The following is a 57,671-nucleotide window of genomic DNA, read 5'->3' as shown; positions in this document are numbered from 1 at the left end:
CCGCCAGCAGCTCCTCCTTGCCGGCGTAGTGGTTGTAAAACGTGCCGCGGTTGTAGTCGGCGGCTTCCGCGATGTCCTGGATCGTCACCGCCGACGCCTTCTTCTCGCGCAGAAGCCGCACATAGGCTTGCTGCAGCGCTTCCCGCGTCCTCCTTGATCTTCGGTCCAGCCTGTCTTCCATTCGCATCCGGGCTCCTTTCTGCTCCGTTAGTTTGCAGGGTTTCCGCTCTTTTCACTCGCGGCGGATGCGACATTATCGCCTGGAATGTCCAATTTCGCCGCTCCGGCCGACAGCTCGGCCGCCGCTGTCGCCTACCGGACAGCGAGCGGTCCGCTGCTCATTGCGGCCCTCGGAAGAGGGGCGTACACTGAAGGGGCAGCAGCATCATGAAGCGCTTCCGAACGCTGCGGCCGCCGTCCGGGAGCGACAGCATACAGAATAAAGGAGTGCATCGACAATGACAACCGAAGCCAAAACCGCCATCATTACCGGAGCAGCCGGAGGCATCGGCAAGGAGCTGGCCCGCCGGATGGCCGAGCGGGGCGTGAATCTGGTGCTCGTCGATCTGAAGCGCGAAGCGGTGCTCGCCGTCGCCGAGGAGCTCGGCCTGAACGAGACGAACTCGCTTGCCGTCGCGGCGGACGTCTCCGTCGAGGACGAGGTGAAGGGCTACGTCCAAGCCGCCCTGGACAAGTTCGGACGGATCGACTATTTCGCCAACAACGCCGGCATAGAGGGCCCGATGGGGCTGATCGAGGAGCAGAGCGTCGACGCGCTCGACCTGGTCTACCGGGTGAACGTGCGCGGCGTCTTCCTCGGCCTGCAGCATGTGCTTCCGGTCATGAAGCGCCAGCAGTCCGGAGCGATCCTGAACACCTCCTCGCTCGCCGGCCTGATGGGCGCGCCGGGCATGTCTCCTTACATCATGTCCAAGCATGCCGTCATCGGCCTGACCCGCGTCGCCGCCAACGAGGCCGCCCCGAGCGGCGTCCGCGTGAACGCGGTGCTGCCGGGCACGATCAACACGGCCATGATGCGCAAGATCGAAGCCAACTCCGGGACGCCGGACGCGTTCAAGACGGCCAACGAGTCGCTCACGCCGCTCGGCCGTTACGGCGAGCCGCAGGAAGTGGCGGCCGTCATGAACTTCCTGCTGTCGGACGAAGCGTCGTTCGTGACCGCCTCGCTCTATACGGTCGACGGCGGCATGGTCGCCCAGTAAGACATCGTTCCCGCCTTCGCCCGCCTCTTTAAGAGGCGGGCTTTTTTGCGCTTTCGGGTCCGATCCCGGTCCGCGGTTCTACCTTCCTCCCCCTGTTCATAGAGTAGATAGCAGTTGCTAGATTCGGCGGAGCGCAAGAGGGAAAGGCCATATCGGCATCAGGAGGGGACAAGCATGATTCGGATGGGAACAGGCAAGGAAGACGCAAGCCTGCGGCTGAGGCGGCTGCTCACCGCAGGGAGGACGTTCGTGGCGATCAGCCTTTGCTCGATGGTCGCGTTCATGCTGATCGGAGCGCTCGCGATGGTGCGGGAGCAGCGGGGGGCGGCCTCGCTGCAAGGGCTGGCGTCGACGGTTTCAACCGCCTTTTTTGCGGACATGCTGGGAATGGAGATTCCCGTCTACCATAGTCCGGCGCAGGGCAGCTTCTCCGACCGCGAGCTGGCGCAAGCGGCGGCCGAGACGCTGACGGAGGTCAACCCGGCCGATCCGCGCAGCCTGCTGGCCGCCGGCATGCCGGGCATGGAGCCGCCGGCGAGCCCGGTCCCTTCGCCGGACGGCGGAGCGCCGGCGGACGGGTCGGCCGGCGAAGAGGCCGACGATATGGACGCCCACGACCCGGGCGTGCTGGACGGAGAGGACGAGCCGGGCGTCGGTCCGGTCAGGGAGATGCCCGGGGGAGCAGTCGAGCCGGCTCCGCAGGGCGGAGGAGAGCAGCAGCCGTCCGCCGGCGAGACGGCGTCGAGCAAGAACCTGGTGTTCATTTACCATACGCATGCCCGCGAATCGTACGCGCCGGAGCTCGGCGGCGGCGTGAGCGACCCGCAGTCGGCCAAGATCAACGTCGGCCAGGTCGGCTCGCGGCTGGCGGAGCAGCTGGAGAAGCGCGGCATCGGCACGCTGCACGACACGACGGACTACCCGACGGCCGTCGCCGGCTACCGCTGGGAGCTGAGCTACAAGTACTCCAAGAAGACGGTGCAGCAGGCGATGAGCGAGAACGGGCAGCTGAAGCTGTTCTTCGACATCCATCGCGACTCGCAGAAGCGCAAGATCACGACGAAGTCGATCGGCGGTCAGGATTACGCCAAGGTGTTTTTCGTCATCGGCAAAGGCAATCCGGACTGGGAGCGCAACATGGCGTTCGCCGAGTCGATCCACGAGCGGCTCGAAAAGGATTATCCCGGCCTGTCGCGGGGCATCCTCGGCAAGACGAGCAAATCGGGCAACGGCGAGTACAACCAGTCGCTGTCGGGCCAGAGCATCCTGATCGAGATCGGCGGCGTCGACAATACGCTGGAGGAATGCTACCGGACGGCGGACGCGCTCGCGGAGGTCATCGCCGACCTGTATTTCAACGACCAGAAGGCTTGAGCGAAATAAGAGCAAATCGATGAAGGAGGGCGTCCGGCATGAAAAAAGGACCGCTGAAATGGACGATCGTCGGCGCCGCGCTCGCGGCGGTGCTGATGTTCGGGATGGAGATGACGTCGGCCGGCATCGGCCGCGTCTACGGCCCCGTCGAGGGCAGCGAGCCGGCCGAGATCGGGCGCTACGCGCAGGCGGTCCGGGAGCTGGAGCTGCAGCAGGCCAAGCTCAAGCAGCTGGAGTACGAGGCCGAGCTGAAGCGGCTGCAGAAAAAATACGGCATCGAGGCCGCGGCCGCGGTGCCGGAGGCGGGAGCTTTTCTCGGCGACGAGGAATCGGCGGCCGCGCCGGCGCTGGCGCAGACGCAGCGGGATCGGCGGCAGAGCGAGGACGGCTCGCGCCTGCCGGGCATCGCGGATCCGCAGGGCGAGACAGGCGTCAACCGGCTGGCCGACGGCACGGCCGGCGTGCTGCAGAGCGTGTCGAGCTCGGGCATCCGCTTCCTCGTGACGCTGTTCGACTCGATGACGCAGTAGGCGCGTGCGGCCGCCCCCGCCGTTTTCATTGCCCCTCATTCTCTGAAAAGGTATAATAAAGGTTAGACCTATTGAGGGGTGTGGATCACAAAGCATGGCAGACGTACGCGACCGCCAAAAGAAGATACGGAACTTTTCCATTATCGCGCATATCGACCACGGAAAGTCCACGCTGGCCGACCGGATCCTGGAGTATACCGGCGCGCTCACTTCCCGTGAAATGCAGTCCCAGGTGCTCGATCAGATGGAGCTGGAGCGGGAGCGCGGCATCACGATCAAGCTGCAGGCCGTCCGCCTGAGCTACAAGGCCGACGACGGCGAGGAGTACATCCTCAACCTGATCGATACGCCGGGACACGTCGACTTCACCTATGAGGTGTCGCGCAGCCTCGCCGCCTGCGAGGGCGCGTTGCTCGTCGTCGACGCCGCCCAGGGCATCGAGGCGCAGACGCTGGCCAACGTCTATCTGGCGCTGGACAACAACCTCGAGATCTTGCCGGTCATCAACAAGATCGACCTGCCGAGCGCGGAGCCGGAGCGCGTCAAGCAGGAGGTCGAGGACGTGATCGGCCTCGACGCGAGCGACGCCGTGCTGGCGTCGGCCAAGGCCGGCATCGGCATCAAGGAGATCCTCGAGCAGGTCGTGCTCAAGGTGCCGGCCCCGACCGGCGATCCGGACGAGCCGCTCAAGGCGCTCATTTTCGACTCCCACTACGATCCGTACAAGGGCGTCATCGTCTACGTGCGGGTCGTCGACGGCAGCATCAAGGCCGGCAAGAAGATCCGCTTCATGGCGACGGGCGCCGAGTTCGAGGTCATCGAGGTCGGCGCGTTCAAGCCGCGCATGACGATCGTGGACGAGCTCGCCGTCGGCGACGTCGGCTTCGTCGTCGCGGGCATCAAGAACGTCAAGGACACCCGCGTCGGAGATACCGTCACCGAGGCCAAGCGCCAGGCGCCGGAGCCGCTGCCGGGCTATCGCAAGATCAACCCGATGGTCTACTGCGGCCTGTACCCGATCGACAACACGGAGTACAACGATCTGCGCGAGGCGCTTGAGAAGCTGCAGCTCAACGACGCCTCGCTGACGTTCGAGCCCGAGTCGTCGACGGCGCTCGGCTTCGGCTTCCGCTGCGGCTTCCTCGGCCTGCTGCACATGGACGTCATCCAGGAGCGGATCGAGCGCGAGTTCAACATCGACCTCATCACGACCGCCCCGAGCGTCATCTACACGGTGACGCTGACGAGCGGCGAGGTGCTCCATATCGACAACCCGTCCAACTACCCGGAGGTCGGCAAGATCGAGCATGTCGAGGAGCCGTACGTCAAGGCGGCCGTCATCGTGCCCAACGATTATGTCGGCACGGTGATGGAGCTGTGCCAGAACAAGCGCGGCGAGTTCGTCAACATGGAGTATCTGGACACGAACCGCGTCACGATCACGTACCAGATCCCGCTGTCGGAGATCGTCTACGACTTCTTCGACCAGCTCAAGTCGAGCACCAAGGGCTACGCCTCGTTCGACTACGAGCTGAGCGGCTACCGCCAGTCCAAGCTGGTCAAGATGGACATCATGCTGAACGGCGAGACGGTCGACGCGCTGTCGGTCATCGTGCACCGCGACCGCGCCTACCAGCGCGGACGGATCATCTGCGAGAAGCTCAAGGAGCTCATCCCGCGCCAGATGTTCGAGGTGCCGGTGCAGGCGTCGATCGGCCAGAAGGTCATCGCCCGCGAGACGGTCAAGGCGATGCGCAAAAACGTCCTCGCCAAGTGCTACGGCGGCGACATCAGCCGCAAGCGCAAGCTGCTCGAGAAGCAAAAGGAAGGCAAGAAGCGGATGAAGCAGGTCGGCAACGTCGAGGTTCCGCAAGAGGCGTTCATGGCCGTGCTCAAGATCGACGAGGATTGAGTCGGAGCCGGCGGCCCTCGCGGCCGCGCGGTTCCGAGCCGGACGGAGGAGAGCGGCCGCTCTCCTCTTGCGCCGTTTTACGGGGCATCCGCGGCTAGGGCATGTCTGCAAGCACGCCCTGGTCCGCGCGGCTCCGCCGAGGAGGGAACACCTATGCTGCATCACGCGCCCAGAGCGCTTTACATCCATATCCCGTTCTGCACGAACAAGTGCCATTACTGCGACTTCAACTCCTACATCCTCAAAGGCCAGCCGGTCGACGATTATCTGACCGCGCTGGAGCGCGAGATGGAGCGGACGCTGTCGGCGACGCCGGCGGAGCGTATCGACACCGTATTCGTCGGTGGCGGCACGCCGACGGTGCTGACGCCGCCCCAGATGGAGCGCTTCCTCGCCTCGGTGCGCCGGCTCTGGCCGCTGCACGAGGGCACGGAATTTACGATGGAGGCCAATCCCGGCACGACCGATCCCGACAAGCTGGCGGTCATGTTCGCCGGCGGCGTCAACCGGCTGAGCTTCGGCGTGCAGTCGTTCGACAACGGCCTGCTGCAGCGGATCGGCCGCATCCATGACGTCGACGACGTGTACCGCAGCCTGGACAACGCGCGGGCGGCGGGCTTCGGCAACCTGTCCATCGACCTCATGTTCGGCCTGCCGGGCCAAACGGTCGAGCTGCTGTCCGACAGCGTGGACAAGGCGCTCGCGCTCGACCTGCCGCACTACTCGCTGTACAGCCTCAAGGTCGAGGAGAACACGCTGTTCCATCATCTCTACGAGAAAAACCAGCTGCCGCTGCCGACCGAGGACGAGGATCTGGAGATGTACCTGCATCTCATCGGCCGCCTCCAGGGAGCCGGCTACGAGCATTACGAGATCAGCAACTTCGCGAAGCCCGGCTTCGAGAGCCGGCACAACTCGACCTACTGGCGCAACGAGCCATACTACGGGCTCGGCGCGGGGGCGCACGGTTACCTGGAGCGCCATCGCCACGTCAACATCAAGGGCGTGCAGCCGTACATCGACGCCGCGCTGGAGCGCCTGCCCCGCCTGTCGGGGGAGACGGTGTCTGAGGCCGAGGCGATGGAGGACTTCATGATGGTCGGCCTGCGCCTGCTGGACGGCGTGCGCGGAGCCGACTTCGAGCGGCAGTTCCCGGGACGGACGATCGAGGGCGTGTTCGGAGCGCAGCTGCGGCCGCTGGTGGAGGGCGGGCTGCTGCTCCGTCTGGAGGACGGAGAGCACGGCAGCCTGCCGGGAGGCACGCCGCTGCGTCCGGGCCAGGGCTACCGGCTGTCGCCGCAAGGCGTGCTGCTCGGCAACGAAGTGTTCGGGGCGTTCATCGGCGTCCTGGACGATGCGATTCATTCTTAGAAGCGAAGGGGATTGAATTCCTTGAAAACGAAACCGAACCAAATTAAAGCCGATCCGGCAGAGCCGGAAGCCGTCGATCCGGTCGTCGAGCTCAAGCGCGCCGCCAGCCGCACCTCCGACTGGAGGGCGCGCCAGCAGGCGGCGTCCGAGCTGGCCGCCCTCAAGGCGCCGCAGTCCGCCGCCATCCTGCGCCGCCTGCTGGCAGACGATCCGGTGCATCCGGTGCGCGAGGCGGCCTACCGCGGCCTCGTCTCGCTCGGCGAGCCGGCGCAGGCGCCGGTCCGCAAAGGCTCCGTCCCGGTCAAGGGACTGGACAAGATCGTCGTGCGCGTGCGCAAGAGCCTGGCCGACGGACATAGCTTCGCCGACTTCAAGGAAAAGCTGAAGAAGATGAGGCTGGACGTGTATGACGTGCTCGAAGGCGACAAGGGAGCCGAGTTCGACGGCTGGCTCGAGGAGCAATGGAAGGCCTCGTTCGAGCGGAAGTAAAGGGCGAAGGCGAGCCGCGTCGCCCTCTGGCGGCGTGCCTCGTCCGTCCCGAAAAAGGAGCGCTTCTGGCAGCATCGGCTGCGGAAGCGCTCCTTTTGCGTTCTTTTAGCGGTATATGGTTCATGACTAAGATAGTATTATTTACGATTTATTTAAGTTCATTTGATCGGATTCGAGGCCGAAGTTTACAAAACGCTAACGGTTCTCCTTTAGGATGACAAGGAAACGAACGATGGAGAGGGGTTAACGATTTGAAAACGAGCAGGCTTTGGACAAAACGAATGATGGGCACTGCCGTCGCGGCGGCGCTGGTCGGGACGGGAAGCATGGCGGCGTTTGCGGCAGACGGCGCCTCCGTCGCGCCAGGAACGGCGGCGGAAACGGCGGGGGCGGACATTAAAAACGTCATCCTGCTTATCCCGGACGGCATGGCGAACGAGGCGACGGCGCTCGCAAGGTACTACAAGGGCTCCTCGCTGGCGCTGGACGCGCTTGCGACCGGCATGGTGCGGACGCATTCGGCCGACGCTCCGATCGCCGACTCGGCGCCGGCCGGAACGGCGTTTGCGACCGGCTTCAAATCGCATACCGGATTCGTCGGCGTGCTGCCGGACAAGGCGACGATGCCGGGACAGGCTGCGATCGCGAAGGGCGAGGAGCGCCGTCCGGTCGCATCCGTGCTGGAGGCGTCCAAGCGGGCCGGCAAAGCGACCGGCATCATCGCGACCTCGGAGTTCATGCATGCGACTCCTGCCGATTTTTCCGCGCACTATCCGGACCGGAAAAACTATGACGCGCTCAGCATGCAGCAGGTGTACAACGGCATCGACGTCGTGCTCGGCAGCGGCAGCAGCTTCCTGACGCCGGCCGGACGCAAGGACGGCAACAACCTGCTCGCGTCGATCAAGGCGCTCGGCTACGACTATGTGACGACCCCGGCCGCGCTGAAGGCGTCCAAGTCGGACAAGCTGTGGGGCATGTTCGGCAGCAAGGCGCTCGATTATGACCTGGACCGCGATCCGTCCAAGCAGCCGAGCCTCGCCGAGATGACGAGCAAGGCGATCGAGGTGCTGTCGAAGGACAAGGACGGCTTCTTCCTGATGGTCGAGGGCAGCAAGGTCGACTGGGCCGCGCATGCGAACGATCCGGTCGGCATCGTCAGCGACGTGCTCGCCTTCGACAAGGCGGTAGAGGCCGCGCTCGGCTTCGCCAAGCGTGACGGGCAGACCGCGGTCGTAGCGGTGACCGACCACGGCAACGGCGGCTTGACGATCGGCAACGCGGCGACGACCGGCTCGTACGACGAGGAGCCGCTGTCCGCGTTCATCGGCCCGCTCAAAAAAGCGAAGGTGACGGGCGAAGGGTTCGAGTCCAAGCTGAACGCCTCCCGCTCCAACATCAAGGAGGCGGCAAAGACCTACCTCGGCATCACGGATCTGACGAGCGAGGAAGTGAAGTCGATCCGCGAGGCGAAGCCGGGCTCGATGAACTATGCCGTCGGCCCGATCATCAGCAGCCGTTCCGGCATCGGCTGGACGACGGGCGGCCATACGGGCGGCGACGTCGTGCTGTATGCCTACGCGCCGAACGGCGACCGTCCGAGCGGCGTCATCGACAATACCGACGTCGCCAAGTACATCGCCCGCGTGCTCGGCCTTGACCTCGGCCAGACGACGAAGCAGCTGTTCGTCGAAGCCCAGGCGGCCTTCGCGGCCAAAGGAGCCAAAACCGAAATCAAGGCTGCGAGCCTCGTCGTTACGAAAAACGGCCAGAAGCTGGAGCTGCCTTTCTACAAAAACCAGGCGCTGCTGAACGGCGGCAAGATTACGCTTGACGGCGTCGTCGTGTACAACGGCTCGAAAGTATATGTGTCGCAAAAAGCGGTGGACCTGATCTCGTAAGTTCGCCGATGCTTCATCGTCCAGAAAGCGCCCAGTCCTTTGTCTCGACAAAGGGCTGGGCGCTTCGCGTTCCGGGAAGGGGCCTTAGGACGAGCCGCGATCGCCGTTCGCGGCGTCGGAGGCATTCGGCTCCGCCGAGTCTTCGCGAAGCGTCTTGGTGAAATTGCGCAGCGAAAGGACGAAGCCTGCGAGGATGACGAGGGCCCTGGTGCCGAGGAGCATCCCATCCATCGCGGTCATTTTCGGGGGGCCGTTCCCGATCGCGCCGGTCTTCGGCACATTGTAGTCGATCCACATGTCAATGAAGACAAGGAGCTGGAAAAACAGCAGACAGCTGCTGGCGATCAGGAGGGCGGCGGCCCAGAAGCGCTTATTTTTCCGCATCGCCGGCCTCATGTCCAAGCCTCCGGTTGAACGCCCGAGACTCGTTCCGCGGTATGCTCAGCGACTGCCAGCTCGCCGCGCGCGAGGCTTTGGCCAGCTGCACGATCTGCCCGACATGGTAGCCGTAATGGGAAAGCTGGCGCTGGATCGTCTGCAGCACGAGATGCGGCTCGCTGCGGATCGTGACCGTGCGCATAAGATCCTCCGGCCGCAGCCCGTCCAACGTCTCGAATACGATGCGCCAGCCGTCCTCCCACCAGCGGATCACCTCGGCGGCGGTCGTTTCGGGCGGCAGCTCGAACTCTCCGTCGCGGTCGCGCCACGGCTTCTCGCCGTCGGTCGTGAGGAAGTCCGTCCAGCGGGACTTCATATTGCCGGACAGATGCCGGACGATGACGGCGATCGAGTTTGACTCCGGCGCCGGGACGGCGAACAGCGCCTCTTCGCCCGCCTGCGCGAGAGTCCGGTCGCCGAGCTTCTTCTGGCTGCGGAACACGTTGCGGGCATCTTCAAGCATGCGGGCGCCCAGCTCGCGGGCGTCCGCTGCGTACGGTTCGGTCATGGGAACAGGCACCTCCTCTTTTTTTCCAGTATACATCGGCGGCGCGTTTTTTTCTCTTGAGCATTCATTCGCTTTGCTGTATATTTATTCATATTGCAAAGATGACGACGGAAGGAGGAGAAGAGGATGCTCGTACAGGAAGCCGTATGCCGCGCCGCCAAGCCGGAGGATGTCGATACGCTTTTTGAGCTCATCCGAGGCTATGCGGAAAAGGGGATCATGCTGCCACGGTCCAAGGACGTGCTTCTCCGCCAGATCGGCACGTTCGTCATCGCCGAGATCGCCGGCGCGGTCGTCGGCTGCGGATCGCTGACCCGGCTCGGCCAGGATCTCGTCGAAATCCGCTCGCTCGGCATCAGCGAAGGCCATAAGGGCGCAGGCATCGGCAGCAAGCTTGTCGCCAAGCTGATCGAGCAGGCTCAGGCCCAGGGCATTCCCAAAATCATGGCGCTCACCTACGAGGTCCGCTTCTTCGAGCGCAACGGATTTTCCGTCGTGAACAAGGAGATCTTTCCCGAGAAGGTATGGACGGACTGCGTGAACTGCCCGAAGCAGCATGCCTGCGACGAGATCGCGGTCATCCGCTATATATGAAGCGTTGAAATCCAGCCCGCCTGCCGATCGAGGACGGGCTTTTTTTGCGACCCGAAATTCCGCAACCACACCCAAAAAAAGGGGAATTTACTTCATATTGGGGCAGGAGCATACTAAGGGAGCTTCACCAGCCAAGCATGCCGGGACGAGAGGAGGAGTTGGAGACGACGGTTCGATGATTATGGAAGCGCTTTAAAAACAAAGGAGGAATGATTGCGTGAAGTGGAGAACGCTCGTCCTATTCTCTCTGGCCGCCCTGCTGCTGCTGGCGGGCGGCCGGCCGGCCGGAATGCCCAAAGCCGAGGCCGCGCCCGTGTGGAACCTGACGTGGAGCGATGAGTTCAACGGCGCCTCCGGCTCCGCGCCGGACGGCGGCAAGTGGGGCTATGACCTCGGCGCGGGCGGCTGGGGCAACAACGAGCTGCAGAACTATACGAACCGGAGGGACAATTCCTATCTGGACGGCAGCGGCAATCTCGTCATCAAGGCGATCAAGGAAAATTACAACGGCAGCGCCTATACGTCCGCGCGCCTGCTGACCAAGGGCAAGTTCAACCAGGCGTACGGCAAGTTCGAGGCGCGCATCAAGCTGCCTTACGGCCAAGGCATCTGGCCGGCGTTCTGGATGCTCGGCAGCAACCTCGACCAGGCGGGCTGGCCCGGCGCCGGCGAGCTGGACATCATGGAATACCTCGGCCATGATACGCGGACGGTATACGGCACGGTGCACGGACCGGGCTACTCCGGCGCGGGCGGCATCAGCAAGTCGTACACGCTCCCGAGCGGCAGCTTCTCGGATTCCTTCCATACCTTCTCCGTCGAGTGGGAGCCGACCCAGATCCGCTGGTACGTCGACGGCAACCTGTTCCACACGTTCAATAAAAGCCAGCTCGGGGCGGGACAGACGTGGGTATTCGACCATTCGTTCTTCATGATCCTGAACCTGGCCGTCGGCGGCAACTGGCCCGGCTATCCGAACGCCTCGACCGTGTTCCCGCAGACGATGACGGTCGACTACGTGCGGGTCTACTCGCAGGGCTCGTCGCCGTCGGCTCCGGTCGAAAGCGGCGCCGTCTACAAGCTGATCAACGTGAACAGCAACAAAGCACTCGACGTCTACGCGGCGAGCACGGCCGACGGCGCGAACGTGCAGATCTACACGGACAACGGCACCGGCGCCCAGCGCTGGCAGGCTTTTGCCCAGGCCGACGGCAGCTTTACGCTGATCAATCCTGCGAGCAACAAGGCGCTGGACGCGGCGGGAGCGGGCACGGCGGACGGAACGAACGTGCAGATCGCGAACCAGAACGGCTCGGCTGCCCAGAAATGGCGGATTACCGCCAATGCGGACGGCAGCTTCAAGCTGATCAATGTGAACAGCGGCAAGGCGCTCGACGTCTCCAGCTCGGGCACCGCCGACGGCACGAACGTGCAGCTGTGGACGGACAACGGCACCGGCGCCCAGAAGTGGAGGCTGGTCAAGCTTTAAGGCGGTTTTCGAGGCGAATGCCCCGGGAAAGGCGGCTCTTCCGAGAGCCGCCTTTCCCTTTTTTTTCGGCCTCCGCCTCACTTGACAACGCTCCGCCAGGTTTGGTATTTTGGTTATGAATGTTAGCACTCGATAGAGTGGAGTGCTAATCACTCGTCCGCCTCGGATTTTGGGAATCCGGAGGCATGCAGAGGGAGGATGGTACGGATGTTGACTGAAAGGCAGCAGCTGATCTTAGGCGTGATCATCGACGATTATATCCGTTCCGCCGAGCCTGTAGGCTCCCGGAGCATTTCGAAGCGGGGCGACGTGGCCTTCAGCCCGGCGACGATCCGCAACGAGATGGCGGATCTAGAGGAGCTGGGATTCCTGGAGCAGCCGCATACGTCGGCTGGACGCATTCCTTCCATTCAAGGCTACCGGTATTATGTCGATCATCTGATGAGGCGCGAGGCGGTCACCAAGAGCGAGCTGCAGGCGATCCGCTCGTTCGTCGCCAGCCGCATGATGGAGGCGGAGCAGGCGATCCAGCAGGCGGCGATGATCATCTCCAACCTGACGAACTACACGTCGATCGTGCTCGGTCCGGATTCGGTCAATCAGGCGCTCAAGCAGTTCCAGCTCGTGCCGCTCGGGGGCGACAAGGCGGTGGCGATCGTCGTGACCAATACCGGCCACGTCGAGAACCGCACGGTGACGATCCCGCCGGATCTGGACATGGATGACATCGAGCAGGCGGTGCGCTTCCTCAACGAGCGGCTGAGCGGGACGCCGCTCACCCGCCTGAAGTCCCGGCTCTTCTCGGCGGCGGGCGAGGAAATGGGCCGCTATGCGGATCAATGCGAAGGGCTGCTCAAGCTGATCGAGCAGGCCGTCCGCTCGGAGGACGACAGCCGGCTGTACCTGTCCGGCACGGCCCGCATCCTCGCTCAGCCGGAGTTCAAGGATGTCGACAAGGTCAAGACGATCTTCGGGCTGCTGGAGGAGACGCCGACGCTGCTGCGCCTGTTCTCCTCGCTGCCGCAGGGGCTGTCGGTGCGGATCGGCACGGAGAACGACCACGCCGCGATCGCGAGCTGCAGCCTCATTACGGCTTCGTTCACGATCGATGGCGAGCAGATGGGCACGATCGGCATCCTCGGCCCGACGAGGATGGATTACGGGCGCGTCGTCGGCCTGCTCGGCGAGTTCGGGCGCAGCCTGAGCAGCCTGCGGACGGAGCGCTGACGAACGCCGTCCAGGCTTGGACGCGGCGCGCAGGCAAGGGGCTTCGCGGCCCCTACATAGATTCAGCCGCGTTATGGAACCATTTACGGGAGGTGAGCATGCTTGGATTCCAAGAAGAATACGATAGATGAACAGACAAGCGCAGAGGACATTCTGGACGCCGATCAAGAGACGGCGGAGCAGGCGGCCGCGGCCGCTGGCGGCGAGCCGATCGAGGCCGAGCCGCAGGCGGCGGAGGAGGCCGGGCAGGCGCCGGAAGAGGATGCCCGCTATGCGGAGCTGGCTCGCCAGGCGGAGGAGCATCAGCAGCGGCTGCTGCGCGTCCAGGCCGACTATGACAATTTCCGCCGCCGCACGGCCAAGGAAAAGGAAGAGCTGGGCCAATACGCCTCGGCGAAGCTGCTGACGCAGCTGCTGCCGATCGTCGACAACTTCGACCGGGCGATCGCCGCCGCGGCCGGCGGAGGCGATGCGGAATCGCTCGCCAAGGGCGTGGACATGATCTTCCGGCAGCTGCAGGGCGTGCTCGAGCAGGAAGGGCTGAAGCCGATGGAAGCGGTCGGGCAGCCGTTCAATCCGGAATTCCATCAGGCGGTCATGACCGTGGAGTCCGACGAGCATGAGGAAGGCATCGTCGTGGAGGAGCTCCAGAAGGGCTTCATGCTCAAGGACAAGGTGCTTCGTCCGGCCATGGTCAAGGTAAGCGGCTAGGACGGCCTTAATCTGCCTTTAAGATAAAGCGGGTATACTTGGATCGACCCGTAACGAATTCGATCCGCAATGGATATAAGGGAGGATATTTTACGATGAGCAAAGTAATCGGCATCGACCTTGGAACGACCAACTCCTGCGTAGCGGTCATGGAGGGCGGCGAGGCGGTCGTCATTCCGAATCCGGAAGGCAACCGCACGACGCCGTCCGTCGTCGGCTTCAAGAAGGACGGCGAGCGCATCGTCGGCGAGACGGCGAAGCGCCAGGCGATCACGAACCCGGACCGCACGATCATCTCGATCAAGCGCCATATGGGCACGAGCCACAAAGAAACGATCGACGGCAAGGACTTCACGCCGCAAGAAATTTCCGCCATCATCCTGCAAAAGCTCAAATCCGATGCGGAAGCGTACCTCGGCCAACCGGTGACGCAAGCGGTCATCACCGTGCCGGCCTACTTCAACGACTCCCAACGCCAGGCGACCAAGGACGCCGGCAAGATCGCCGGCCTCGAGGTGCTGCGCATCGTCAACGAGCCGACGGCCGCGGCGCTGGCCTACGGCCTCGAAAAGTCCGAGGACCAGACGATCCTCGTCTATGACCTCGGCGGCGGCACGTTCGACGTGTCCATCCTCGAGCTTGGCGACGGCTTCTTCGAGGTCAAGGCGACGAGCGGCGACAACCGTCTCGGCGGCGACGACTTCGACCAGGTCATCATCGACCACATCGTAGCCGAGTTCAAAAAGGAGCATGGCTCCGACCTGTCCAAGGACAAAGCGGCCGTGCAGCGTCTGAAGGACGCGGCCGAAAAGGCGAAGAAAGAGCTGTCCGGCGTCCTGACGACGACGATCAGCCTGCCGTTCATCACGATGGTCGACGGCGTGCCGCAGCACTTGGAGCTGAACCTGACCCGCGCCAAATTCGAGGAGCTGGCCGCGCCGCTCGTGGAGCGCACGCTCGCTCCGACGCGCCAGGCGCTGAGCGATTCCGGCCTGTCGGCCAGCGAGATCGACAAGGTCGTCCTCGTCGGCGGCTCCACCCGCATCCCGGCCGTCCAGGAAGCGATCAAGAAGCTGATCGGCAAAGAGCCGCATAAAGGCGTGAACCCGGACGAAGTCGTCGCCCTCGGCGCGGCGGTCCAGGCGGGCGTCCTGACCGGCGACGTGAAGGACGTCGTCCTGCTCGACGTCACTCCGCTGTCGCTCGGCATCGAGACGGCGGGCGGCGTATTCACCAAGATGATCGAGCGCAACACGACGATCCCGACGAGCAAGTCCCAGGTGTACTCCACGTACGCCGACAACCAGACGAGCGTCGAGATCCACGTCCTGCAGGGCGAGCGCGCCATGGCCGCCGGCAACAAGACGCTCGGACGCTTCATGCTCGGCGACATCCCGCCGGCTCCGCGCGGCGTGCCGCAGATCGAGGTCACGTTCGACATCGACGCCAACGGCATCGTCAACGTCAGCGCGCTCGACAAGGGCACGGGCAAGAGCCAGAAGATCACGATCACGTCCTCGAGCGGCCTCAGCGACGAGGAAGTCGAGCGCATGATGAAGGACGCCGAGCTCAACGCCGAGGAAGACCGCAAGCGCAAGGAGCTCGTCGAGGCGAAGAACAATGCCGACCAGCTGATCTACTCCGTCGACAAGACGATCAAGGATCTGGGCGACAAGGTCGACGCCGGCGAGATCGACAAGGCCAACAAAGCCAAGGAAGCGCTGCAGGCGGTCGTCGGCGGCGAGGATCTGGACGCGATCAAAAAAGCGACCGACGAGCTGACCGAGATCGTGCAGCAGCTGTCCGTCAAGCTCTATGAGCAGGCGGCGCAAGCGGAGCAGGGCGCTCCGGGCGCCGATGCCGGCGCGGCCCAAGGCGGCGCGGCCGGACGCGACAACGTCGTCGACGCCGACTACGAAGTCGTGGACGACAAGAAATAAAAAAGGTACGATAGCTTCATAGCTTCACCAAGCGGCTCCGCCTTTTTCCGAGCAGCGCCCCGGCTTTGAGCGCCGGGGCGTCAGGAGGGAGAGGGCGGTTGTTGCATGTCAAGCGGGCATTACATGGGGGTGAGAGGGATTGGCGGATAAGCGCGATTATTACGAGGTGCTGGAGCTCGGCAAGGACGCCTCGGCGGAGGAGATCAAAAAAGCCTACCGCAAGCTGGCGCGCCAGTACCATCCGGACGTCAACAAAAGCGCCGACGCGGAGACGAAGTTCAAGGAGGTCAAGGAAGCTTACGACACCTTGAGCGACGATCAGAAGCGCGCCGTGTACGACCAGTACGGGCATGTCGATCCGAACCAGTTCGGCGGCGGAGGCGGGTTCGGCCAGGACTTCGGCGGAGGCGGCTTCGGCGACATCTTCGACATGTTCTTCGGCGGAGGCGGCGGACGGCGCGATCCGAACGCGCCGCAGCGCGGCAACGACCTGCAGTATACGATGACGATCGAGTTCAAGGAAGCGGTATTCGGCAAGGAGACGGAAATTACGATTCCGCGCACCGAGAACTGCGACACCTGCCACGGCTCCGGCGCCAAGCCGGGCACCAAGCCGGAGAACTGCTCCGTCTGCCGCGGCACCGGCCAGCAGGAAGTCGTGCAGAACACGCCTTTCGGACGCATGGTCAACCGCCGCGCCTGCACGAACTGCAGCGGCACGGGCAAGATCATCAAGGACAAGTGCTCGACCTGCCACGGCGCGGGCAAGGTGAAGAAGCAGCGCAAGATCACCGTCCGCATCCCGGCGGGCGTCGACGAGGGCGCGCAGATCCGCCTGAACGGCGAGGGCGAGGGCGGCACGCGCGGAGGTCCGAACGGCGACCTGTACATCGTGCTGCGCGTCAAGCCGCATGAGTTCTTCGACCGCGAGAACGACGACATCTACTGCGAGGTGCCGCTCTCGTTCGCGCAGGCGGCGCTCGGCGACGAGATCGAGATCCCGACGCTGACGGAGAAGGTCAAGCTCAAAATTCCGGCGGGCACGCAGACCGGCACGTACTTCCGCCTCAAGGGCAAGGGCGTGCCCAAGCTGCGCGGCTACGGCAACGGCGACCAGCACGTCAAGGTGACCGTCGTCACGCCGACGTCGCTCACCGACGAGCAGAAGGAGCTGCTGCGCCAGCTCGGCGGCTTCGGCGGCGGCGCGGGCGCAGGCTCCGAGGAGCATCACGAGAGCATCTTCGACCGGATGAAAAAGGCGTTCCGGGGTGACTGAGCTCGTGCCGATCGCAAAGAAGGAGAAGGGGAGCGATTCCCTTCTCCTTTTTGTTTCGAAAAACCTTCTGAAAGCGCTTGACAGACCAAAAGCCGAGAAGGTATCCTTTACATGTGGTCAATTGGATGATCCAATTTAAAGACTGCAGGATAGAGAGGACCGAAACCGACTTATGACGATCAAGAAAATCAAATATCATCGGGTGTATGAAGATGTCATCGAGCAGCTCAAAAACCTGATTCTAGAGGGCAATCTCGCTCCCGGAGATTTCCTGCCGACCGAGCGCGAGCTGGCCCAATCGTTCGGCATCAGCCGCGGCACGCTGCGCGAAGCGTTCCGCATCCTGGAGCGGGAGGGGCTGATCGAGGCCCGTCCAGGCGGAGGACGCTTCCTCAGCAAGGCGCTCGACGTCGCCGAGGACCGGACCCGCATCCTGGACAACATCGAGCGGGCGACGATCATGGAGCTGCTCGAGGCGCGGGAGCTGTTCGAGACCGGCATCGTGGAGCTTGCCGCGAAGCGGGCGACGGCGGAGGATATCGCCGAGATCGAGGCGGCCTTCGAGACATGGGGAGAGGTCGGAGCGGACGGCGACCGCTCCAAGCCGGATCAGGCGTTCCACCTGTCGATCGCCAAGGCGACGCACAACGTCGTGCTGGTCAACATGATCGAGCTGCATATGGACCTGCTGCAGCGGACGCTCCGCAAGACAGCCGCCATTCCCGGACGCAAGAGCGAGGTATACGAGGAGCATCTGCTGCTCCTGCAGGCGATCAAGGAGCGCGACCCGGTCAAGGCGCGGCTGGCGCTGCTCCATCATTTGAGCCATGTGAAGGAGAACATCCAGAAAAACGCCGTCCAGCCCTGAGCGGCGACGGACGATCCATCGAACATGCGGCCTGACCGGCTCGCTCCGGACGAAAGGGGGCCTCCCCTTTTCTTTCATCAAATTGGATCATCCAATTACCCACCCTTCCAGGCGGGCGGCGCGGAAGGCTGCCGCTGCCGCAACCCAACCTGGCTGTACAAGAAGGAGAGACCTAAGATGAGCACAGACATTCGAATCCTGTCGCCCTGCGGCATGCTGGGATATGGATTTCCGGAGAAGTCCTTCAGGAACGGATTGGAAAAGGATCCGCACGGCATCGTCGTCGATGCCGGCTCCACCGACGGCGGCCCGCATAAGCTCGGCGCCGGCGTCTCGATCGTCAGCAAGCGGGCGGTCAAGAAGGACCTGGGCCTCATGCTTCCCGCCGGGCTGAGCCGCGGCATCCCGGTCGTGATCGGCTCGGCCGGAGGCTCCGGCGCGAGGACGCATGTGGAGTGGACGCTCGAGATCATCGACGAGCTGCTGGCCGAATTGGAGCTGGAGGCAAAAATAGCCGTCATTTGGGCAGACTTCTCTCAAGAGGACGTGCGGCAGGCAAGCGCGGAGGGGCGGATCTCGCCGCTCAGTCCGAACATCCCTGCGCTGACTGAGGAGGCGATCGCCGCCACGCCCCGCATCGTCGCCCAGATGGGACATGAGCCGATCGTCGAGGCGCTGCGCGCAGGCGCAGACATCATCGTCTGCGGGAGAGCCTACGACCCGTCGCCGTTCGCGGCGATCGGCATCCTGCACGGCAAGGATCCGGCTCTCGCCTATCATCTGGGCAAGATTCTGGAGTGCGGAGCGCTGTGCGCCGAGCCGGGCACGACGAAGGACAGCATCCTCGGGACGATCGGCGACGGCAGCTTCACGGTGGAGTCGCTCAATCCGCAGCGGCAGTGCAGCGAGACGAGCGTCGCCGCCCACACGTTCTACGAGAAGGAGCATCCTTACCTGCTGCATGGGCCCGGCTTCATGCTCGATCTGGAGCACTGCCGGTTCGAGGAGGCGGAGACGGGCGTCGTGAAGGTCAGCGGCAGCAGGCTCGTTCCGGCCGAGACGTATACGGTCAAGCTCGAAGGAGCGCGGCAGACCGCCTACCGGACGTTCGTCGTCGCCGGCATCCGCGATCCGATCCTGCTCGGCAAGCTGGAGGAGGTCGAGGAGCTCGTGCGCGCGCAAGCGAGAGAGTATTACCGGGACGTGCCGGAAACCGACTACTCGATCCGCTTCTACAACTACGGCATGAACGGCGTGCTCGGCAGCCAGGAGCCGGAGCCGTTCCGGGGCCATGAGGTCGGCGTCCTGTTCGAGGTCGTCGCCCGCACGCAGGAGCTCGCCAGCAGCATCTGCGCGACGGTCCGCTCCACGTTTCTGCATTACGGCTACGAGGGGCGCAAGTCGACGGCCGGCAACCTGGCGTTTCCGTTCGCGCCGAGCGATATCGAGTTCGGACCGGTTTATGCGTTTTCCGTGTACCATTTGATGGAATCGTCTCCGGACGCATTCACGATCGAGCACCGCAGAGGAGGGGCGAAGCGATGACCAAGCTGGGCGATCTGGCCAAAGTGCTGCGCAGCAAAAACTCGGGTCCGTTCGAGATCACGCTGGATGTCCTTTTCGACTCCAGGGAGAGCTACGAGCAGGTGAAGGGCTCGGGCTCCGTCACTCCGCGAACGGTCAGCGAGGCGTATGGAATTTCCGAGGAGCGGATCCGTCATTTCGTCTTTTTCGATCCGGCGCTCGGCTTCAAGGTGACGATGTCCCGGGAGGTCTCCTCCGGCAGCGCAGGAGACCGGGACGTCTACGGCGCCCAGCAGCATGCTCCGCTCATGCGGCTCGAGATCGACTGCGACCGGGAGGTGTAGCCCATGAAGGCCATGAAGCGGCTGCGGCAGGACTGGGTGCTCTATGCGATGCTGGCCCTGCCTCTGCTCTACTTTTTCATTTTCCATCTCATCCCGCTGTACGGCATGAAGCTCGCCTTCCAGGATTACCGCATCCTCGGCGACCATGTCTGGGTCGGCTGGAAGCATTTCGAGACGCTGTTCAGCTCGCCGGCGTTCGCCAGCGTGCTCCAGAACACCATCATCATCAGCTTGATGAAGATCGTCTTCGTCTTTCCGATCCCGATCGTGCTGTCGCTCTTCATCAATGAAGTGCGCAGCTCCAGGTACCGCAAGTACGTGCAGTCCGTCCTGTACTTGCCGCATTTCCTGTCCTGGGTCGTCATCGCCGGCATCTGGATCAGCCTGCTGAATCCGGCGACCGGCGGGGTGAACCAGCTCGCGAGCTTTTTCCAGCTGCCGTCCATCGACTACATGACGAGCAAGGAGCATATCCGCTGGGTGCTCGTCTTCTCGGAAATCTGGCGCAGCGCGGGCTGGGACTCCATCATCTATCTGGCCGCGATCATGAAGATCAGCCCGGGGCTGTACGAGGCGGCCAAGATCGACGGAGCGACGAGGCTGCAGCAGATGCGGTTCATCACGCTGCCCCATCTCTACAGCACTGTTGTAACCGTCTTCATCCTCAACCTCGGCTTCTTCATGAACGCCGGCTTCGACCAGGTGTTCAACTTCATGAACGCGTCGGTCATCAGCGTCGTGGACATCCTGGACACGTACGTCTACCGGATCGGCATCGGAAACGGCCAGTTCGCCTACGCGACGGCGGCCAGCCTGTTCAAGGGAGTCATCGGCATCGTGCTCATCCTGGGCACGCACTTCGTCTCGAAGCGCGTCTCGGGCAAAGGCGTCTGGTAAAGGAGGGGGAAACTGCGTGAGACGACTGGAAACATCCAAGCTGGCCATCTATCTGCTGCTGTTCGCCTTCACCTTGACGGTGCTCGTGCCGCTGCTCAACCTGCTTGCCCTCTCCTTCACGGCGCCGGGCAAGGCGCATCTGATGAGCGGGCTGGACCTGATCCCGAAAGGGTTCTCTACGATCAACTACGAGCTGCTCTTCTCGAACCCGCTCATCACGGGCGGCATCCTCAACTCGGTCTGGATCACAATAGCGGGCACGGCGCTTAATCTGGCGCTGACGTCGATGGCCGCCTATGTGCTCGCCCGCAACGAGTTCGTCGGGAAGAAGGCCGTGCTGTTCTTCCTGATCGTCATCATGGTGTTCGAGCCGGGCATGATTCCCGAATACCTGCTGGTCAAGGATCTCGGCCTGATGAATACGCTGACCTCCCTGATTCTGTACAAGGCCGTCAACGTGTACTATCTGTTCATCCTCATGCGCTTCTTCCAGGACATCCCGGAAGAGATCCTGGAGGCGGCGCGGATCGACGGCGCGGGGCATTTCCGCATGTACTCCCGGATCATGATGCCGCTGTCCAAGCCGGGACTGGCGACGCTCGGCCTGTTCTACGGCGTCTACCACTGGAACGAGTACTTCCGCGCGACGCTTTATATTTCGGAGCCGTCCAAGTGGCCGCTGCAGGTCGTGCTGAGGCAGTTCGTCGTCCGCAAGGACAACACGTCGCTGATCGGCAGCCAGAATCTGTTCGACAGCTCGATTCCGTTCGACTTCGCCTCCCTGCAGGCAGGCACCATCATCATCGCCATCGTGCCGCTGCTGGTGCTCTATCCGTTCATCCTCAAATACTACGCCAAGGGAGCTCTGGAAGGGGGGGTCAAGGACTGAAGCCGGAGAGCTCCGGCCGCCAGGCGAGGCAGGGAGGCTGCCCGCCGCAAGACGTACGCCATCATCCATAAGGGGAGATCACGCACATGAAAAAATGGACTACGATCGCATGGACGGCCGCGCTGGCTGTCGCCGTAACGGCTTGCTCATCCAACTCCGGCAGCCCCGCTGCCAACGAAGGGAATGCCGGCGCCGCGCCGGACGGCAGCGGGCAGCCGGTGACGCTCAAGATCGTCTACAAGGACGAAGGCACGGCGAACGCGGCTTCGGTCAAGTTTTTCGGAGAGCTGGAAAAGGCGCTGGCCAAGGACGAGGGGCTGAACGTCAAGTTCGAGCTCGTCGACCTCGCCCAGGGCAGCTACGCGGAGAACCTGAACCTGCTGCTGCTCGGCGGCACGATCCCGGACATCATCTACTTCCAGGGCGGCGACCAGCAGATGGCCGACCAAGGCCTGCTCGAGGACCTGACCCCGTACATCGAAAAGTCGGAGCATGTCAAAACCATCATGGAGCCGCACAACAAGACGCGCATGGACAGCTATCCGTACCTGCTCTGGATCAAGCCGCTGGCGCCGAAGGTGCCGGTCGTGCGGGCCGACTGGTTCGAGGCGCTGGACAGCTCCAAGGCGCTGACGGACAATCCGACCGTCGACAACTACTACGCCTTCTTCAAGGAGCTGGTCGAGAAGAAGCCGGGCTCTGGCAAGCCGAATTACGCGCTGACGGCGGCAGGCGACATCGCAGAGATCAATACGATCTTCAACGCGGCGTTCGGCCTCGATCAGACGTGGATCAAGAAGGACGACGGCACGTTCGAATACGCCCGGATTTCCGAGGGCGAGAAGGAGAAGCTGGCCTTCTACCACAAGCTGTACCAGGAAGGGCTGCTCGATCCGCAGTTCATCACCAAGCAGTGGGATACGAAGGAGGACGCCTTCTACAAGGGCGAAGCGGGCGTCATCACCGGCACGGCGGGCAAGATCATCGACCTGTACAACGGCCGCATGCAGGATCTTGGCGGCGAGAGCGCCAAGCTCGTCGTGCTGCCGCCGGCCAAAGGCGTCGGCCAAGGCTTCGGAGCTACGGATGTGACCAAGGAATCCCGCGGCCTGGCGATCTCCTCGCAGTCCAGCCATAAGGATGCGGCGTTCCAGGTATTCGATTATCTGGCGAGCCCGAAAGGGCAGATGCTCGACCGCCTCGGCTACGAGGGCGAGAACTACGCCGTCGTCGACGGCAAGATCGAGCTGAACGAGAACTACTACAACAACTGGTACGCCCGCTTCTGGGAGCCGGTCGACATCAAGTCGGAGATTCCGCTGCAGACGCCGCTGCTCGGCGAGCCGGGAGCGAAGTCGCTGGAGCTGGCGTCGACGTTCTACACCGAGGACAACGCCTTCATCATCCCCGAGCAGTTCGTCGCGAACTGGGATGCGATGAACAATCTGTACAAGGAATACTCGACGGACTTCATTACCGGCAAGAAGGATCTGAGCCAGTTCGGGGCATTTGTCGACGCCTGGAATGCCGCCGGAGGAGCCGAGATCACCGCCTACGCGAACGAAACCATCCAGTAAGGAGCTGCAGCCATGACTTCATTTCGCAGTCGGGTAAGAGGAGTGGTCGTCTCGACCGCTCTCGGAGACGCCATGGGCGCTCCGGTCGAGAAGCTGACGTACGGGGAGATCAAGTCGAGATACGGCCGGGTCGAGTCGCTGATGACGAGATGGCATAAGATGGACCTGCCCGAGGACATGCGGCTCGGCCGGGTGCGCGGCGACGGCATCGTCACCGACGATACGCTGATGACGAACGCGCTGATCCGGACGTACCAGGCCGAGGGACGGCATCTGGACGCCTATGACATGGGCCGCGAGTTCGTCAAAGAGATCGCTTTCCGCAAGACGTTCGTGCCTGAGCTGGACCGCGAGACGTTCATCATGGACCGCTTGTTCTACCCGGAAAAGCAGATCTTCCTGCGCCATGTGCTGGCGAACGCCGAGCCGCGCGAAGGCGGCCTCGGCAACATGGTGAACTGCGGGGCGGCGATGTACATCGCCCCGATCGGCGTCGTCAACGCCGGCAATCCCAAAGGCGCCTACGACGAGGCGATCCTATTCGCCATGGGCCATCAGAGCAGCTACGGCCTGGAGGCGGCCGGCGTGCTGGCGGCCTGCGTCGCCAAGGCGTTCGAGCCGGGGGCGACGGTCGACGACATCGTCGGCACGGCGCTGTCTTTGGCCAAGGACGGGACGAGAGCGGCGATCGAGGAGCTGGCGGCCGCGGCGCGCAGCCTGCGCGCCCGGCGGGACGACCGCGATGCCGTCGTCGCCGTGTTCCACCGCATCATCGCCAAGTACTCGCCGATGGGCGACGACGTCAGCCGGCATATCGACAAGGTCGGCGTGCCGAGCGACCACTACACGCCGAGCCGGCTGCGCTCGATCGAGGAGTTGCCGCTCGCGCTCGCCTATATCGTGCTGAACGAGGGCGACTATTACCGCTCGATCCTCGACGGCATCAACTCGGGCCGGGATACCGACTCCATCGGCGTCATGGCCGGCGTCATCCTCGGCGCGATGCACGGCGCGGAGGTCATCGAGCCGGGAGACATCGAGCAGCTCGACCGGGTCAACCGGCTCGACCTGCTGGACATCGCCGACCGGTTCGCCGAGACGGCCGCGGCCATCATCCGGCAGGACATGGAGGCGGCCGCGACGCGGCGGCAGCTGCTGGCCGGCATCGGCTGCTTGGGAGAGGAGGCGCGGCGATGATTCCGAACCGCTATCTGGAAACGGTGTACGCCAGCTTCATCGGCATGAACGTCGGCATCCGACTCGGCGCCCCGATCGAGCCGGTCGCCTGGACGTACGAGCGCATCCGGGACGTATACGGAGATATCCGCGGCTACGTCAAGCCGTATCGGACGTTCGCGGCGGACGACGACGCCAACGGCCCGGTGTTTTTCATCCGCGCGCTGTACGACGACGCCAAGGGCAGAGAGCTGACGGCCGAGGATGTCGGCCGCGCCTGGCTCAATTATGCGCGCGAGGGCATCGGCATGTTCTGGTGGGGCGGCGAGGACATCAGCACCGAGCATCGGGCGTATGTCAACCTGAGCAAAGGCATGGCCGCGCCGGCGTCGGGCTCCATCGAGACGAACGGGCTGGAGATGGCCGAGCAGATCGGCGGCCAGATCTTCATCGACTCTTGGGGACTGCTTTTTCCCGGCGATCCGGAGCGGGCGGCGGACTACGCGGAGAAGGCCGCGAGCGTCTCTCATGACGGCAACGGCCTTTACGGAGCCCGCTTCATGGCGGCCGCGATCGCGGCGGCGTTCGGAGCGGCTTCAATCGCGGACATCGTCGCCGCCGGATTGCGGCAAATACCGGCGGAGTCGACCTATGCGCGCGTCGTCCATGCCGTGCTGGACTTCCACCGCGACCATCCGGACGACTGGGCGGCATGCCGCCAGCATCTCGAGGACCGCTGGGGCTACGACAAGTATGGCGGGGTCTGCCATATCATCCCCAACGCCGGCGTATGCGCGCTCGCGCTGCTCTACGGCGGCGGCGACTTCGCTCGCACCGTGGAGATCGCCTCGATGTGCGGCTGGGATACGGATTGCAACGCCGGCAACGTCGGCTCCATCCTCGGCGCATTCGCCGGCCTCGACGGCATACCGGCGCATTACCGCGCCCCGATCAACGATTTCATCGTCGCCTCCAGCGTGTCGGGCTACCTCAATGTCGTCGACTTCCCGACGTTTGCCAAGGAGCTGGCGCTGCTCGGCTATCGGCTGAACGGAGAAGAGGCTCCGCAGCAGCTGGCCGACAGCTTCAGGCCGGGCGACGTGCAGTTCGACTTCGGCTTGCCGGGCTCGACGCACGGCTTCCGCACCTCCAATCCGTTCAAGACGCCGGTCGTCCGCCACTCCGTCCACCAGGCGCTGCAGCCTGGTGGAGGCTCGCTGGAAATCGTCTTCGACCGTCTCGTCGCCGGGGACCGCAGCCATATTTATTGGAAGCCGTTCTATCGCCGGGAGGAGTTCAACGACGAGAAGTACAAGCCCACGTTCGCTCCGCTGGCGGTCAGCGGGCAGACGGCGTCCGCCTCCGTTTATGTCGATCAGTGGGAAGGAGAGCCGATCGTCCTGACGCCTTATGTGCGGAACTCGGCCACGAAAGAGGAGCTGCTGCTGGAGCCGCGCCCGCTGGAGAACGGGGCTTGGAACGAGCTGTCGTTCGTCCTGCCCGATACGGATGGAGCGCTCATCGACGAGATCGGCTGGGTGCTGGAAAGTCCGTCGCCGCTCACGGACCGGGCGCTCGGCAGCCTGTACATCGGGCGCTTCGGAGTCGCCGGAGCGGCGGCCTATGAGATCGACTTCGCCAAGCAGGCCAAGGAGTTCGGCTCGATTACGCCGTTCGCGCATCATCGGGGCGAGTGGAGGCTGGAGGGCGGGCGCATGATCGGCCGGGCACAGAGCGACGCGGCTTCGTTCTCGGGCAACTATTACGAGCGCGATCTCTCGGTGGAGGCGACGGTGCAGCCGCTGGAAGGAACGAGCCATCTGCTGGCCGTCCGCGCCCAGGGCGTCAAGCGCCACTATTTGGCCGGCTTCGACGGGCCGAACACCGTGTCGTTCATCAAGCAGGACTTCGGGACGAGCCGGCTCATCACGGCGAAGTTCGACTGGGAGCTCGGCCGCGAGTACCGGATGAGGCTGGTCGCCGAGCAGGATGCGTTCAAGCTCGAGATCGACGGCAAAACGGTGCTGGAGTGCCGCGACGACTCGTTCGGCTACGGCATGTTCGGCTTCGCCTGCCTCGATGGCGGCGAGCGGGCGATCAGCCGCGTATCGGTGCGGACGGGTTCCGCCAAGGGGCGGCCTTGAGCCGGCAGGCGTCCGGCGGGAGCCGGATCCTCGTCGCCGGCAGCATCAACATGGATATCGTCAGCCGCGTCGCTCGATTTCCCGAGCCAGGCGAGACGATCTCCGGACGCGGCACGTCGTATCATCCGGGCGGCAAGGGCGCCAACCAAGCCGCGGCGGCAGCCAAGGCGGGAGCGGCCTGCTCGATGCTCGGAGCGGTCGGCGGCGATCCGTTCGGCGACGCGCTGGTCGCCTCGCTGGAGGATGCCGGCGTCGGCGTGCAATCGGTGCTGACCAAGGACGGGACGTCGGGACTGGCGATCATCACCGTCAACGAGGGCGGAGAGAACCATATCGTGCTGTCGGCTGGAGCAAACGGCCTGCTGACGGCCGAGGACGCGCTCGCCGAGGCGGACTGGCGCGGCGTCTACGCCGTGCTGCTCCAGAACGAGATTCCGTGGGAGACGAACGAAGCGCTCATCCGGTCGGCCGGCGAGGCCGGCGTGCGCGTCTGGCTGAACCCGGCTCCGGCGCGGGAGGTTCCGGCCGAGCTGCTGCCGCTGCTCGATACGATCATCGTCAACGAGACGGAGGCGGCCGCCGTCAGCGGGCTGCCGGTGCCGGACCGGGCCGCGGCCGAGCTGTTGGCGCGCGGCGCTCGCCGCGTCGTCGTCACGCTCGGCGAGCAGGGCTGCTTGTGCGCGGATGCGGCCGGGGAGCGGCTGTCCGTGCCCGCCTATGCGGTGGAGGCGGTCGATACGACGGCGGCGGGGGATACGTTCATCGGCGCGTTCGCCGCCGCCTCCGCCGCCGGGACCGATACGGAGGCGGCGCTGCGGTTCGCCGCCGCTGCGGCGGCGATCGCCGTCACGCGGCCGGGAGCCCAGGCCTCGATCCCGTCCAGGGACGAGATCGAGGCGTTCCTGGCGCGGGAGCGAGCTTCGCTGTAAATCAAAGGAGATGCCCCAAGCGCGGCTTGGGGCATCTCCTTTTCTGATCAGGCATTTCGGCTGCGATACAGCAAATAAATGAAAAAAGGCGCTCCGACGCCGGCAGTGAACACGCCGACCGGAATGTCGTAGGGAAGGAACAGCGTGCGGGCGATCGTGTCGCTGGCGACGACGATCAAGCCGCCGATCAACGCGGAGATCGGCATCATGCTGCCGAAGGAGGAGCCGACGAGCTTGCGCGCCATATGGGGAGCGATCAAGCCGATGAAGGAGATCGCGCCTCCGACCGATACGGCGGCTCCCGCAAGCGCCACGCTCAGCATCAGCAGGAGGAAGCGCTGGCGGCCGACCCGGCTGCCGGCTCCCGCCGCCATGTCGTCGCCGAGCTGGAGGATGTTGACCTGCCGCGAATAAACGAAGGCCAGCGGGATGAACGCCGCCGCCCAGGGCAGGATGAGCAGGACGATGCCCCAATCGGAGCCGTACACCGAGCCTGTAATCCAGACGAATGCTTGGGAAGAGGTATACATGGGACTTTTGAGCAGGATGACCTTGGTCGTCGAGCCGAGCAGAAAGTTGATTCCGATCCCGACGAGCACGAGACGGATCGGCGTCACGCCTTGCTTCCAGGCGAGAAAATAAACGAGCAGGGACGTGCAGCCTGCTCCGAGCATAGCCGCAAGCGGCAGCCAGACGATGCTGACGGTGCTGCTGAGGACGCTGATGAAAAGGACAGCCGCCAGCGTCGCCCCGCTCGTAATGCCGATGATGTCGGGAGAGGCGAGCGGATTGCGGATGATGCCTTGCAGGATCGCGCCCGCGACAGCCAGCGACGCCCCGACGAGAAAGGCTGCCGCGATGCGGGGCAGCCGGAGCTCCTGGACGACCAGCCGATGCTCCTCCGTGCCGAATCCGAACAGCGCCCGGATCACCTCCAGCGGATGCAGGCGCATGTCGCCGAGTCCGGCGGAAAGCAGCATCGCGGCGACGCAGGCGACGGCGAGCCCGATCGTCAAGGCCAATGCTTTCGGGTCGAGGAAAAACGAGATCGGGAGCCGTTCGAAGCGAACGGGCTTGAGCGGCTTCATCGTTCGATTCCCCCTTTTCTTGCAATGGCGATGAAGGCGGGGATGCCGATCATGGCGGTCATGACGCCGACGGGGAGCTCTTCCGGCTGGATGATGAAGCGCCCGGCCACATCCGCCGCGACGACGAGGATCGCTCCCAGCACGGCGCTGTAAGGCACCATCCAGCGATAGTCGTTGCCGGAGAAGAAGCGGGCGATGACGGGAATGACGAGTCCGATGAAGCCGATCGGCCCGGCGACCGCGACCGAGCTTCCGGCGAGCGCGACGATGACGAGGCCGGTGCCGAGCTTCACGAACGCCGTCCGCTGGCCGAGGCCTTGCGCGGCATCGTCGCCCATCGTCAGCACGTTCATATGGCGCGCGAGCAGCAGCGAGCCTGCCCAGCCGCAGCCCATGACCGGCAGGACGGCCTTCAGCATGTCGAAGGAGCGCCCGGCGACCGAGCCGGTCAGCCAGAAGATGACCTCGTTCAGTCCTTGCTCGTCCAGCACGAGCATGCCTTGGGTAAACGACGAGAACAACGCGCCGAGCGCGGCGCCGGCGAGAATGATCTTGAGCGGCGTCAGCCCGTCCTTGCCGAGCGATCCGAGCGCGTAGACGGCGGCAGCGGCGATGGCCGCTCCGGAGAAGGAGAGCAGCGTCAGCAGCGGCAAGGAAGAGACCGACAGCAGCGTCACGGCCAGCACGATGGCGAAGGACGCGCCATAATTGATGCCGAGTATGCTCGCGTCGGCGAGCGGATTCCTCGTCAGGCCCTGGATGAGCGTGCCGCTGACCGCGAGGCATGCTCCGACTGCGGCGGCCGTCAGCGCCCGCGGGACGCGCGAGGTCTGCACGATGATATGGGCGTTCGAGCTTTCGTCGAAGTGAAGGAACGAACGCACGACGTCCTTGACGGGAATCGCCGTGAATCCGTAGGCCAGGCTCAGCAGCAGGCAGCCCAGGAGAAGGAGCGCTCCGAGCGCGAGTCCGGCCGCTTTCGACCGGTTGGAGGAGAGGTTCATGGCAGCGGCCCCAGTTCCGCGACATGCAAAAGAATGGGCGGATTCGCCCATTCTTTTGAGTATCGCTGCTTTTTCTCGAGCAGGAGTTGAATCCGGTTAAATGTCATAGTAGAAGTACAAGTCGTCGAGCATCATTTTTGCGGCGGTGGCGCCGCCGGACATATTCCATGTAATATCGTTGACCTTGTAGTACTTGTTGTTTTTCACTGCTCTCAGATTGGTCCACAGAGCGTTTTTCTGCCATTCTTCCTGCGTCTTGAATTCTTCTCCGCCGTGATTGCTGGAGGTGATGTCGAAGATGATGTCGCCGTCCATGAGCGGAATCTGCTCCTGCGAAGCGACGTCCAGGAACACCTTTCCGCTTTCCGTCTGGACTTTCGGACGGCTCAGGCCGAGCTCCTTCAGGATGTCGCCGGCGAAGCCGGTATTGTAGATGCGGGCGCTGTTGTCGTCGTAGAAGCGGACGATGGACACCTCGTTCTTGCTGGCGCTGCCGACTTTGGCTTTGAAGGTGGCGACCTTTTTGTTCCAGTCGCTCATGAACGCGTCATAGACGCTTTCTTTGTTCAGCGCTTTCGACACGAATTCCATGTTGGACTTCCACTCGAACAGCTGGTCCGCGAATACGGTCGGGGCGATCTTGCTGAGCTGGCCGTAGATCTTCTCATGCCGCGTCTTGGCTCCGATGATCAGGTCGGGCTTCAGGGCGACGATCGCCTCCAGGTTCGGCTGGAGCTCGGTGCCGAGGCTTTTGACCCCGCTCATGTCGGATCTCAGATAGTGGTACCACGGCTGCTGGACCCACGATTCGACCGCTCCGACAGGCTTCACGCCGAGGGTGAGCGAGATGTCGACCATTCCGTTGAACAGCACGACGACGCGTTTCGGAACGGAAGTCAACGTCGTTTCGCCCATGGCATGCTGGATCGTCCGCTTCGTCTCGATCGATGCCGTCTTGGAGCTGCCGTTCCAGTTCACCCAGAGGCCGAAGGCTTCGCCCAGGAAGCGGAGAGGGACGAGCGTGCGGCCGTCCTTCTCGACGACCTTGGCGCCGAGCGTCACGGTTTTTCCGTCCACCGCAGCCTGGCTGCTGCCGAGCTTCAGCTGGACGGACTTCGCGCCGCGGCTGACTTTAAGCGTTTTGGTCTGCGAGTCGAGGCTCAGCTTGGCGCCGATCTTGGAGACGATCGCGCTGTAAGGGACCATCGTCGTTCCGTTGATGATTTGGGGAGGGACGTCGAAGCGAAGCGTGGAGCCGTCCACTTTGACCTGGATCGGGGCGGCTGCGGCCGTGCCGGTCGCGGGAATGGAAACGGCCGCGACAAAGAGGGAAAGCGCTAAAGCGATGGAGCGAAAACGAAGCTTTATCATGGAAAACAAGACCTGCCTTTCGGTTGGTTGCTGGACCTATATTGATAACGATTATCATTATCGAGCCAGTGGATAAACTTGTCAAGGATAAAATGGAAAAATGACTAAGCTGCTTCCATATGGGGCGGCAAGCTCCGCGTCAGGCTAGCGCGGAGCGGCTTGATCGGCCAGCTGGCGGAACGTCTGGTACAGCTCGTAGTCCAGCCGCAGCAGGGAGTCGTAATCGAGCGTGTCGGCGCCGATCAGCTCATCCAGCCCGTCCATCTTCTCCTGGATCAGGGCGGCGGCCTCGGCGTAGCTTGCACGCGCGTCCGGCTCGACGCTCGTCCAGGCGGCTTTTAGCTTGGCGGCCGTCGAACGGATCTTGGCGTCGTCCTGCTCCTCGACATCCTGCTTCAGCTGCTTGACCTGAGCGCGCGCCTCCTCGACAGACTTGCTCAGCTCGGCGGAGCCGGCGGAGGCGTCAGCGGCGGAGCTGTCGCTTTTGTTCAGGATGGAGCCGGCGGCGGCCTTGTTGACGGACTCGTTGTCTTTTTTAGACGTCGCCGCTTTTGGAGGCTCGGCCTTCTTCTTGACGGGAGCCGGCGACGGAGAAGCGGAAGGAGAAGCAGAAGCGGAAGGTGAGGGCGCCGGCTCCGTGGATGCGGTCGAATCCGCGGCGGGACTCGCTGCAGGGCTCGCCGATGGCGCGGGCTTGTCGCTTGCCGACGCGTCGGCCGGCTCGCTCGGCTGCGGCTCCGCCGGCTCCGAGCTCGCAGGAGCAGGAGACGCGGGGGAGTCGATATAGCGGTCCGACGAAGCGCTGCAGCTGGCCAGGAGCGATGCTGCCGCGAGGACCGCGGTTAGGATGAGCAATCGAATTCGGGAAAGCAATGGGGTTCCTCCTTGAGATGAAATCAATGGTCGAACTGGCATCCGAATCCATTTTAGGCGAGACGGAACAGGTTCGCAATGTTTTTTTTGATAATCATTCTCATTGACAAGGAGGGGGAGCTCGCTTAAAGTGAATGGTAAATAAAGGGCGGGGAGCTGAGCCGCATGCATGCTCTGGAAACGCAAGGACTGTCCGTCCGCTACGGAGACACCTCCATTTTTGCCGATATGAACCTGACGATCGACAAGGGCAAGTTCACCGCCCTCATCGGCAGCAACGGCTGCGGCAAGTCCACTCTGCTGCGCACGATGGCCCGCTTGCTGAAGCCTTATCAGGGGACCGTCTTGCTGGAAGGAGCCAGCATCGCCCGGCTGCCGACCAAAGCCGTCGCGCAGCGGATGGCGCTGCTGCCGCAAGGGCCGACCGCGCCCGAGGGGCTGACCGTGCTGCAGCTGGTCAAGCAAGGCCGCTATCCGTATCAGTCTTGGCTGCAGCAATGGTCCAAGGAAGACGAGCGTGAGGTCAGCCGGGCGCTGGAGACGACCGGCCTGGCGGGCTTGGCCAACCGCGCGGTCGATTCCTTGTCGGGCGGACAGCGGCAGCGCGCCTGGATCGCGATGGTGCTGGCTCAAGGCACCGACATCGTCCTTTTGGACGAGCCGACCACTTATTTGGACGTCACGCATCAGATCGAGGTGCTCGATCTGCTCTACCGGCTGAACGTCGAGGAGGGGCGCACGATCGTCGCGGTGCTGCATGATCTGAATCTGGCTTGCCGTTATGCCCATCATCTGGTCGCGCTTCGCGATCAGGCCGTCTATGTGCAGGGCAAGCCGGAGGACGTCGTGACGTCGGACATGATTCAAGCGGTATTCAACCTGCAGGCGGATGTGATCGAAGATCCGCTGTACGGCACGCCGCTATGCGTGCCCCATGGCAAGGGCCGGAGGCTCGGCGCATGACATTTGGTCAGGAGGGCGATGATGGGCTTCGATTATGAACGGCATGAGATCGATCTGCTGACGGAGGAATTCCGTCTGGCGCTGGAGCCGTCGGAGGACAGGCGTCTCTCCATGCCGGCGCTCGATCTGCTGGATCGCGACAAGTGCCTGGGCTATATCGGCCGGGCGGGGGAGGTGTTCGAAGGGCAGACGATCGCGGCCAACGCTTCCTTGTTCGCCAAGCGATACAGCTACCTGACGATCGCCTCCAGCTTGTACGCGATGAGCGCCATGGACAAGGGACTGGACTATTCCATCGAGAACGCCCATATCGAATCCGTATGGAGAGGCAGCGCCTGGCTGCCTCGGATCCGTCTCGAAAAATGGGAAGCGAACCGGCCGGAGGCCGGGAAGAGAGAGGCTTGGCGAGAGCGGATCGTCGCCTCTGTTTTTGCGGATAACATCAGCCGGGCCTGGAACGCCATTTCCGCCTATGTCCCGGTATCCAAGGCGGTGCTTTGGGAAAATGCCGCGATCTATGTGTTCTGGCTTTATGAAAACCGTTTCCTGGAAGGCCTCGACGAGGAGCGGCAAGCGATCGTCCGCAGCGACCTGGCCTATCTGGTCGAAGCCCCGCCGCATCTGTTCGGAGAGAAAAAAAACCCGCTCGGACGCTATTATGGTCCTAAGGTGGCGACGGTCGCATCGGAGGAGCCGATCCGCATCCGCAAGACATGCTGCTTCTATTACCTGGCTTCCGATGACCCCGAGGATTATTGCCCCACCTGTCCTAAAATCAACCATCAGCCTTCCGGCGTGATGTAAGCACCCGGCAACTATGAAAAACGTCCTGCTTTTTTCACCAGCAGGGCGTTTTTTAGTATTTTATTCCTATATTGACAATTTCAGAGGTCGGATTTATGCTGATTATGTCTTTTGATATTGAAAATCATTATCAATCATTATCAATAAGATGCAGCCGATGGGGAAGGAGCGGGCTTGATGGATATCTGTTATCAAAACGCGCAAAATCGCTTCATTCACCAGAAAGCATTGGAGATGGGCATAGCATGCCGGCCGCTTCTCGAAGGAAGCGAGGAATTTCTGGAGCTGGAGCGCCAGGGCAAAAAACGGATCGTGAACCGGACCCGATCGCATCGCATGAAGCTGATGGCGGGCCTGCTGGCGAAAAACAAAGAGGCGTCCAATCTGCTGCTCAGGCGCCATGGGCTTGCCGTGCCGAACTATGTCGTCGTATCCGGCCATGGCGAAGAGGCCGCCCGCTTCCTGGCGGAAAATCGTCCGATCGTCGTGAAGCCGCTGGATGCGAGCAACAGCGTCGGCGTGACGCTTCGCGTCGCCGACGGGGCTCAGCTCGAGGAAGCGGTCGCGAGCGCGCTCCGGCATAGCGGCAAAGCGATGCTGCAGAAATATGTGGAAGGCACCGACGTCCGCATCGTCGTCATCGGAGGACGCGTCGTCGGCGTGCTGGAATACGTGCCGGCCTTCCTGATCGGCGACGGAGAAGCGACGATCGAGCAGCTCGTGAGCCGTCTGAATGAAGCTCAGCTGGCGCGGACCGGCGATCGGCAAGAGGGCTCCTACCAGCCGGTCGATCTCGGCTCGGCGCCGGTGATGGAGCGGCTGCGGGCCTGCGGTCTCGGGCCGGCAAGCGTGCTCGGCCAGGAGGAGAGGCTGGAGCTTTATCCGGACTCGACTCTCGCTGCGGATTCGATCCGCGAAATCGTGCTGGACCGCTCCGCCGACTGCCATCCGCATCTAGCGGAGGCGGCCGCCCGGGCCGCGAGCGCTTTGGAGCTCGACGTCGCCGGCATCGATATTCGCTGCAAGGACATTGCATCGCCGCTGGAGGCGGAAAACGGAGGGATTCTAGAAGTCAACGCGCTGCCGGATCTGATTGATCCGCATCTTTTCCTGACGGGCGATTCGATCGACGTATTCCGAATCTACCTGGACTATTTATTCGAAGAATAGGAGGGATCTTCATGTCCGACCGCACGCAGCAACAATACTTGCGGCTGCAAGCCGACCGGGAGTCGCAGGCGAGATCCTACCCTCGCCGCTTCCCGCTCGTCATTCAGAAAGCAAAGGGCGTCCTGCTCACCGACTTGGAAGGCAAAACCTATTACGACTGCCTGGCGGGCGCAGGAACGCTCGCTCTCGGCCATAATCCCGATGTCGTCGTCGAAGCGATCCGCAGCGCGCTCGACGAGCAGATTCCGCTGCATGCGCTGGACCTGGCGACTCCGCTCAAAGTCCGCTTCATGAGCGAGCTTTTCCTGCTGCTGCCGGAGGAGATGCGGGATACGGCCAAAATCCAGTTTTGCGGGCCGACGGGAGCGGATGCGGTCGAAGCGGCCATCAAGCTGGTCAAGCATGCGACGGGCGGAGGAGCGATCCTGGCCTTTCAAGGGGGCTATCATGGATCGACTCAAGGGACGATGGCGATGAGCGGCAACCTGAGCAAAAAAAGCAGGCTCCGCAGCCTGCTGCCCGACGTGCACTTCCTTCCCTTCCCGTACGAGTACCGCTGCCCGTTCGGCGTCGGCAACGGAATGACGGCGCGCATCAGCGCCCACTATATCGAGCATCTGCTGGACGACTGCGAGAGCGGCATCGCCGATCCGTGCGGGGTGATCGTCGAAACGGTCCAGGGAGAAGGGGGATCGATCCCGGCCGATCTGGAGTGGCTCCGGCAGCTGCGCCGCATGACAGCCGAACGGGGCATCCCGCTCATCATCGACGAGGTGCAGACCGGCATCGGCCGGACCGGCAAGATGTTCTCATTCGAGCATGCCGGCATCGTGCCCGATGTGATCGTCTGTTCCAAAGCGATCGGCGGCAGCCTGCCGATGTCGGTCGTCATCTACAAGGAAGAGCTGGACTGCTGGCAGGCGGGAGCCCACACCGGAACGTTCCGCGGCAACCAGCTCGGCATGGCGGCGGGCCTGGCGACGCTGGCCTACATGCGGGAGCACCGGGTGCTGGATCAGGTGAACGAGCGCAGCAAGCAGTTTTTTGAGGCGCTCGAACGGTTGAAGGCACGGTACGAGGAGATCGGAGACGTCCGCGGGAGAGGGCTGATGATCGGCGTGGAGATGGTCGATCCGAGCCTGCCCAAGGACGGGCTGGGCCATCATCCGCCGAGCGGGGAGCTCGCTGAGCGCATCCAGGAACGATGCTTCCAGAACGGTTTGATCGTCGAGTCCGGCGGCAGGCGTTCCGCCGTGCTCCGCTTCCTGCCGCCGCTTACGATTACCGAGGAGGAGACGGCCGCGGTGCTGGAGATTTTCGAGAAGTCGGTCGTCGAAGCCGTTGAAGCGAGCCGAGTGGCCGTCTAGGGGCGCGAACCGGCGATTCGCCCTGCTGCGGACGATTCTAAGAAAGAAGGTCGATGTCATTGCTCGGGAATCGGCAGCATGACGCCCAGAATGAGGCAAACCGGCATACATGCAGAACCTTGTTGAACTGTTATATCCGGGAGTTCGGCCAAGCATCCCGGTTTTTCGTCACGCCGGAGCTGGACTACTCGGTAACGTTTCCGGCCAGCGGCATTACGCTCGCCGGCAAGCTCGTCCGCCGGTCGGCCATCGGCGAGCACCGGTACAAAAGCTTCCTGCACGACGGACGGCCGCTCGACAGCGCCGAGCTGGCGCGATGGATCGCGCAGGAGATGGCGGCGGAAGCTCCATCGCTCGATCGACGCCTGCAGGAGCGGTTCCTGCAGCAAGTCGCGGGCAGCCGGCAGACGCTGGCGCTGTTCATGAGCCAGCCGGAGTCGGCGCTGCCCGACGGCTATCTCACCTCCGAACAGTCGCTGCTGCACGGACATCCGTTCCATCCGTTTCCCAAAAGCGTGCTCGGCTTTAGCGAGGCGGATGTCCGGCGCTACAGTCCGGAGCTGAAGGCTTCGTTCCGGCTGTGCTACATGGCGGTGCGCAGCGACAAGTTCGAGGAGGAATGGATCGGGGGCAAGCCCCGCATCGCAGATCCGCTCCAAGCGGTCGAGCAAGCTTCGCTGGAGCTTGGAGCATCGGCCTCGCTTTACCGGCTGCTGCCGGTCCATCCGTGGCAGTACGAGCATGTGCTGTCGCTGGAGGAAACGGGCGAGTATGTGCGGGAGCGCCAGATCGTGCCTCTCGGTCCGTGCGGCCCGCTCTGTCATCCGACCTCGTCGGTGCGGACTGTCTATGTGCCGGAGATGCGCTGCAACATCAAGCTGGCGCTGGATGTCCAGATCACCAATATGAAGAGGGTCAATACGAGGGAGCAGATGCGACGGACGATGGATGCCGCGTCCTACTTGCTGCAAAGCGGCTGCTTCGAGCAAGAGCCTCATACGCAGGTGGCGTACGAGGAAGGAATCGCGGCCTGCCGGATGCCGCGGGAGGAGCTGACCGCGCTGCTCGCGGTCGCGTACCGCCCGATCGAGTTCGATCCCTCCTGCACGTTCGTCATGTCCAGCCTGATCGAGACGAAGGCCGGGGATGACAAGCCGCTGCTGGCCTCGCTGATCGACAGCGGGCAGGCGGAGGCGTGGTTCCGCCGGTATTTGGACCTCTCGCTGCTGCCGATCGTGCGCGCCGCGGAGGAGAAGGGCATCCATTTCGAGGCCCATCTGCAAAATACGCTGCTTTCCATCCGCGACGGAATGCCCCGCTCGTTCGTGATCCGGGATCTGGAGGGCGTGAGCGTCGATCGCGGCCTCGCCGCCCCCGGCGCGCAAGGGCCGCTCTTTTATGAGACAAAAGACGCCTGGGCGCGCACGAGCTATTATTTCATCGTCAATCATCTCGGCTCCTTCATCCACGCCCTGTCCGCGTCGACGTGCAGCAGCGAGAAATCGTTCTGGGCAATCGTCCGCGACGTTCTCGAGCGGGAGCTGGAGCGAAAGGGCGGCGAGCTGCCGTTCGTCCGGCATCTGCTGACGGCGGACACGTTCCTCGCCAAGCGGAACATGGCGAGCTGCCTGGCCGGAACGAGCGAGACGCCGGCTTATGTGCCGGTAGACAATTTAATGAGACGGATAAGGAGTGTAGCGGATGCGGCAGACAAGCAGCTTGTCTAGAGCAGAGATCGTCGCCGGCGAGGTGGCGGACAGAGTGATGCGCCAGACGCTGCAGGCTCTTTTGTTCGAAGGAGTGCTGCAGGCGCAGCGGGACGGGAGAGAGTGGACGCTGCTCGGGCGCAAGGAGGACGGCTCGGCGGTCCGGTACTCGTTCGAAGCGGATGTGAAGCGGAGCTTCGGGCGGATCCGGCTCGTCCCGAACTCGATCCGCCGCGAAGGAGCGGCGGACTTCAGCCTGTACCTCTTTCTGGAGGAGGTGCTGCAGCATCGGCTGGAAGGATCCCGGTTGAGCGGCTTCCTCCACGAGCTGACGGAGACGTTTGTCAAGGACAGCCAGTCGAGAGCGGCGCAGGCCGAGCGAATTCCGGCCGCGGAGCGGCGCTATGAAGCGCTGGAGAGCCATATGGCGGACGGGCATCCGTATCATCCGAGCTACAAGTCGCGGCTTGGCTTCAGCCTGGAGGACAACGAGAAGTACGGACCCGAATTCGACCGGCCGATCCAGCTGCAATGGGTCGCCGTCAACGCCGCCTTGCTCGATGCGGCGCTTTATCCGGGACGCTCCCTGGAGGAGCTGTACGATCGGCATCTGACGGCCGGCGACAGGAGCCGGTTCGCCCTCGCGCTGAGCGAGCGCGGCGCTTCGGACAAGAGCTACGCGTTTGTGCCCGTCCATCCCTGGCAGCTCGAGAACATGCTGCCGAACGTATTCGCCGAGCAGCTGGCAAGCGGCGACATCGTTCCGCTCGGCGCGGCGGAGGGCCGCTATCGGGCGCAGCAGTCGATCCGCACGCTGGCGAGCCGGGAGCGGACGGATGCCTCCTATGTCAAGCTTTCGCTGAGCCTGACGAATACGTCGACGAGCCGCATCCTGGCCCATCATACGACGCAGAACGCTCCGCTCGTCAGCGCCTGGCTGGAGCGCATCGCGAGCAGCGACGAAGTGCTGCAGGCCGCCGGGTTCGGGCTGCTGAAGGAGGAGGGAGGCGTATCGTTCCGCTACGACGCGCTTCCGCCGCTGCAGTATCGGACCGCCTACGGCACGCTTGGAGCGATCTTTCGGCAAAATGTGTCACAGCATCTGCAGCCGGGCGAGGAGGCCTGGCCGCTCAACGCAGCGCTGCTGCGCCAGAAGAACGGCGAGCCGTTTCTCCGGGAAGCGATCGAGCGCCACGGCGTGGAGCGGTGGAGCCGCCGGCTCATCGCGGCGGCCGTCGTGCCGATCGCGCATCTGCTGTATGCCCATGGCATCGCTCTCGAATCCCATGCGCAGAACATCATCCTCGTCGTGGAGGATCTGCTGCCCAAGCGGATCATCGTAAAGGATCTGCATGACGGGGTGCGCTACGTCCCGGACAAGCTGCTGCGGCCGGATTGGCAGCCGGCGCTGCATCCCGAGCCGGAGACGCATCGCAAGTTCAACCGCTATTCGTTCCTGCAGGCGCAGACGGCGGAGGATGTGCGCGATTACGCCTATGATGCGTTCTTTTTCATCTGCATGACCGATCTCTGCTGGGCGCTGGAGGAATTCGGCCTGAGCGAGAGCGAGTTTTGGAGAAGCGTCGCGCAAGCGATCGCCGACTATCAGCGCCGGCATCCGGAGCATGCGGAGCGATACCGGATGTTCGACCTGTTCGGAGATGACGCGCGGATCGAGGAAATGACGAAGCGTCGCATTTACGGCGACGGCGAGCTGTACTTCCGCGCCGCTCCGAACCCGCTTCGCCAGGCGAGAGAAGAGCTCGGGACATGAGGCCGAACCGGCTGAAGGCCAAGCTGCGGGAAGGGCAGCAGGCATGCGGACTGTTCGTCTCGATTCCCCATCCGATCGTCGTGGAGCTGATCGGTCGCGCGGACTACGACTTCGTCATCATCGACCTGGAGCATGCCTCGACGAATTGGGAGACCGTCGAGGATATGGTGAGGGCGGCGGAGCTGCACGATCTGACGCCGCTCGTCCGCATATCCGCGGTGGATCGGATCGAGATCCTCAAGGCGCTCGACTGCGGCGCCCAAGGAATCGTCATCCCGGCCGTGGAAGCGCCGGAGCAGCTGGAGGAGGCGGTTCGGCACGCCTTTTATCATCCGGTCGGCAGGCGCAGCCTGAACAGCGGCCGTCCAGGCGATTTCGCCAAATACCCGCTGACCGACTATATCGTCCGGGCGAACGAGGAGCTGATGATCGTGCCGATGATCGAGAGCGCGGAGGGCGTCCGCCGCAGCATGGACATCTTGAGCGCTCCGCATGTCGATTTTGTGCTGGAGGGGGCGGCGGACCTTTCGCAGTCGCTCGGGGTGCCGTGGCAGACCGAGCATCCGGCGGTCGCGGCGGCGCTGGACCAGCTGCATGCCGCCGCCGTCGCTTGCGGCGTCCCTTATGCGGCCGTACTGCGTGGCAAGGACGGCCATCGGCGGTGGAGCGAGCGCGGCGTGCGCATTTTCGTGCTCGGCGACGACCGCAACACCGCGTTTCGGGCCTACGCGCAAAAGAAGGCGGACTATGCGGCAGGAACGGAGATGAGCTCATGAAGCGGCAAGTGGAGGCGCTGATCCAGCAATGGCAGCGGCAGAAGAGCGATCCGGTCTGCGCCTATGTGTACGATCTCGAAGGCATCCGGCGGCATGCCTCGTCCCTGCTGCCCGGCTTGCCGCGTCAAGGCAAGCTGTTCTACGCGATCAAGGCGAATCCCGATCCGCGCCTGATCGAGGCGCTGCTGCCGGTCGTCGCCGGCTTCGAGGTCGCTTCGATCGGGGAGCTGCGGCGAGTGCGGGAGGTGTCCGCAGAGGCGCGCATCCTGTTCGGCGGGCCGGGCAAGAAGGATGCCGAGCTGGAGGCGGCGCTGGAGCTCGGCGTGGCCTATCTCCATGTCGAGAGCCTGCTCGAGCTGCGCAAGATCATCTGGATCGCCGCCCGCCGGAGGCAGCCGGTCGAGGTGCTGCTGCGGGTCAACCTGAGCTCGGGGCAGCTGCCGCAGACCGCGATTGTCATGGGCGGACGGCCGAGTCCGTTCGGAATGGACGAATCGCATCTGGAGGAGGCGCTCGCCCTGCTCCGTTCGCCGGACAATCGGTTCGTCCTCTGCCGCGGACTTCATTTCCACTCCTTGTCGAACAATCCGGATGCCGAGCTGCATGCCGCCATGATCGAGCTGTACGTGGCCAAAGCCGAGGAGTGGAAGGCGCGCGGGCTCGACATCCGCGTCCTCAATGCCGGCGGCGGCTTCGGCGTGACGTACGACGGGACGCCGGGCTTCGACTGGGAGCGGTTCACCGGCCTGCTGCGGGAGCGGGGCATCGAGGACCGTCTAGGAGAAACGGAGCTGTTTTTCGAGCCGGGCCGGTTCATCGTCGCGAACTACGGCTGCTACGCTGCCGAGGTCGTCGACATCAAGAGCTCGCACGGACGGCATTTCGCCGTCGTGCGGGGCGGGACGCATCACAACCGGCTGCCTGCTTCCTGGGGGCATGACCATCCGTTCCATGTCGTGAGCTCGGAGCGCTGGCCCTATCCGTTCGAGCGCCCCTCCGTGGAGGGCGGGCTGGTCACGATCGCCGGCGAGCTGTGCACGCCGAAGGACCGGCTGCATGCGGACGCTTCCGTAGAGAGGCTGCGGGTCGGCGACGTGGTCGTGCTCGAGCAGTCCGGAGCCTACTGCTGGACGATCTCGCATCATGATTTTTTAGGTCATCCGCATCCGGAATTTCACTATTTGACAGGGGGAAACGATGATGCAGACGGCCAAGGTTCCGATCGAGGGCAGCGAGGCGCAGCGTCAGATCATGAAGGATCTGATGGATGCGCTGCTGTTCGAGGAGCTCATTCCGCTCGATGACCGCGTCGCGGGCCCGCTCGCCGCTCGGCCGGAGCTGGCGCCGCTGTTCAACGGAAGCGGCAGCTCGCTCGTCTATGACGGAGCGCTCCGGTTCCTGTTCGAGCCGGGCATCCGGCAGCGGCATGTGTGGGATGCGGCTTCTCCGGTCTATGTCCGAAACGGGGAAGGCGGCTGGAGGCAGACGGCCTCGCCGCGGGAAGCATGCGAGGCCGTGTTCCGGGCCGTCCTGTCGCCGGAGGCGTTCGCCAGGCGCGGGACGAGCGAATTTCTGGAAGGGCTCGACATCGCGGCTCGCCAGCTGGAGCTGAGCTTGGAACGGACGGCTGAGCCGCTCGGCTTCGCGCCGCAGACGCCGTTTGCCTGGCTGCTTAAAGGCGAGAGGATCGCTTCGCTGCGCGACCGTCCGTTCCACCCTCTCGCCAAGGCCAAAATCGGCTTGTCGGATGAAGACTACGCCGCCTGCATGGCCGAGTTCGGCCGGCCGGCCGCGATGCGCTGGGTCGCGGTCAAGCAGGAGAGCATCCAGCGGGGCAGCCTGGCGGACGAGGCCGAGCCGCTCGATCTGCTCGACGGGCGGGAAAGAGCCGCTGTGGAGGCCGAGCTGGCGCACAGGCGGCTGTCGGAAGCCGGCTACATGGCGCTGCCCGTTCATCCTTGGCAGCTGGAGCACAAGATCAAGCCCGAATTCGGAGACGAGATAGCCGACGGGACGATCGTCGTGCTGGACGTCGAGGCGGGCCGCTTCCTCGCGACCTCCTCGATCCGGACGTTCGCCTCGCCGGACGATCCGGAGCGGATGCTCAAGCTGCCGCTCAGCGTCCTGTCGCTCGGCGCCGCCCGCTACTTGCCGGTCGTCAAGCTGCTGAACGGACTGGCGGGCGAGCGGATGTTCCGCGAGGCGCTCGCCCGGGACGCGGCGCTGGCGGACCGCGTCTTCTTGTGCGAGGAGCGCAACTGGTGGGGGTTCTTGCCGGAGCCGATGGGGCTGTTCGACGACCGCCCCCGCCATCTCGCCGCGCAGATCCGCAAGCTGCCGGCGGAGGCGCTGGCCGAGGGCCGCAGAGCCGTGCCGATGGCATCGCTCGGCGTGCAGAGGAAGGAGGGCCATTTCCTCTCGGAGCTGCTCGGAAAGGACGTATCCGCGGAGGAAGCGGCCGCCTTCTACGAAGAAACGGCCGAGCTGTTCTACGACATCGTCATGCGCCTGTTCAAGATCGGCATCGTGCCGGAGATCCACGGCCAGAACTGCTGCCTGGTGCTGAGCGGCAATCGTCCGCACGGCCTGCTGTTCCGCGACCACGACTCCGTGCGGCTGCATCCGGCTTATCTCGAGCGGCACGGCATCGGCGACCCGCTCTACCGCATCCGTCCCGGCTACTCCAACAGCCTGTACAACGAGACGCCGGAAAAGCTGATCTTTTATGTGCAGTCGCTCGGCACGCAAGTCAATCTGGCGTCCATCCTGGAATCGCTGGCCGCCGCATACGGCATTCCGGAGCGGCGGCTGTGGCGCTCGACCGAGAGCGCCTGGCGCAAGGCATTCGCCGCTGCCGGGCTGCCGGAGCAGGATCGAGGCCGCCTCGAGCGCGCCATTTTCGAAAGCGAGGAGTGGCCGCTCAAGCAGATCGTCGTTCCGCTGCTCGAGTCCGACGGAGTGCCCGGAGCGATGCCTTCCGGCAAAGGGACCGGAGCCAATCCGTTCCAGCTGCTGAGGCGCTCGCATTTTGAAACCCCTCTCCGATCTGGTGTAAGATAGACGGGATAAGCCAGTAGGCGAAGAGGAGTGGGGCTGCACCGATGAAATACCATGAACTGACGATCTATACGACCGAGGAAGCGGTCGAGATGATTTCCAATTTCCTGCATGAGCAGGGAGCGGGAGGCGTGTCGATCGAGGAGTCCGGCTCGCTGGAGCGGCGGCGCGACCTGAGCTTCGGGCAGTGGTACGAGCTGCCGCTGAACGACATCCCGGAGGGCTTCGTCGTCATCAAGGGCTACTTCAACGAAGACGAGGACATGGACGCGCATGTGAAGGCGGTCCGTCCCCGCATCGAAGAGCTGCGGACGTACGAGATCGACCCCGGGCCGGCCGACATCTCGGTCGTGACGGTCGACGAGAACGACTGGGCGACCGCCTGGAAGCAGTATTTCAAGCCGATCCGCGTCTCGGAGCGGCTGACGATCAAGCCGACCTGGGAAGAGTACGAGGCGACCTCGGAGGAGCTGGTCATCGAGATCGATCCCGGCATGGCGTTCGGCACCGGCACGCATCCGACGACGTCGCTCTGCCTGCGCGCGCTGGAGTCCACGGTCCGCGAGGGCGACGAGGTCATCGACGTCGGCACCGGCTCCGGCATTCTGGCGATCGGAGCGGTCAAGCTCGGCGCGAGCCGCGTGCTCGCGGTCGACCTCGACCCGGTCGCCGTCTCGAGCGCGATCGAGAACGCCCGCCTGAACGGGCTCGAGGACCGCATCCAGGCGCTCCAGAGCGATCTGCTCGGCGTGCTCAAGATCAGCAGCGGCGAGGCGTCCTCCTGGAGCTCCGAGTCCAATCCGATCGAGGCCAAGGTGCGGGCGGAGCTGGCCGAGCGGGCCGTGAACGAGCCGCTGATCGTCCGCGTGCCGTGCGACCTGATTGTCGCCAACATCCTCGCCGAGATCATCCTGCTGTTCCTCGACGACGTCTATGCGGCGCTGAAGCCGGGCGGCACGTACATCGCCAGCGGCATCTACGAGAACAAGGAAGAGACGGTCGCCGCGGCGCTGCTCGCCGCGGGCTTCGAGATCGTCGAGCGCGTCCGCGAGGACAAATGGATCGCCTTCGTGGCGGCGAAGCCGAAAGGCGAAGGGTAGGCGCGGATGGAGGGATTGCAAAGCCTCATTCGCTTTCCGCTCGACGAGCTGCCGTTCATCGCGCTCGTGCTCATCATCGCGTTCACGCTGCATGAGTTCGCGCATGCCTATGCCGCGTACAAGTTCGGCGACGATACGGCGTACAAGCAAGGCCGGGTGACGCTCAATCCGGCCGTGCATCTCGATTTCCTCGGCACGTTCCTGATCCTGATCGCCGGCTTCGGCTGGGCGAAGCCGGTGCCGGTCAACCCGCTCAACTTCAAGCGGCCGCGTCTCATGAACATCGTCGTCGCGCTCGTCGGTCCGCTCAGCAACCTGGTGCTGATGGCGGTCGGCGCGTTTTTATGGCAGCTTTTCAACTCGACGGATCTGCTGCTCGGCGCTTCGGATCGCGTCGTCGAGGCACTTTCGATCTTCCTGCACTACTTCATCTATCTGAACGGCATGCTGTTCCTGTTCAACCTGCTGCCGCTGCCGCCGCTCGACGGCTATCGCATCCTGTACGAGCTGCTGCCGCGCCGCACGCGCATCCAGCTCGATCAATACTCCCAGTGGGGCATCCTCATCTTCTTGCTGATCGTCTTCATCCCGGCGCTCAATCGAGCGACGCTGCAGCCTTATCTGGCTCTTGTCGGAGATCTGCATGGCATGTTCCGAACGTGGTTTGAAGCTCTTTTTTAATCGTACTCCCAATCCGCACGGCAAGAAGGACAAAGCGAGATCGTCTCGCTTTGTCCTTTTTCACGTTCATCTAGTTGAAGCGGCCGCCTTCTTAGCCCACCTCTGTAAAGGACCGATCGGGAAGCAAGCGGTACCGTTGCAGCTGCGCTCTATTCCGCTCCGTGAGATTCCATGACACCGACGCATCGTCCCAATCGCGCGTATCGTCCCAATCCCGTATCGTCCCACTTGCGCGAATCGCACCGTCCGGAGGCGCTCGGTTTTGCGTGCGGCTGTTGCAGTCGAAGTGTAAAGGAGAGGGCCGCTGACGACGAATCAGATCGTTAGAAGCTCCGAATGGGGCGGCTCAAGCATCTAACGACGCGTGAAGAGCTTAGCCGTGCAAAATAGTCGAAAAAACGTGCGGAAACAGGCGAAAGGCGGTTCTAAGCGTCTGATTCGTCGTTAAAAATTTGGAGACGCGGAAAAAGGGGTTCTAAGCGTCTGAGGAGTCGTTAGATTCGGGCGGGGACGTTCCTTGCAGGGAACGAAAATTCGGCAACATCTGCTTCCTTCGGAGGTTGCAAACACGCGGAGGCTGCAAACACGCCCTAGCCGGTTGAATGCGCACTCTAGCAGCTAATGGCAGTTCTGCTCGAGCTGGACCTCGGTCCCCTTGAGCGTCAACGTGGAAAACCCGCTGGCATATTCCGTGTACCCGCATACGACCGTCTTCACGGAATCGCGGTCGCCGCCGATCCGGTACTCCACGTAGATCGACCCTTCCCCGGCATGCTCCAGCGCCGGCTTGAACGTCGCTTTGCGCCCGTTGTCCACAGTCCGGGACAAGCGGTCCAGCGAGCTCACGCCTTCGATTCCCGAACCGTCCCGCGAGCGGATGGAGATCGCCAGCACGTCGACGCTCTTGCCGGACTGGTTGTCGACGGTCAAGCGGAAGGGCCGGAACTCCTTCGAGAGGGAATAAAGAGGGAACCCGACGAGAAACAGGCCAGCGATGGCAGCGAGGATCAGCACGGCTAGTCCCCGATAGACCCATGGCGGGACAGGCGGTTTCGGCCGCGCCGCGCTCCCTCCACTCCCATGCCGGTCCTCATCATGCATGACATCGCCCTCTTTCCATCATTCTGGATTTCTATCCCAATAGACGGAAGATCCGCATGGAATGTATCGCCAAGCGGCGGCTTGCCCGCCGCCCGCATGGATTTTCATCCGCAAAAGGTGTATGATGGAGGATGACTTTTACGATACAGGGGTTATGAGATGCAGCGATATTTCGTCTCGCCGGAGCAGTTCGGCGATTCCACGGTCGTCCTCCGCGGGGAGGACGCCCATCATATGGTCAAGGTCATGCGCATGAAGGCGGGCGACGAGGTCATCGTCGCCGACGGCGTCTCGCTCGAGGCGCGCGTCGTGCTGAGGGAGCTGTCGGCGTCGGAAGTGACCGCCGACATCGCCGAGCGGCTGCCGATGGACCGCGAGCCGCTTTGGCGCGTGACGGTCGCCCAGGGCTTGCCCAAGGGGGACAAGATGGAGCTCGTCATCCAAAAAGGGACGGAGCTCGGCGCCTTCGCCTTCCTGCCTTTTCAATCCGAGCGGATGGTCGTGCAGTACGACGCCCGCAAAGAGGCGAAGAGGCTGGAGCGCTGGGGCAAAATCGCCAAGGAGGCGGCGGAGCAGGCGCATCGCAGCCGCCTGCCCGAGGTGCGGGAGGTGCATGGCTGGAAGCAGCTGCTCGCCGACGTGCCGCGGCATGATCTGGCGCTGTTCTGCTACGAGGAAGAGGGCCATGCTCCAGGCGCCCTTACGGGACTGGGCGACCGCATCCGGCAGGCGCGCGAGAGCGGCGTCCTGAAGGACGGCGAGCCGCATGCGGTGCTGCTGGTCGTCGGGCCCGAGGGCGGCTTCAGCCCCCGCGAGGCGGAGGAGATCCAGGCGGCGGGCGCGCTCGCGGCAGGCCTGGGACGGAGAATATTGCGGGCCGAGACGGCGGGGCTGGCGGGACTGGCCGCGCTCATGTACGAGTCCGGAGAAATGGGAGGAAGAGGAACGTCATGCCATCGGTAGCCCTTCACACCTTAGGCTGCAAAGTCAACTTTTACGATACCGAGGCGATCTGGCAGCTGTTCAAGAACGAAGGCTACGAGCAAGTGGACTTCGATACGGACAAGGCCGACGTCTATCTCATCAATACATGCCATGTCACCAACACGGGCGACAAGAAGAGCCGGCAGGTGATCCGCCGCGCGATCCGGCGCAATCCGGACGCGGTCATCGCGGTGACGGGCTGCTACGCGCAGACGTCGCCGGCGGAGATTCTCGACATCCCGGGCGTCGACCTCGTCATCGGCACGCAGGACCGCGAGCGGATGATGGACTACGTGCGCCAGGTGCAGGCCGAGCGCGTCCCGGTCAACGCCGTCCGCAACATCATGAAGACGCGCGAGTTCGAGGAGCTGGACGTGCCCGACTTCGCCGACCGCACGCGGGCGTTCCTGAAAATTCAGGAGGGCTGCAACAACTTCTGCACGTTCTGCATCATCCCGTGGTCGCGCGGCCTATCGCGCAGCCGCGATCCGCAAAGCGTCGTCGCCCAGGCGCGCAAGCTCGTCGAGGCCGGGTTCAAGGAGATCGTGCTGACCGGCATCCATACGGGCGGCTACGGCGACGATCTGGACAACTACAAGCTGTCCGACCTGCTTTGGGATCTGGACAAGGTGGACGGGCTGGAGCGCATCCGCATCAGCTCGATCGAGGCGAGCCAGATCGACGAGGACATGATCGAGGTGCTGAACAAGTCGCCGAAAATGTGCCGCCATCTGCATGTGCCGCTTCAGGCCGGGGACGACACGGTGCTGAAGCGCATGCGCCGCAAGTACACGACCGAGGAATACGCGGCGACGATCCGCCGCCTGCATGAGGCGATGCCGGGTGTCGCCATCACGACCGACGTCATCGTCGGCTTCCCGGGCGAGAGCGAGGAGCAGTTCGAGGCGGGCTACGCGTACATGAAGGAGCTCGGCTTCTCGGAAATGCATGTCTTCCCGTACTCCAAGCGGACCGGCACGCCGGCCGCGCGCATGGAGGACCAGGTCGACGAGGCGGTCAAGAACGAGCGTGTCCACCGGCTGATCGACTTGTCGGAGACGATGCAGCTCGCTTATGCCGAGAAGTACGTCGGCCAGACGCTGGGCGTCATCCCGGAGCGCGAGCACAAGGGCAGCGCGCCGGGCTCGGGCCTGATGATGGGGTATACGGACAACTATATCCAGGTCGTCTTCGAAGGAGACGAGTCGATGATCGGCAAGCTGTGCCGCGTCGAGATCACGGAAGCGGGCGTCAACGAGAGCCGCGGACGCCTCGTCGAGGTCGTGCAGGAGCAGCCGGCAAGGCTGGAGAAGGCAGGAGCCTGACATGCGGCGCCGCGCCGTCAAGATCAGATCGGGGAGGATCGGAAGCGCATGAAGGAAATCTCAGCAGGCGGGGTCGTATACCGGCGGACGCCAGAGCATGGACTGCAGATCCAGCTCATCCAGGATCGGTACGGCAAGGTTTCGCTGCCGAAGGGCAAGATGGAGCCGGGCGAGACGGTGGAGGAGACCGCGCTTCGCGAGATCGCGGAGGAGACCGGCCTGCAGGGCCGGATCGTCGAGCCGATCGACCAGATCAAGTACCAGTACCGGCACGAGGCCAAAGGGCTGGTGGACAAGGAAGTCCACTACTATCTCGTCGAGGCGACCGGCGGCTCGCTGCAGGCGCAGGTCGAGGAGATCCGCGGCGTCGAGTGGTTCGAGCCGGAGGAGGCCTGGCGCCGCCAGAAGCAGTCCGGCTACGACAACAACGACCGCATCGTGGCGGGTGCCCTCAGGCTGCTCGGACTGAGCATCAGCGGCACGTAAGGCAGCGGGGCCGGCCCCGTCCCTAGGGCGTGCCTGCAACTTGTGAAGGAAGCAGCTGTTGCCGAATTTCCGTCCCTCACAGGGGGCGAAAAGGCGGCGATGGATGCCCCCGAGCACGGTTGCAGGCACGCCCTAGGCTTTGGAAGCGGGGCTTTTGCCGGAGCGGCGGCGCAGCGGCAAGTAGCAGAGCGGCAGCGCGAGCAGCGAGCAGGCGACGTTGAACAGCGTCTGCGCATGCGCGAGCTGCGCCGACGCGCCCCCGCCGAACGAGGCGGCCGCCGCGGCCAGCTGCGGCGTCAGCGGCAGGAACAGCGCCGCTCCGCCGACGTTGAGCGCGACGTGGAACCAGGCGACGCCTGCGCCGGCGCGGCTGCCGCCGATGGAGGCGAGCACCGCCGTCAGGCAGGTGCCGACGTTGGCGCCGATGACGATCGCGATGCCTAGCTCGGGCGGCATCGCCCCGGCGGCGGCGAGGCTCATCGCCATGCCGATGACGGCGGCGCTGCTGTGGACGACGGCGGTGAGCGCCGCTCCGGCCAGCAAGCCCCACAGCAGGCTGTCATCGGAGCGCTCCATGAACCAGGCGTAGAACGGGCTGGCCTGCACGGCGGCTCCGATCGACTTCATGACGGAGATGCCGGCGAGCAGCAGCGCGAAGCCGAACACGGCGAGCGAGGCGCTGCGCAGCGGCCCGAGCCAGCGCTGGCGGTGGCGTCCGCCGGAGGGGCTCATCTCGCCGAGCACGGCGGTGAGCAGCCAGCCGGCGAGCGCGGCGAGCAGCAGCGGCCCGGCGAGGCGCTCCAGCTCGAGGCCGATCAGCTCGGTCGTCAGGCAGGTGCCGACGTTCGTGCCGAGCACGATGCCGAGCGTGCGCGGCAGCGTCAGCACGCCGGCGTTGACCATGCCGATGGCGATGACGGTGACGGCGGTGCTGCTCTGCAGCACGGCGCTGATCGCCGCCCCGGAGGCGAGGCCGTGCAGCGGCGTGCGCGTGAAGCGCTCGACGGCGGCGGTGACATAGCGGCCGGCGGAGCGGTGCAGCGCGGCTTCCATCAGCTTCATGCCGAGCATGAAGACGGCGAAGCCGAGCAGCGCGGGGATGAGGATCGAGCTGAGCATGGACAGGACTCCTTTCGCTTTTCTACTTTATGTGGACGGGCGGGGAGGCATGACCGGAGACGCCGCGCGGCGCGCGGCCCGGGATCGATAGATCGCGAAAGGAATGGGATCAGGCTTGAGCAGAGCGAAGCTTTATTTGCATAAAAAGAAGACGAGGCGTCTGGAGCAAGGGCAGCCGTGGGTGTACGCCGGCGAGATCGAGCGCATGGACGGAGAGGCCGCGCCGGGCGACATGGTCGACGTCATGGCGGCGAACGGCCGCTACCTGGCGTCCGGCTACTGGAATCCCGCCTCGCAGATCCGCGTGCGCGTCGTCTTGCGGCAGCCGGAGCAGGAGCTGGACGAGGCGCTGCTGACCGCCCGCCTGGAGGAGTGCCGCGCGTATCGCGAGCGCTTCGTCTCCGAGCCGGACTGCCGGCTCGTCTACGGCGAGGCGGATTATTTGCCGGGGCTCGTCGTGGACCGCTTCGCGGACGTGCTCGTCGTGCAGATCCTGACGCTCGGCATGGACCAGCGCCGCGAGCAGCTGGTGCGGGCGCTCGTCGCCGTCTTCCGGCCCAAGGGCATCTACGAGCGCAGCGACGTCGGCGTGCGCCGCCTGGAAGGGCTGGAGGAGCGCACGGGCGTGCTGTACGGCGACTGTCCGCGCTACGTCGACATCGTCGAGAACGGCATCGTCATGGAGGTCGATCTGGAGGAAGGCCAGAAGACCGGCTATTTTTACGACCAGCGGGAAAACCGCGCCTCGATCGCGCCGCTCATGAAAGGCTGGGGCGCGCGCAGCGGCATCCGGCTCGAGCGGCGTCCGCTTGCGGAGCTGCCGGAAGGCTGGGAGGCTGCCGCGCCGGCAGGCGGGCGGCCGGACGGAGAGACGGCGCTCGTGCCGGTCAACAAGAGCGGCAAGCCTGTCGCCTACCCGCTCTGGGACGGGGCGACGGTGCTGGAATGCTTTGCGCATACGGGCAGCTTCACGCTGCATGCCTGCAAGTACGGAGCGAAAAAGGTCACCTGCCTCGACGTGTCGGAGCATGCCGTCGAGACGGCTCGCCGCAACGTGGAGCGGAACGGCTTCGCGGACCGGGTGGAGTTCGTCGTGGACGACGCGTTCCAGTACCTGCGCCGGCAGGTGAAGGGCAAGGACGAGCGCAGCGCGCGCGCCGAAGGCGCCAAAGGCGTCGATACGTCCCGCAAGCTGGAGGAAGGCGGCCGCACCTGGGACGTCGTCATCCTCGACCCGCCGGCCTTCGCCAAGACGAAGGGCGCGGTGGAAGGCGCCTGCCGCGGCTACAAGGACATCAACCTGCACGGCATGAAGCTCGTCAACGAAGGCGGCTATCTCGTCACGGCGAGCTGCTCGTACCATATGAGCCCCGAGCTGTTCCTGCAGGCGATCCAGGACGCCGCGGCCGACGCCGGCAAGTCGCTGCGCCTCGTGGAGTGGCGCGCGGCGGGCAAGGACCATCCGCAGCTGCTCGGCGTCTCGGAGGGCCATTACTTGAAGTTCGCGATCTTCGAAGTGCGCAGCCTGGGCTAAGGCGCGTCGGCAGCCTTCGAACGAAGCAGATAAGGGGCCTGCCCAGCCTTGAAGCGTTCCAGCCGTCCGGCGCCGACCCGGACGGCTGGTTTCGTTTCGCGCCCTCCGCTCCAGGCTTGTCACGCAAGGCGCGAAGATGCTACTGTATAAGAACATATGTTCATGATCGGCCGGGCGGGACGAGCCTGGCACGAGGGGAAGGGAGAGGCGCACATGAAGTTCATCCATACGGCCGACTGGCATCTGGGCAAGCTCGTGCAGGGCGTCTACATGACGGACGACCAGCGCTTCGCGCTGGAGCAGCTGCTGGAGGCGGTCGAGCGCGAGCGGCCCGACGCTGTCGTCATCGCCGGCGACCTGTACGACCGGGCGGTGCCGCCGACGGAGGCGGTGGAGCTGCTCGACGAGACGCTCTCGCGCCTTGTCATCGGCCTCGACACGCCGGTCATCGCCGTCGCCGGCAACCACGACAGTCCCGACCGGATCCGCTTCGGCAGCCGGCTGATGGCCGGCCGCGGCCTCCATCTGGCGGGGCGCTACGACCCGGACGCGGAGCCGGTGCGGCTGCGGGACGGCCATGGCGAGGTCCATTTCCACCTGCTGCCGTACTGCGATCCGTCCGTCGTCCGCCTGGCGCTCGGCGACGAGTCGATCCGCACGCATGACGACGCGATGCGGGCGGCGGCCGCGCGTCTGGCGGAGCGGCTCGATCCGGCCGCGCGCCATGTGCTCGTCGGCCATGCGTTCGTCACGCCCGGCGGCCGCCCGCAGGACAATACGAGCGACTCGGAGCGGCCGCTGTCGATCGGCGGAGCGGAGCATGTGGACGCGCGGCATTTCGATCCGTTCCACTACGCGGCGCTCGGCCATCTGCATCAGGCGCACTGGGTCGGCCGCGAGAGCGTGCGCTACGCCGGCTCGCCGCTCAAGTACTCCATCTCGGAGGAGCGGCATCGCAAGGGCTGGCTCGTCGTGGAGCTGGGCGCGGACGGCGAGGCGTCCGTCGAGCAGCGGCTCCTCGAGCCGCGCCGCGACATGCGCCGGGTGAGCGGGTACATACGGGACATCGAGGCGACGAAGGAGAGGAGCGACGATTACGTGTTCGTGACGCTGCTCGACGACAATCCGGTGCTGTTCCCGATGGAAAAGGTGCGCGCCGCCTATCCGAACGCGCTGCATGTGGAGCGCCGTCCGCTCGCGCCTCCGGCTGCCGCGGGCGACGGTCCAGCCTCTGCCGCCGACCGGGGAGGAGCGCGCCGCGCGACCGATCCGGCGTCGCTGTTCGAGGGCTTTTACCGGGAGGTGCGCGGCACCGAGCTGAGCGAGAGCAAGAAGCGCCTGTTCCAAGAGGTGTGCGGACGGGTGCTCGGCGGAGAGGAGGCGGCGGGATGAGGCCGATTCGACTGAGCATGACGGCCTTCGGGCCCTATCGCGACGAGGAGGCGATCGACTTCGAGCCGCTGCGCGGCAGAGGGCTGTTCGTCATCTCCGGCCAGACCGGCGCGGGCAAGACGACCGTCTTCGACGCGCTCTGCTACGCCCTCTACGGCGCGGCGAGCGGCGAGGACCGCGCGGAGACGCGGCTGCTGCGCAGCCATTTCGCGGGCGACGACCAGCCGACGTCGGTGGAGCTCGTGTTCGAGACCAAGGGTCGGCGCTACCGCGTGTTCCGCCAGATGGCCCACCGCCGGGCGGGCAACAAGAGCGAGACCGGCGGCAAGGCCGAGCTGTACGAGCTGTCTGCGGACGGCGAGGCTCCGGCGGTCGACCGGTTCCACGTCAAGGAGGTGGACGCGCGGCTGGAGGAGCTCGTCGGCCTGACGCGGGACCAGTTCATCCAGATCGTCATGCTGCCGCAGGGCGAGTTCCGCAAGCTGCTCACCTCCGACACGGAGAATAAGGAAGAGATCCTGCGGCGGCTGTTCGGCACGGAGCTGTACCGGCGGCTGGAGGAAAGCTTCGCCGCGCGCGCCCGCGAGCTGCGCGAGGCGGTCAAGGGCGACCGCCAGCGGCTGCTCTATATCGGCGAGCAGGCGCGGAGCGATCTGCCCGCGCGCGAGGAGAGCCGGCTCGCGGCCGTGCTGGCGCAGGAGCATGCTGGAGCGGCGCAGCTGCTGGACGGGCTGGCCGAGGAGGAGCGGCATTACGAGCAGGCGTGCCGCGAGCTGCTGGAGGAGCGGGAGCGGGCGCAGGCGGCCTGGGACGCGCAGCGGACGCGGCTCGCCGAGGCGGAGCGGATCAACGCGCGGCTGGGCGAGCGCGACGCGGCCCGCCGTCAGGCGGAGGCGCTGGAGGCGCGCGGCGGCGAGATGAGCGGGCTCGCCGCGCGGCTCGAGGCGGCCGAGCGGGCGGAGCGGCTCGCGCCGTACGACGAGCAGGCGCGCCGCGCCGCGGCCGAGACGGCCGCGCTGGAGCGCCGCCTGCGCGAGGCGGAGGAGGCGGCCGCGGAGGCGGCGCGCGAGCTCGAGGCGGCGGCCGCGGCGGCTGCGGCGGAGCAGGCGCGCGAGCCCGAGCGGCAGGCGGCCGGCCGCGAGCAGGAGCGGCTCGCGGGGCTGCTGCCGCTCGTGCGCACGCTCGGCGAGCGCCGGGCGGAGCTGGCGCGGCTGCGCGCCGAGGAGCGCAGCGTCGGCGCGGAGCTGGAGCGCGCCGGAGCCGCGCTGGACGCCGCGCGCGCCGAGCGCCGCGAGCGCCAGGGGCGGCTCGAGGAGCTGGAGCGGGCGACGGAGCCGCTGCCGCAGCTCGAGCGGCGGCTGGAGCAGCTGCTGCGCCGTCATGAGGCGCTGAAGGCGATGCTCGAGGCGAGCCGGCAGGCGGAGGCGCTGGAGCGCTCGCGGGACGAGCGCGAGCGCGCCGCGCTGGCGAGCCGCGAGGCGGCGGACCGGCTGGAGCAGCGCTGGATCGAGGGCCAGGCGGGACGCCTCGCCGAGCATCTGCATGACGGCAAGCCGTGCCCGGTGTGCGGCAGCGAGGCGCATCCGCGCAAGGCTTCGGCCGACGTCGAGCCGGTGCGCCGCGAGCAGCTGCAGGAGGCCAAGGCCGCGCTGCTGCATCTCGAGCGCGAGCTCGCCGCCGCGGCCGCGCAGGCCGCCGCGGCGCAGGAGCGCGTCGCCGAGGCCGAAGGGCGCCGAGCGGAGCTCGAGATCGGAGCCGAGCCGCTGGAGCGGCAGCTCGAGCAGACGCTCGAGGAGGGCCGCCGGGTGCGCAGCGAATGCCAGCGGCTGCAGGCGCTGCAGGCGGAGCGCGGCCCGCTGCGCGAAGCGCTGGCCGAGCTGGAGCGCCGGCTGGAGGCGCTGGAGGCGGAGCGCGAGCGGCTGCAGGCGCTGCGCCAGCCGCTCGCGCTTGATGCGGCGGCGCGGGAGGCGCGCTTGGAGGCGGAGCTGGCCGCGGTGCCGGAGCCGCTGCAGGACGCGGCGGAGCTGGAGCGCCGCCACGGAGCCGCCGCGCGACTGGAGGCGGCGCTTGCCGCCGCGCTGCGCGCCGCGCAGGAGCGCCATGCGCGCGCCGGCACGGCCGCGGCGGAGACGTCGGCGCGGCTCGCGGGGCTTGCGGAGCAGGCGCGCGAGGCGGAGCTCGCCGCCGCTGCGGCGGCCGAGCGGCTCGCGGCGGAGCTGGCCGCGGCCGGATTCGCCGCTGCGGACGAGTGGCGCGCGGCGCGCCTGGACGAGGCGCGGCGGGGCGAGGCCCGGCGGACGCTGGAGGCGTACCGCGCGGAGCTGGCCGCGCAGCGGCGGCTCGCCGACGAGCTGGAGCGCGAGCTCGCCGGACGCGAGCGCGCCGCGCTCGCGGAGCTGGCGGCGGAATCGCAGCGGCTCGGCGGCGAGCGGGAGGCGGCGGATGCCCGCTGGCGCGAGGCGGAACGCCGCCGCGGCCAGGCGCAGGCGCTCGGCGCGGCCGCGGCCGAAGCGGCGCGCCGCTGCGCCGCGACGGAGTCCGAGCTCGAGGAGGTCGCCGACCTGCACGAGATGCTCAAGGGCGACAACGCGCTCAAGATCTCGTTCGAGCGCTATATCCTGATCGAGTTCCTCGAGCAGATCCTGCATGCCGCCAACGAGCGGCTGCATGAGCTGTCGAGCGGCCAGTTCGTGCTGGAGCGCAGCGGCCGCCTCGAGGCGCGGGGGCGGCAGAGCGGCCTCGGCCTCGACGTCTACGACAGCTACACGGGCCAGAACCGCGACGTCAAGTCGCTGTCCGGCGGCGAGAAGTTCAACGCCTCGCTGGCGCTCGCGCTCGGCATGACCGACGTCATCCAGTCGAGCCGCGGCGGCGTCTCCATCGAGATGATGTTCATCGACGAGGGCTTCGGCTCGCTCGACGAGGAGTCGCTCGGCCGGGCGATCTCCGCGCTCGCCGACCTGCATGAGGCGGGCCGGCTGATCGGCGTCATTTCCCATGTGCAGGAGCTCAAGGACGCGTTCCCGGCCGTGCTGGAAGTGAGCAAGACCAAGGAAGGACACAGCAGCACGAGGCTGCTGCTCAAATAACGACGCCCGGAGGCGAGAGCCGCCGGAGGGAGGGAGCGGGCAAAAATGGCGCTGAGATTCATCATCGGACGGGCGGGCACGGGCAAGACGTTTGCCTGCATGGAGGAGATCCGCCGCGAGCTGGCGGCCGATCCGGCCGGTCCCCCGCTCGTGCTGCTGACTCCGGAGCAGGCGACGTTCCAGACGGAGTACGCGCTGTTCGGCAGCGGCATCCGCTCCAGCCTGCGGGCGCAGGTGCTCAGCTTCCGCCGGCTCGCCATGCGCGTCATGCAGGAAGCGGGCGGCGCGGCGCTCGTGCCGGTCGGAGAGAACGGCAAGAACATGCTGCTGCATAAGATCGTGCACCGGCTCTCGCCGCAGCTCCGCCTGTTCCAGGGTGGCAGCGGGCAGCAAGGCTTCATCGCCAAGATGGGCGAGCTGCTGACGGAATGGAAGCGCTACGGCGTCGATGCAGCCGCCGTGCGCGGCAGCCTGGGGTACGAGACAGGCGCGGAATCGGAGGGCTCTGCCGCCGAAGCGCGCGCCCGCGGCTCGCTGCTGGAGCGCAAGCTCCATGACCTGTCCCTCGTCTACGGCGAGCTGGAGCGGGAGCTGGCGGGACATTACATGGACGACGAGGACCATCTGACGCTGCTCGCCGACGGGTATGCCGACTGCGGCTCGATGCGCGGAGCGCGGTACTGGCTCGACGGCTTCAACGGCTTCACGGCCCGCGAGCTGGCCGCGGTCGGCGCGCTGCTGCGCCAGGCGGAGTCGGTCACCGTGACGCTCTGCCTGGACCGTCTCTACGGAGCCGAGGAGCGTCCGCATGAGCTCGATCTGTTCCACCCCGCCGCCGACGCCTGCATCCGCTTGACGCGGCTGGCGGCCGAGCTCGGAGTCGAGGTCGATTCCCCGCTCGTCCTGCCGCCGGCCGATGCGCCCCGCTATCGCCCGGGGGGGATGCTGGAGCATCTGAACCGGCATTTCGGCGGGCGCGTGCCGCTGCGCCGTGCGGGGGATCGGGATCGGCTCGCGGAGGACGCCGCCGAAATCGTCCTTCGTCCGTCCGCCTCGCGGCGGGCCGAGGTCGAGGCGGCCGCCCGCGACATGGTGCGCCAAGTGCGCGAGCGCGGCATGCGCTGGCGCGAGCTGGCCGTCGTCGTGCGGCAGACGGCGGACTACAGCGACATGATCCAGCAGGTGTTCGCCGACTACCGCATCCCGTTTTTCCTCGACGGCAGCCGCGACGTGCTCCATCATCCGCTCGTCGAGTTCATCCGCTCGGCGCTGGAGACGGCGCTGTACGGCTGGAAGCACGAGGCGGTGTTCCGCTGCGTCAAGACGGAGCTGCTGTTTCCGGAAGACGGCCGGCTCGACCGCGAGCGGTTCGACCGGCTGGAAAACTATGTGCTGGCGGCAGGCATCGAGGGCCGCAGCTGGAAAAGCCTGAAGCGCTGGCAGCCGCTTCGGACCGGCAGCGTCGAGGACGAGCCGTCTGAGGCCGGAGCCCGCCAGCGCGAGGAGTTCGAGGACGTGCTGCGCGCCCGCAGCGAGCTGATGCGGCCGCTGACGCGCTTCGAGCGCGCCATGGCCA

At 64.9% G+C, this 57,671-nt stretch carries 49 protein-coding genes (2 of these 49 running past the window's edge); 40 read left to right on the top strand and 9 right to left on the bottom strand.

Annotation, left to right across the window (positions count from 1 at the left end):
• On the bottom strand, positions 1–181 hold the 5' portion of the coding sequence (locus tag NYE40_RS15415) for a TetR/AcrR family transcriptional regulator (protein ID WP_028597111.1). The gene continues 422 nt to the left of window position 1, outside the view; the window shows 181 of its 603 coding nt (coding positions 1–181); it begins with the start codon at positions 179–181; its stop codon lies beyond the left edge, outside the window.
• A 277-nt stretch (positions 182–458) separates the two neighbouring features.
• Between NYE40_RS15415 and NYE40_RS15410 the strand changes: the two genes are divergently transcribed.
• The 7 genes from NYE40_RS15410 to NYE40_RS15380 all read left to right on the top strand — a co-directional run bounded on the left by NYE40_RS15410 (position 459) and on the right by NYE40_RS15380 (position 8,800).
• Positions 459–1,223 carry an SDR family NAD(P)-dependent oxidoreductase gene (locus tag NYE40_RS15410; RefSeq protein ID WP_028597110.1) on the top strand — a complete coding sequence of 255 codons (765 nt, stop codon included), beginning with the start codon at positions 459–461 and terminating at the stop codon, positions 1,221–1,223.
• Between the two features lie 174 nt (positions 1,224–1,397).
• Positions 1,398–2,597, top strand: a complete 1,200-nt coding sequence (locus tag NYE40_RS15405; protein WP_101807796.1) for a stage II sporulation protein P — start codon at positions 1,398–1,400, stop codon at positions 2,595–2,597.
• 38 nt (positions 2,598–2,635) lie between these two features.
• Positions 2,636–3,127 carry a hypothetical protein gene (locus tag NYE40_RS15400; RefSeq protein WP_028597108.1) on the top strand — a complete coding sequence of 164 codons (492 nt, stop codon included), beginning with the start codon at positions 2,636–2,638 and terminating at the stop codon, positions 3,125–3,127.
• A gap of 94 nt (positions 3,128–3,221) precedes the next feature.
• Complete coding sequence (gene lepA / locus NYE40_RS15395) at positions 3,222–5,039, top strand: translation elongation factor 4 (RefSeq protein ID WP_028597107.1); 1,818 nt, start codon at positions 3,222–3,224, stop codon at positions 5,037–5,039.
• A 153-nt stretch (positions 5,040–5,192) separates the two neighbouring features.
• Positions 5,193–6,410 (top strand): radical SAM family heme chaperone HemW, encoded by a 1,218-nt coding sequence (gene hemW, locus NYE40_RS15390; protein ID WP_101807795.1) that lies wholly within the window; start codon positions 5,193–5,195, stop codon positions 6,408–6,410.
• 21 nt (positions 6,411–6,431) lie between these two features.
• A complete protein-coding gene (locus NYE40_RS15385; protein ID WP_228551576.1) occupies positions 6,432–6,899 on the top strand; it encodes a HEAT repeat domain-containing protein in 468 nt (155 codons plus the stop codon).
• A gap of 281 nt (positions 6,900–7,180) precedes the next feature.
• On the top strand, positions 7,181–8,800 hold the full coding sequence (locus tag NYE40_RS15380) for an alkaline phosphatase (RefSeq protein ID WP_339280063.1): 1,620 nt from the start codon (positions 7,181–7,183) through the stop codon (positions 8,798–8,800).
• Positions 8,801–8,884: 84 nt separating this feature from the next.
• Here NYE40_RS15380 and NYE40_RS15375 read toward each other — a convergent pair whose 3' ends face one another.
• Both NYE40_RS15375 and NYE40_RS15370 read right to left on the bottom strand, forming a co-directional pair.
• Positions 8,885–9,196 (bottom strand): hypothetical protein, encoded by a 312-nt coding sequence (locus NYE40_RS15375; protein ID WP_028597103.1) that lies wholly within the window; start codon positions 9,194–9,196, stop codon positions 8,885–8,887.
• Complete coding sequence (locus tag NYE40_RS15370; RefSeq protein WP_339280062.1) at positions 9,171–9,701, bottom strand: DUF1572 family protein; 531 nt, start codon at positions 9,699–9,701, stop codon at positions 9,171–9,173. Before NYE40_RS15370 ends, NYE40_RS15375 begins: the two co-directional genes overlap by 26 nt.
• Positions 9,702–9,872: 171 nt before the next feature.
• Here NYE40_RS15370 and NYE40_RS15365 point away from each other — a divergent pair, with 171 nt between their 5' ends.
• The 15 genes from NYE40_RS15365 (at position 9,873) to rbsK (ending at position 27,331) form a co-directional block, all read left to right on the top strand.
• Positions 9,873–10,340: an N-acetyltransferase gene (locus tag NYE40_RS15365; RefSeq protein WP_339278624.1), complete on the top strand. Its 468-nt coding sequence runs from the start codon at positions 9,873–9,875 to the stop codon at positions 10,338–10,340.
• 217 nt (positions 10,341–10,557) lie between these two features.
• Positions 10,558–11,829, top strand: coding sequence for an RICIN domain-containing protein (locus NYE40_RS15360; protein WP_228551574.1), 1,272 nt, complete (start codon positions 10,558–10,560; stop codon positions 11,827–11,829).
• 207 nt (positions 11,830–12,036) lie between these two features.
• Positions 12,037–13,056 carry a heat-inducible transcriptional repressor HrcA gene (gene hrcA / locus NYE40_RS15355; RefSeq protein ID WP_101807792.1) on the top strand — a complete coding sequence of 340 codons (1,020 nt, stop codon included), beginning with the start codon at positions 12,037–12,039 and terminating at the stop codon, positions 13,054–13,056.
• Positions 13,057–13,158: 102 nt separating this feature from the next.
• Complete coding sequence (gene grpE, locus NYE40_RS15350) at positions 13,159–13,767, top strand: nucleotide exchange factor GrpE (RefSeq protein WP_339278623.1); 609 nt, start codon at positions 13,159–13,161, stop codon at positions 13,765–13,767.
• 95 nt (positions 13,768–13,862) lie between these two features.
• Positions 13,863–15,707 (top strand): molecular chaperone DnaK, encoded by a 1,845-nt coding sequence (dnaK, locus tag NYE40_RS15345; RefSeq protein WP_028597098.1) that lies wholly within the window; start codon positions 13,863–13,865, stop codon positions 15,705–15,707.
• 139 nt (positions 15,708–15,846) lie between these two features.
• Positions 15,847–16,983: a molecular chaperone DnaJ gene (gene dnaJ / locus NYE40_RS15340; RefSeq protein WP_028597097.1), complete on the top strand. Its 1,137-nt coding sequence runs from the start codon at positions 15,847–15,849 to the stop codon at positions 16,981–16,983.
• Positions 16,984–17,155: 172 nt separating this feature from the next.
• A complete protein-coding gene (locus NYE40_RS15335; RefSeq protein ID WP_028597096.1) occupies positions 17,156–17,851 on the top strand; it encodes a FadR/GntR family transcriptional regulator in 696 nt (231 codons plus the stop codon).
• A 177-nt stretch (positions 17,852–18,028) separates the two neighbouring features.
• Positions 18,029–19,396, top strand: a complete 1,368-nt coding sequence (locus tag NYE40_RS15330) for an acyclic terpene utilization AtuA family protein (protein ID WP_101807790.1) — start codon at positions 18,029–18,031, stop codon at positions 19,394–19,396.
• Positions 19,393–19,719 carry a DUF4387 domain-containing protein gene (locus tag NYE40_RS15325; protein ID WP_101807789.1) on the top strand — a complete coding sequence of 109 codons (327 nt, stop codon included), beginning with the start codon at positions 19,393–19,395 and terminating at the stop codon, positions 19,717–19,719. Before NYE40_RS15330 ends, NYE40_RS15325 begins: the two co-directional genes overlap by 4 nt.
• A gap of 3 nt (positions 19,720–19,722) precedes the next feature.
• Positions 19,723–20,616, top strand: coding sequence for an ABC transporter permease subunit (locus NYE40_RS15320; protein WP_028597093.1), 894 nt, complete (start codon positions 19,723–19,725; stop codon positions 20,614–20,616).
• A 16-nt stretch (positions 20,617–20,632) separates the two neighbouring features.
• Complete coding sequence (locus tag NYE40_RS15315) at positions 20,633–21,505, top strand: carbohydrate ABC transporter permease (protein WP_028597092.1); 873 nt, start codon at positions 20,633–20,635, stop codon at positions 21,503–21,505.
• A gap of 86 nt (positions 21,506–21,591) precedes the next feature.
• A complete protein-coding gene (locus NYE40_RS15310; protein WP_101807788.1) occupies positions 21,592–23,082 on the top strand; it encodes an extracellular solute-binding protein in 1,491 nt (496 codons plus the stop codon).
• A gap of 12 nt (positions 23,083–23,094) precedes the next feature.
• The gene (locus tag NYE40_RS15305) at positions 23,095–24,279 is read left to right on the top strand and encodes an ADP-ribosylglycohydrolase family protein (protein ID WP_339278622.1); all 1,185 of its coding nucleotides are present in this window, start codon (positions 23,095–23,097) and stop codon (positions 24,277–24,279) included.
• On the top strand, positions 24,276–26,402 hold the full coding sequence (locus NYE40_RS15300) for an ADP-ribosylglycohydrolase family protein (RefSeq protein WP_339278621.1): 2,127 nt from the start codon (positions 24,276–24,278) through the stop codon (positions 26,400–26,402). Before NYE40_RS15305 ends, NYE40_RS15300 begins: the two co-directional genes overlap by 4 nt.
• Complete coding sequence (gene rbsK / locus NYE40_RS15295) at positions 26,399–27,331, top strand: ribokinase (RefSeq protein WP_339278620.1); 933 nt, start codon at positions 26,399–26,401, stop codon at positions 27,329–27,331. The genes NYE40_RS15300 and rbsK overlap by 4 nt, the downstream gene beginning before the upstream one ends.
• 47 nt (positions 27,332–27,378) lie before the next feature.
• Here the strand turns inward: rbsK and NYE40_RS15290 are convergent, their stop codons facing one another.
• The 4 genes from NYE40_RS15290 to NYE40_RS15275 form a co-directional block, all read right to left on the bottom strand.
• Entirely contained in the window at positions 27,379–28,419 is a 1,041-nt protein-coding gene (locus NYE40_RS15290; RefSeq protein ID WP_339278619.1) for an iron ABC transporter permease, read from the bottom strand.
• Positions 28,416–29,423, bottom strand: a complete 1,008-nt coding sequence (locus tag NYE40_RS15285; protein WP_028597087.1) for an iron ABC transporter permease — start codon at positions 29,421–29,423, stop codon at positions 28,416–28,418. Before NYE40_RS15285 ends, NYE40_RS15290 begins: the two co-directional genes overlap by 4 nt.
• A gap of 96 nt (positions 29,424–29,519) precedes the next feature.
• The gene (locus tag NYE40_RS15280) at positions 29,520–30,794 is read right to left on the bottom strand and encodes a stalk domain-containing protein (RefSeq protein ID WP_052332859.1); all 1,275 of its coding nucleotides are present in this window, start codon (positions 30,792–30,794) and stop codon (positions 29,520–29,522) included.
• 144 nt (positions 30,795–30,938) lie between these two features.
• Entirely contained in the window at positions 30,939–31,667 is a 729-nt protein-coding gene (locus NYE40_RS15275; RefSeq protein WP_127464469.1) for a hypothetical protein, read from the bottom strand.
• Positions 31,668–31,832: 165 nt separating this feature from the next.
• Here NYE40_RS15275 and NYE40_RS15270 point away from each other — a divergent pair, with 165 nt between their 5' ends.
• The 11 genes from NYE40_RS15270 to NYE40_RS15220 all read left to right on the top strand — a co-directional run bounded on the left by NYE40_RS15270 (position 31,833) and on the right by NYE40_RS15220 (position 45,065).
• Positions 31,833–32,630 (top strand): ABC transporter ATP-binding protein, encoded by a 798-nt coding sequence (locus NYE40_RS15270; RefSeq protein ID WP_028597085.1) that lies wholly within the window; start codon positions 31,833–31,835, stop codon positions 32,628–32,630.
• A gap of 18 nt (positions 32,631–32,648) precedes the next feature.
• Positions 32,649–33,434, top strand: a complete 786-nt coding sequence (locus tag NYE40_RS15265; protein ID WP_084136494.1) for an IucA/IucC family C-terminal-domain containing protein — start codon at positions 32,649–32,651, stop codon at positions 33,432–33,434.
• A gap of 234 nt (positions 33,435–33,668) precedes the next feature.
• Positions 33,669–34,604, top strand: a complete 936-nt coding sequence (locus NYE40_RS15260) for a hypothetical protein (RefSeq protein ID WP_164820145.1) — start codon at positions 33,669–33,671, stop codon at positions 34,602–34,604.
• An 11-nt stretch (positions 34,605–34,615) separates the two neighbouring features.
• Positions 34,616–35,971: a diaminobutyrate--2-oxoglutarate transaminase gene (locus NYE40_RS15255; protein WP_028597082.1), complete on the top strand. Its 1,356-nt coding sequence runs from the start codon at positions 34,616–34,618 to the stop codon at positions 35,969–35,971.
• Positions 35,972–36,093: 122 nt separating this feature from the next.
• A complete protein-coding gene (locus tag NYE40_RS15250; RefSeq protein WP_228551570.1) occupies positions 36,094–37,698 on the top strand; it encodes an IucA/IucC family protein in 1,605 nt (534 codons plus the stop codon).
• Positions 37,673–39,451, top strand: coding sequence for an IucA/IucC family protein (locus tag NYE40_RS15245; protein WP_028597080.1), 1,779 nt, complete (start codon positions 37,673–37,675; stop codon positions 39,449–39,451). Before NYE40_RS15250 ends, NYE40_RS15245 begins: the two co-directional genes overlap by 26 nt.
• Complete coding sequence (locus tag NYE40_RS15240; RefSeq protein ID WP_028597079.1) at positions 39,448–40,227, top strand: aldolase/citrate lyase family protein; 780 nt, start codon at positions 39,448–39,450, stop codon at positions 40,225–40,227. Before NYE40_RS15245 ends, NYE40_RS15240 begins: the two co-directional genes overlap by 4 nt.
• A complete protein-coding gene (locus tag NYE40_RS15235) occupies positions 40,224–41,531 on the top strand; it encodes a type III PLP-dependent enzyme (protein WP_101807784.1) in 1,308 nt (435 codons plus the stop codon). The genes NYE40_RS15240 and NYE40_RS15235 overlap by 4 nt, the downstream gene beginning before the upstream one ends.
• Positions 41,425–43,287 (top strand): IucA/IucC family protein, encoded by a 1,863-nt coding sequence (locus NYE40_RS15230; protein WP_240478898.1) that lies wholly within the window; start codon positions 41,425–41,427, stop codon positions 43,285–43,287. Before NYE40_RS15235 ends, NYE40_RS15230 begins: the two co-directional genes overlap by 107 nt.
• Before the next feature lie 41 nt (positions 43,288–43,328).
• Positions 43,329–44,384, top strand: coding sequence for a 50S ribosomal protein L11 methyltransferase (gene prmA, locus NYE40_RS15225; protein WP_028597078.1), 1,056 nt, complete (start codon positions 43,329–43,331; stop codon positions 44,382–44,384).
• Between the two features lie 6 nt (positions 44,385–44,390).
• Positions 44,391–45,065 (top strand): site-2 protease family protein, encoded by a 675-nt coding sequence (locus NYE40_RS15220; RefSeq protein ID WP_028597077.1) that lies wholly within the window; start codon positions 44,391–44,393, stop codon positions 45,063–45,065.
• A gap of 618 nt (positions 45,066–45,683) precedes the next feature.
• On the opposite strand, the gene NYE40_RS15215 is transcribed toward NYE40_RS15220, so the two are convergent.
• Positions 45,684–45,995 (bottom strand): hypothetical protein, encoded by a 312-nt coding sequence (locus tag NYE40_RS15215; RefSeq protein ID WP_028597076.1) that lies wholly within the window; start codon positions 45,993–45,995, stop codon positions 45,684–45,686.
• 330 nt (positions 45,996–46,325) lie between these two features.
• On the opposite strand from NYE40_RS15215, the gene NYE40_RS15210 reads away from it, so the two are divergent.
• From NYE40_RS15210 to NYE40_RS15200, 3 genes are read left to right on the top strand one after another with little or no spacing between them, the layout of a single operon-like run.
• Complete coding sequence (locus tag NYE40_RS15210; RefSeq protein WP_101807783.1) at positions 46,326–47,129, top strand: 16S rRNA (uracil(1498)-N(3))-methyltransferase; 804 nt, start codon at positions 46,326–46,328, stop codon at positions 47,127–47,129.
• Positions 47,117–48,475, top strand: coding sequence for a tRNA (N(6)-L-threonylcarbamoyladenosine(37)-C(2))-methylthiotransferase MtaB (gene mtaB / locus NYE40_RS15205; protein ID WP_153783847.1), 1,359 nt, complete (start codon positions 47,117–47,119; stop codon positions 48,473–48,475). Before NYE40_RS15210 ends, mtaB begins: the two co-directional genes overlap by 13 nt.
• A gap of 48 nt (positions 48,476–48,523) precedes the next feature.
• Positions 48,524–48,961, top strand: coding sequence for an NUDIX domain-containing protein (locus tag NYE40_RS15200; RefSeq protein WP_028597073.1), 438 nt, complete (start codon positions 48,524–48,526; stop codon positions 48,959–48,961).
• Between the two features lie 132 nt (positions 48,962–49,093).
• Here the strand turns inward: NYE40_RS15200 and NYE40_RS15195 are convergent, their stop codons facing one another.
• Entirely contained in the window at positions 49,094–50,080 is a 987-nt protein-coding gene (locus NYE40_RS15195) for a Na/Pi symporter (RefSeq protein ID WP_028597072.1), read from the bottom strand.
• Positions 50,081–50,183: 103 nt separating this feature from the next.
• On the opposite strand from NYE40_RS15195, the gene NYE40_RS15190 reads away from it, so the two are divergent.
• The 4 genes from NYE40_RS15190 to addB all read left to right on the top strand — a co-directional run.
• Positions 50,184–51,614, top strand: a complete 1,431-nt coding sequence (locus NYE40_RS15190; protein WP_339278618.1) for a class I SAM-dependent rRNA methyltransferase — start codon at positions 50,184–50,186, stop codon at positions 51,612–51,614.
• Positions 51,615–51,827: 213 nt separating this feature from the next.
• A complete protein-coding gene (locus NYE40_RS15185; RefSeq protein WP_028597070.1) occupies positions 51,828–53,006 on the top strand; it encodes an exonuclease SbcCD subunit D in 1,179 nt (392 codons plus the stop codon).
• Positions 53,003–56,095 carry an SMC family ATPase gene (locus tag NYE40_RS15180; protein ID WP_028597069.1) on the top strand — a complete coding sequence of 1,031 codons (3,093 nt, stop codon included), beginning with the start codon at positions 53,003–53,005 and terminating at the stop codon, positions 56,093–56,095. Before NYE40_RS15185 ends, NYE40_RS15180 begins: the two co-directional genes overlap by 4 nt.
• A gap of 45 nt (positions 56,096–56,140) precedes the next feature.
• Positions 56,141–57,671, top strand: the beginning of a protein-coding gene (addB, locus tag NYE40_RS15175) for a helicase-exonuclease AddAB subunit AddB (RefSeq protein WP_084136458.1). It continues 2,150 nt past the right edge of the window; 1,531 of the gene's 3,681 nt are visible here — the first part of the coding sequence; it begins with the start codon at positions 56,141–56,143; its stop codon lies beyond the right edge, outside the window.

The organism is Paenibacillus sp. FSL W8-1187 (assembly GCF_037965485.1).
GTDB lineage: Bacteria > Bacillota > Bacilli > Paenibacillales > Paenibacillaceae > Paenibacillus_O > Paenibacillus_O pasadenensis.
Note: the sequence above shows the minus strand (reverse complement) of the source record. Positions and strands in the feature narration are given on the sequence as shown.

Bases quoted from the DNA above. Each gene is read 5' to 3' on its own strand.
- NYE40_RS15410 (WP_028597110.1), top strand. From the start codon at position 459: ATGACAACCGAAGCCAAAACCGCCATCATTACCGGAGCAGCCGGAGGC.
- NYE40_RS15405 (WP_101807796.1), top strand. From the start codon at position 1,398: ATGATTCGGATGGGAACAGGCAAGGAAGACGCAAGCCTGCGGCTGAGG.
- NYE40_RS15400 (WP_028597108.1), top strand. From the start codon at position 2,636: ATGAAAAAAGGACCGCTGAAATGGACGATCGTCGGCGCCGCGCTCGCG.
- lepA (WP_028597107.1), top strand. From the start codon at position 3,222: ATGGCAGACGTACGCGACCGCCAAAAGAAGATACGGAACTTTTCCATT.
- hemW (WP_101807795.1), top strand. From the start codon at position 5,193: ATGCTGCATCACGCGCCCAGAGCGCTTTACATCCATATCCCGTTCTGC.
- NYE40_RS15380 (WP_339280063.1), top strand. From the start codon at position 7,181: ATGATGGGCACTGCCGTCGCGGCGGCGCTGGTCGGGACGGGAAGCATG.
- NYE40_RS15375 (WP_028597103.1), bottom strand. From the start codon at position 9,196: ATGAGGCCGGCGATGCGGAAAAATAAGCGCTTCTGGGCCGCCGCCCTC.
- NYE40_RS15370 (WP_339280062.1), bottom strand. From the start codon at position 9,701: ATGCTTGAAGATGCCCGCAACGTGTTCCGCAGCCAGAAGAAGCTCGGC.
- NYE40_RS15365 (WP_339278624.1), top strand. From the start codon at position 9,873: ATGCTCGTACAGGAAGCCGTATGCCGCGCCGCCAAGCCGGAGGATGTC.
- hrcA (WP_101807792.1), top strand. From the start codon at position 12,037: ATGTTGACTGAAAGGCAGCAGCTGATCTTAGGCGTGATCATCGACGAT.
- dnaK (WP_028597098.1), top strand. From the start codon at position 13,863: ATGAGCAAAGTAATCGGCATCGACCTTGGAACGACCAACTCCTGCGTA.
- NYE40_RS15335 (WP_028597096.1), top strand. From the start codon at position 17,156: ATGACGATCAAGAAAATCAAATATCATCGGGTGTATGAAGATGTCATC.
- NYE40_RS15330 (WP_101807790.1), top strand. From the start codon at position 18,029: ATGAGCACAGACATTCGAATCCTGTCGCCCTGCGGCATGCTGGGATAT.
- NYE40_RS15325 (WP_101807789.1), top strand. From the start codon at position 19,393: ATGACCAAGCTGGGCGATCTGGCCAAAGTGCTGCGCAGCAAAAACTCG.
- NYE40_RS15320 (WP_028597093.1), top strand. From the start codon at position 19,723: ATGAAGGCCATGAAGCGGCTGCGGCAGGACTGGGTGCTCTATGCGATG.
- NYE40_RS15310 (WP_101807788.1), top strand. From the start codon at position 21,592: ATGAAAAAATGGACTACGATCGCATGGACGGCCGCGCTGGCTGTCGCC.
- NYE40_RS15305 (WP_339278622.1), top strand. From the start codon at position 23,095: ATGACTTCATTTCGCAGTCGGGTAAGAGGAGTGGTCGTCTCGACCGCT.
- NYE40_RS15300 (WP_339278621.1), top strand. From the start codon at position 24,276: ATGATTCCGAACCGCTATCTGGAAACGGTGTACGCCAGCTTCATCGGC.
- NYE40_RS15290 (WP_339278619.1), bottom strand. From the start codon at position 28,419: ATGAAGCCGCTCAAGCCCGTTCGCTTCGAACGGCTCCCGATCTCGTTT.
- NYE40_RS15285 (WP_028597087.1), bottom strand. From the start codon at position 29,423: ATGAACCTCTCCTCCAACCGGTCGAAAGCGGCCGGACTCGCGCTCGGA.
- NYE40_RS15280 (WP_052332859.1), bottom strand. From the start codon at position 30,794: ATGATAAAGCTTCGTTTTCGCTCCATCGCTTTAGCGCTTTCCCTCTTT.
- NYE40_RS15270 (WP_028597085.1), top strand. From the start codon at position 31,833: ATGCATGCTCTGGAAACGCAAGGACTGTCCGTCCGCTACGGAGACACC.
- NYE40_RS15265 (WP_084136494.1), top strand. From the start codon at position 32,649: ATGATGGGCTTCGATTATGAACGGCATGAGATCGATCTGCTGACGGAG.
- NYE40_RS15260 (WP_164820145.1), top strand. From the start codon at position 33,669: ATGGGCATAGCATGCCGGCCGCTTCTCGAAGGAAGCGAGGAATTTCTG.
- NYE40_RS15255 (WP_028597082.1), top strand. From the start codon at position 34,616: ATGTCCGACCGCACGCAGCAACAATACTTGCGGCTGCAAGCCGACCGG.
- NYE40_RS15245 (WP_028597080.1), top strand. From the start codon at position 37,673: ATGCGGCAGACAAGCAGCTTGTCTAGAGCAGAGATCGTCGCCGGCGAG.
- NYE40_RS15240 (WP_028597079.1), top strand. From the start codon at position 39,448: ATGAGGCCGAACCGGCTGAAGGCCAAGCTGCGGGAAGGGCAGCAGGCA.
- NYE40_RS15235 (WP_101807784.1), top strand. From the start codon at position 40,224: ATGAAGCGGCAAGTGGAGGCGCTGATCCAGCAATGGCAGCGGCAGAAG.
- NYE40_RS15230 (WP_240478898.1), top strand. From the start codon at position 41,425: ATGATGCAGACGGCCAAGGTTCCGATCGAGGGCAGCGAGGCGCAGCGT.
- prmA (WP_028597078.1), top strand. From the start codon at position 43,329: ATGAAATACCATGAACTGACGATCTATACGACCGAGGAAGCGGTCGAG.
- NYE40_RS15220 (WP_028597077.1), top strand. From the start codon at position 44,391: ATGGAGGGATTGCAAAGCCTCATTCGCTTTCCGCTCGACGAGCTGCCG.
- NYE40_RS15210 (WP_101807783.1), top strand. From the start codon at position 46,326: ATGCAGCGATATTTCGTCTCGCCGGAGCAGTTCGGCGATTCCACGGTC.
- mtaB (WP_153783847.1), top strand. From the start codon at position 47,117: ATGCCATCGGTAGCCCTTCACACCTTAGGCTGCAAAGTCAACTTTTAC.
- NYE40_RS15200 (WP_028597073.1), top strand. From the start codon at position 48,524: ATGAAGGAAATCTCAGCAGGCGGGGTCGTATACCGGCGGACGCCAGAG.
- NYE40_RS15195 (WP_028597072.1), bottom strand. From the start codon at position 50,080: ATGCTCAGCTCGATCCTCATCCCCGCGCTGCTCGGCTTCGCCGTCTTC.
- NYE40_RS15190 (WP_339278618.1), top strand. From the start codon at position 50,184: ATGGGATCAGGCTTGAGCAGAGCGAAGCTTTATTTGCATAAAAAGAAG.
- NYE40_RS15185 (WP_028597070.1), top strand. From the start codon at position 51,828: ATGAAGTTCATCCATACGGCCGACTGGCATCTGGGCAAGCTCGTGCAG.
- NYE40_RS15180 (WP_028597069.1), top strand. From the start codon at position 53,003: ATGAGGCCGATTCGACTGAGCATGACGGCCTTCGGGCCCTATCGCGAC.